This window comes from Streptomyces longispororuber (assembly GCF_024448165.1).
In the GTDB taxonomy this organism is placed as follows: Bacteria; Actinomycetota; Actinomycetes; order Streptomycetales; family Streptomycetaceae; genus Streptomyces; species Streptomyces longispororuber_A.
In genome coordinates this window covers 1-57,671 of sequence record NZ_JAMOLN010000005.1, presented here as the reverse complement: position 1 = coordinate 57,671, position 57,671 = coordinate 1, and the positions used below count along the sequence as shown (strand labels likewise).

The following is a 57,671-nucleotide window of genomic DNA, read 5'->3' as shown; positions in this document are numbered from 1 at the left end:
GGGAGATGGAGCGCGATCGACCCGTCGGTGTGCCCGGGCGCGCCGACCACGTGCGCGCCACCGCCGAGGTCGAGGACGTCGCCGTCCGTCAACTCCCGCACGGGCGAAGGGAATTCGGGATGCTCCGGGGTGGGCGGGAGCTGTGCGAGGGCCTGCGCGTGGATCGGGCGCTCCCAGTCCTCGAAGACCGGGCCGGGGCCCTGCTTCTCGCCCCGCACGAAAGGGGCGTCGAGCCGGTGTGCGTACACTTCGGCACCGCTCAGCCGCGCGAACTCCCCGGCGCCGCCCGCGTGGTCCTCGTGGAAGTGGGTCAGCACGATCCGCCGCACGTCCTGCGGGGCGTGCCCCCAGTCCCGTACGGCCTCCGCGATCGGCTGCCCCGCCCCGGGCGCGCCCGCGTCGATCAGGGTCAACTCGTCGCCGTCGCGCCACAGATAGGCCTGCCCCACCGGGAAGCGCAGCATCCGGAGGCGGGGTGTGACGTCGATGATGTCCGTGGGTGCGTAGGTCGTCATGCCCGCGACCGTACGAGGGTCGCGGGCATGACGTCGTACGTCTTGGCCCAGAGCAGATTCGCCCCGGACCGCGGTCAGTTGGCGGCCGCGTACTTCTGCAGGAACAGCGCCTCGGCGACCGAGAGGCGCTCCAGCTCCTCGGGCGAGACGCTCTCGTTCACCGCGTGGATCTGCGCCTCCGGCTCGCTCAGGCCGATGAGGAGGATCTCCGCGTCGGGGTAGAGCGACGCGAGCGTGTTGCACAGCGGGATCGAGCCGCCCTGGCCCGCGTACTGCATCTCCTGGCCGTCGTAGGCCTCCGCCATCGCGTCCGCCAGCGCGGCGTAGGCGGGGCTCGCGGTGTTCGCGCGGAACGGCTGGCCCTGGCCGACCTGCTCGACCTTGACGCGGGCGCCCCACGGCGTGTGCGCCTCGATGTGCGCCATGAGCAGCTTCGTGGCCTCGGCGGCATCCGTGCCCGGCGGCACCCGCAGGCTCACCAGGGCACGCGCCCCGGCCTGCACGGACGGCGTCGCGCCCACGACCGGCGGGCAGTCGATACCGAGCACGGTCACGGCGGGCCGCGCCCAGATGCGGTCGGCGACCGTGCCCGAGCCGATCAGGCCGACACCGTCGACGACCTTCGCGTCCTTGCGGAACGCCTCCTCGTCGTACTGCAGCCCGTCCCAGGACGCGGCGGAGTCGAGCCCGTCGACCGTCGTCGAACCGTCCTCGGCGCGCAGCGAGTCCAGGACGCGGACCAGGGCGGCCAGCGCGTCGGGGGCCGCCCCGCCGAACTGACCGGAGTGCAGATTGCCTTCCAGGGTGTCGATCTGGACCCGGACCAGCGTCATCCCGCGCAGCGTCGCGGTCGCCGTCGGCAGGCCCACGCGGAAGTTGCCCGCGTCGCCGATCACGATCGTGTCGGCCTTCAAAAGGTCGGGGTGCTGCTCCGCGTACCGCTCCAGGCCGCCGGTGCCCATCTCCTCCGACCCCTCGGCGATGACCTTCACGCCGACCGGCACACCGCCGTTCGCCTTCAGCGCGCGGATCGCCAGCAGGTGCAGCAGGACGCCGCCCTTGCAGTCGGCCGCGCCGCGCCCGTACCAGCGGCCGTCCTCGCGCTCCGTCAGCTCGAACGGGGGCGTCACCCACGCCTCCTCGTCCAGCGGCGGCTGCACGTCGTAGTGCGCGTACAGCAGCACCGTCGGCGCGCCGGCGGGACCGGGCAGGTAGCCGTACACGGACTGCGTGCCGTCCGGGGTGTCGAGCAGGGCGACGTCCTGGAAGCCCTCGGCGCGCAGCGCGTCGGCGACCCAGTTGGCGGCGCCCTCGCTCTCGCTCTTCGGGTACTGCTCGAAGTCCGCCACCGATGTGAAGGCCACCAGCTCGGCCAGCTCCGCCTTGGCGCGGGGCAGCAGGGAGGCGACGGTTCCGGCGATCGGATGCGGCGACATGGGCACGCTCCTCGTGGGTGCGACGTTGTGCAGGGTGTGCTGATGATCCTCCCACAGAGGGTCGCGGCACGGCCCGCCGTAGGATGCCTGGGAAAGGTGCGGCAGGCATCCTCCAAGAGCGCGATTCGGGAGCGGCAGACCATCGTGAGCAGCGAGAACTCGGCGGGCGGCAACGAAGTGAGCGACGAGCGGCCCGGCAGCGTGTGGGACGTCGTCGTGGTGGGCGCCGGTCCCGCCGGGGCGTCCGCGGCGTACGCGGCAGCCGTCGCCGGGCGTCGGGTGCTGCTCCTGGAGAAGGCGGAGTTGCCCCGGTACAAGACGTGCGGCGGCGGCATCATCGGCCCGTCCCGGGACGCGCTGCCGCCGGGCTTTGAGCTGCCGTTCAAGGACCGGATCAACGCGGTGACGTTCTCCCTGAACGGCAAGTACGCCAGGACCCGGCGCTCGCGCAGCATGCTCTTCGGGCTCATCAACCGGCCGGAGTTCGACGCGCAGCTCGTCGAGCACGCCCAGAAGGCGGGCGCCGAACTGCGCACCGGGGTCACGGTCTCGCGCGTCGAGCAGCACGGTTCCGCCGTCCCCGACCGGCGCACGGTCGCGGTGGTCCTGCAGGACGGCGAGACGATCCTGGCGCGGGCCGTGGTCGGCGCCGACGGCAGTGCCAGCCGGATAGGAGCGCACGTCGGGGTCAAGCTCGACCAGGTCGACCTGGGCCTGGAGGCGGAGATCCCGGTTCCGCAGACCGTCGCGGACGACTGGCGCGGCCGGGTCCTCATCGACTGGGGCCCCATCCCCGGCAGTTACGGCTGGGTCTTCCCGAAGGACGACACCCTGACGGTGGGCGTCATCTCGGCCCGGGGCGAAGGGGCCGCCACCAAGCGGTACTTGGAGGACTTCATCGGCCGGCTCGGGCTCGCCGGGTTCGAACCGTCGGTCTCGTCCGGACACCTGACGCGCTGCCGCGCCGACGACTCACCGCTCTCCCGCGGCCGCGTCCTGGTCTGCGGCGACGCGGCCGGTCTGCTGGAGCCGTGGACCCGGGAGGGCATCTCGTTCGCGCTGAGGTCCGGGCGGCTCGCGGGGGAGTGGGCGGTGCGCGTCGCCGAGTCGCACGACGCGGTGGACGCCCGCCGGCAGGCGCTGAACTACGCGTTCGCCATCAAGGCCGGGCTCGGCGTCGAGATGGCCGTCGGCAAGCGGATGCTGACCGTCTTCGAGCGCAAGCCGGGCCTGCTGCACACGGCGATCACCGGCTTCCGGCCCGCGTGGAACGCGTTCGCGAAGATCACCCGGGGTTCGTCGTCCCTCGGGGAGCTGGTGCGGACGCATCCGATGGCGGGGCGCGCGCTGTCGCGGTTCGACCGCCAGGGGGACGACGCCGTCAGCTCTTGAGCGTCACGCGGAAGACCGGGTGGTCGGGGGCGATGCGGCGCAGCTCCTCGTCGGAGGAGTCGGGGCCGACGCCGTTGAAGAACACGCCCACCTCGGCCTTCCAGCGCTTGAGGTAGGCGCGGAGCAGGGCCGGCTTGTCGTCGTCCTGGATCTCGGTGGCGGTGAACTCGTCGACGCGCTTGCCGAGGCGCAGTTCCCCGCCGCCCGCGGCCCGCATGTTGTGCGTCCACTGCACGTGCCCGCGGGGCGCGACGATGTACTGCTCCCCGGACACCGTGAGGAGATTGACCGGGGTGGTGCGCCAGGCGCCGCTCTTGCGGCCGCGGACGGCCAGCACCCGGGAGCCCCAGACGCTGAGGCCCCGGCGGGTCAGCCAGGCCACCGAACGGTTCAGCACGTTGACGGTGAACCAGCCGGGCTTCTGCACGTGCGGGGTCGACGCGGACATCGTGTCCTCCAGGAAATGGTGAGCAGTGCTCTCGCTTGAGAGCAGTCTGCACCCGATGGGTGATCCATAGCAAGAGCGCTGCTCTCTTTTTTGTTCGCCGCTCCTGAATGTGTGCACCGATCCTCTCTCGTGGGACACTGACCCGCATGAGTACGAGCCGCAGCACGCGACCCAGCGCCGTGCAAGGAGCCCGCGCCCGTGCGCGACAGGAGATCACCGTCGCCATCAAGGACGAGGCACGCAGACAGCTGGCCGACGACGGCGCGGCCAAGCTCTCGCTGCGCGCCGTCGCCCGCGAACTCGGCATGGTCTCCTCGGCCCTGTACCGCTATTTCCCCAGCCGCGACGACCTGCTGACCGCGCTCATCATCGACGCGTACGACTCGCTCGGCGAGGCCGCCGAGCGCGCGGACGCCGACCGGACCGCGACCGCCCCGCCGCCCTCACCCGTCGAGCGCTGGGTCACGGTGTGCGAGGCGGTCCGCGCATGGGCCCTGGCGCACCCCCACGAGTACGCCCTCATCTACGGCTCGCCGGTGCCCGGCTACACCGCGCCGACGACCACGGTCCCGGCCGCCGCCCGCGTCGGCCTGCTGCTCATCGGCATCGTCCGGGACGCGCACGGGACGCGCGGCCTCGCCCTGACGCCGCTGCCCGACGCGCTGCGCGCCGAGGCCGGACGGATCGCCGCCGACATCGCGTCCGATCTGCCGCTCGAGGTGGTGGCCGCGCTCGTCGCCGCGTGGGCCCAGCTGTTCGGACTCGTCGGCTTCGAGGTGTTCGGTCAGTTCAACCGGGTCGTCGAGGACCGGGCCGCCTTCTTCGCGTACGCCGCGACCGGACTCGCCCACACGGTCGGCCTGCTGCCGGCTCCTCCCGCGAAGTGACGCCCGGCCCCGAACCGGCGAACGACCGGCGCGGTCACGGGGCTAACCCCCGTACGGGACGCCGGGCACCGGGGCGTCCCGTACTCGCCCGTACTCCACGGGGAGTACGGGTGATCACCTCGCCCGGCTGACGCTCACGAGGGCCCGTGGCCCTTAGCGTGGCGGCATGGACGAGCAGCGAGTGCGGGGCGGCCCCCCATGGACGCGGCAGGGGCCGCCGTGGTGGAGCCAGGGGCCCGCGTGGTGGAACCGGGGCGGTGACAGCCGCTGGCCGTGGCGGTCGACGGTGCTGGTCACCGCGTTCGTGCTGCTCGGCTCGAACTTCGCCGCGCACGGTCAGGACGAACGCGCCGCCCTCGACGTCTTCGCCCGGCTGCTGCTGCTCGCCGGCGGCGCGCTGCTGCTCTGGCGCAAGCGGTACCCGGTGGCCGTCGCGTACGGGACGGCGCTGTGCGCGACGGTGTACCTGGGCGCCGGATACCCGTACGGGCCGGTGTTCATCACCGTGGCCCTGGGCTGCTTCGCGGCGATCCTCGCCGGCCGCCGGTGGGCCGCGTGGGGGGCCGTCGGGCTCTTCTGGGTCGGGCACGTCGTCATCTCGCACTGGCTCTACCGGTACCTGCCGCCGTCGGGCGACGGCCCGGCGGCCTGGGGACAGGAGGGGTTCGTCGCGGCGTGGGTGCTCGCCGTCGTCGCGATCGCCGAGCTGGCCCGGGTGCGGCGCGAGCAGTGGGAGCAGGCGCGCGCCGAGCGGGAGCGGGCCGCCAGGCGGCGGGCCGACGAGGAGCGGCTGCGCATCGCCAGGGAACTGCACGACGTGCTGGCGCACTCCATCTCCGTCATCAACGTGCAGGCGGGCGTCGGCCTCGCGCTGCTCGACTCCGACCCGGAGCAGGCGCGGACGGCACTGACCACGATCAAGGCCGCCAGCAAGGAGGCGCTGGGCGAGGTGCGGCAGGTGCTGGACACCCTGCGGGCGCCCGGGGACGCGCCGCGCGCCCCGGCGCCCGGTCTCGACCGGCTGCCGGAGCTCGTCGAGCAGGCGTCGGGGGCCGGCCTCACCGTCGACGTGACGACGGACGGGGAGCGGGTGGACCTGCCGCCGGGCGCCGACCTCGCCGCGTTCCGCATCGTGCAGGAGGCGCTCACGAACGTCGTACGGCACTCCGGGTCGCGCGCGGCGCGGGTCCTGCTGCGCTACGGGAAGGGCCTGCTGACCGTCACCGTGGACGACGACGGACCCGCGAGCCGGACCGAGGCAGGCGGCAGCGGCAACGGACTCGCGGGAATGCGGGAGCGCGCCGCCGCGCTCGGTGGCACGATCGAGGCGGGCCCGCGCCCCGACGGCGGCTTCCGGGTCGTCGCCGAACTGCCGCTCACCGCCCGGGCGGCAGCGCCCGCACCGTCTCCGGAGGACCCCCGTTGATCCGCGTACTGCTCGCCGACGACCAGTCGCTCGTCCGCGCCGGGTTCAAGGCGCTCCTCGACGCACAGTCCGACATCGAGGTCGTGGGCGAGGCCGCGGACGGCGAGGAGGCAGTGCGCCTGGTGCGCGAACTGCGGCCCGACGTCGTCCTGATGGACATCCGGATGCCGCTCCTGGACGGACTCGCGGCGACCCGCAGGATCGGCGAGGAGCCCGACCTGGCGGAGGTGAAGGTGGTCATGCTGACCACCTTCGAGCTCGACGAGTACGTCTTCGAGGCGATCCGCTCCGGTGCCTCGGGCTTCCTGGTCAAGGACACCGAGCCGGACGAACTGCTGCGCGCCGTCCGCGCGGTGGTGCACGGCGACGCGCTCCTCTCGCCGGGGGTGACCCGGCGCCTGATCGGGGAGTTCGCGGCGCGTTCCAAGGAGCCCGCGGCCGCCGCGTCGCTGTCCCGGCTGACCGAGCGGGAGCGCGAGGTGATGGCGCTCGTCGGCATCGGGCTGTCCAACGAGGAGATCGCCCGCCGCCTCGTCGTCAGCCCGCTCACCGCGAAGACCCACGTGAGCCGCACGATGGTGAAGCTGGGCGCCCGCGACCGGGCGCAACTGGTCGTCCTGGCCTACGAGTCGGGCCTGGTGCGGCCCGGCTGGCTCGGCTGAGCCGGCCCTAGTCGGACGACCCGCGCCGCCCGAACTGCCAGAGCACCTGTGCCGTCCGCGCGACGAACAGCACGGCCGCCGTGCTGCCCGCCGCCACGAGCAGCGCCCTGCTCGCCGTGTCCGACATCGTTCCGGCCAGTACCGGCAGGGCGATCAGTGCGAACGCGCCACCGGCGAGCAGCGTCGCGGTGAAGAGCGCGAAGCCGATCTCGACGGTCATCGCGTCCCGTTCGGCCTGTGTCCTGCGTGTCGGCGTCGTGGTCATGGCGGCCCCCGTGGCTGTCGTTCGGTCGTGCGGACGATTCTCGCAAACGCGGGCCCCGTGGGCGACGTGGTTCGACACGTCGTCCACGGGGCCCGTCCCCCGAACCGCGGTGCCGGATCAGTCCCGCACCGCGACCCGCTCCTCGTCGGCCTCCGTCTGCACCGACTTCACGACGACGATCGTGTCCTGGGTGCGGGGCGTGCGCAGACCGGTGAGGGTGATCAGCAGGCCCGCCAGGGCGACCGCCGTGACGACGACGAGCCCGGGCCGGAAGCTGTCAAGGACCGCCTGCGGCGAGGCGTCCGCCGGGGCGCCCGCGGTCACCACGGCCGTCACGACGGCGAGGAAGATGGCGCCGCCGACCTGCACGGACGTGTTGAGCAGGCCCGAGACCATGCCCTGCTCGTCGTCGTGCACGCCGTTCGTGGCCTGGATGTTGAGCGAGGGGAAGACCAGGGCGCAGGCCCCGCCGATGAGCAGCATCGTGGGCAGGATGACGGCCGCGTAGACCGGATCGAGGTTGATGCGGAGGAAGAGCGCGTAGCCGACGACCATCAGCGTGAAGCCGGCGGCGATCACCCGGGGCGTGCCGAAGCGGTCCACGATCGCGCCGACCTTCGTCGACGACAGCGCCACGAGCGCGCCCGCCGGAAGGAAGGCGAGCGCCATGCTCAGCGCCGACCAGCCGAGCAGCGACTGGAGGTAGAGCGTCGCCAGGAACTGGAAGCTGACGTACGAGCCGAAGAAGGTCATCGCGCCGAGCTGGGCGCGGATCTGGGACCCGGAGCGCAGGACGCCGAGCCGGATCAGCGGGCCGGGCGAGCGGCGCTCGATGCGGACGAAGACGACGAGCAGGACGGCGACGGCCAGGAAGGAGAGCAGGGTGCGGGCCGAGCCCCAGCCGGCCTCCGGTGCCTGGACCACGGTGAAGACGAGGAGCAGCATCGACAGGGTGCCGGTGACGGCGCCGGGGATGTCGTAGCCGCGGTGGTTCTCCTCCTTGGCGCTGTGCGGGATCAGCTTGAGGCCGAGCAGCAGTGCGATCACCGCGATGGGCGCGGGCAGCAGCATCGTCAGGCGCCAGCTCGCCTCCGTCAGCAGGCCGGAGAGGACGAGGCCCATGGAGAAGCCGGTGGCGGCGCAGGTGGTGTAGATGGACAGGGCGCGGTTGCGGACCGGGCCCTCGGCGAACGTGGTCGTGATGATGGACAGGCCCGCGGGCGCGGTGAACGCGGCGCTCAGCCCCTTGATGAAGCGGCTCGCGATGAGCAGCGGACCGGAGTCGACGAGCCCGCCGAGCAGCGAGGCGAGGGCGAAGACGCCGAGCGCGATGAGGAAGACGCGGCGCCGGCCGAGCAGGTCGGCCGCGCGGCCGCCGAGGAGCAGCAGCCCGCCGTAGCCGAGGATGTAGCCGCTGACGACCCATTGCAGGGTCGAGGTCGACAGGCCGAGTTCCGAGCCGATCGACGGCAGGGCGACGCCGACCATCGACACGTCGAGCGCGTCGAGGAACATCGCGGCGCAGAGCACGAGCAGGGTTCCCCACAGGCGGGGGGACCAGTGCTCGTGGTGCGGTGCGGACTGCTCCTGCGCGGACTGCTCCGGGGACGTCGGAGCGTTGGTGAGCGGAGAGGTCATGCGGAGCAGATTACATGCGTATGCATTGACTGCAAGTGCATTTAATTCCGATGCAACAAAGTCTGACTTTTCTGCTACGGTGCGGTCATGGCGGCAGGAAAAGCGGAGGCGAGGGTCGCGACCGGCCTCGTCGACCAGTGGCGGGACATCCTCTCGGTGCACGCGCGCACGATGTGCGAACTCGACCGTGCGTTGCACCGGCACGGCCTGGGCGCCAGCGACTTCGAGGTGCTCGACGTGCTCGCCGAGGGCACGGCGGAGGACGGCACGTCCGGGTTCCGGGTGCAGGAGATCGCCGGGCAGGTCCATCTCAGCCAGAGCGCCCTGTCCCGACTCATCGGCCGCCTGGAGAAGGACGGTCTCGTGGAGCGCGGGATGTGCAGCGAGGACCGGCGCGGGGTGCGGGTCTGCCTCACCCCGAAGGGCCGCGACCTGCACGCCGAGGTGCGGCCGGTGCAGCGGGCCGTCCTCAGCCGGATGCTGGAGAGCGACGGCTGAGCGCCTGCGAACAGGCTCTGACGGCCCGTACCCGGGTCAGATCCCCGACCGCTCCCGCCACAGGGCCGCGAGGGCGGCGTCACCGGTGACGTCCGGGAACGGCAGCCGGTTCCACAGCGCCAGGTAGAGGCGGGCGGCGGGCCCCGCCACCTCGCAGTCCGCCGGGGCCGAGACGCCCCGCTCGGCCGCGGGCGGTTCCCCGGTGATGCGCACGGTCCAGGTGACGTCCGCGTCCGTCGCCCTGACCCGCAGCACCCGCGGCACGTCCGACCGCACCTTGCTGCGCGACCGCGCGTGGAAACCCGTGAGCAGCTCGTCGATCCCGTCCACCCCGAACTCCGTGGTGATCGGGTCGGGCTCGTCCCGGGAGACCCGGGTCAGCGCCGACTGGGCGTCGACCCGGTGCACCGTCGTCTCGTGCGCCTGCCGCCGTGCCCAGAACGCGAGCGGCGAGGGGGCGGGCAGGAACGCCCAGCAGTCCACGTCGGGGCGTGCCCCGCGCAGCGTGTCGAGCAACTGTCCGTGGCCCTCCCGGAACCAGGCCAGCAGCTCGTCGCCGTCGAGATGGTCGGGGTTCTCCAGCGGCTGGCGGGACTTGTGCCCCTCCGCGATGTGCGAGGCGGCCCAGCGGTGCACAGCGCCCTGGTGGCGCACCAGGTCCCGGACCTGCCAGCCGGGGCAGGTCGACACCTTCGCGTCGACACCCGCCTCCTCGGCGGCTGCCGCCAGCAACCGGCCCTCGGTGTCCACGACTCGTACGTGTTCGGCTGTCTCCATGCCGCCGAGTCTGCCGGTTCGAGGGCGTTCGATGGCGGGGTTCGGTGATTCAGGTGGTGGCCGTGTGCCGGGTGGCGAAGGCGATCGTCGCCGCCACCGCGGCCAGCAGTGCCACGCTCGTCAGGGCCGTCGGCAGCGAGAACCAGTCCGCCATGAAACCGATCGCGGGCGGCCCCAGCAGCATGCCGCCGTAGCCGAGGGTGGAGGCCGCGGCCACGCCCGTGGGGCCCGCCAGCGCTCCGGCGCGCTCGACGGCGACCGGGAAGATGTTCGCCAGGCCGAGTCCGGTGATCGCGAAGCCGACGAGGGCGAGCCATGCCCACGGCGCGAGCGAGCCGAGCAGCATCCCGGCGGCGCCCGTCGCCCCGCCGAACACCAGCGTCCGGGTCCTGCCCAGCCGTTCGAGCAGCGCCGTACCGGACAGCCGGCCGATGGTCATGGCGAACGCGAAGCACGCGTAGCTGGCGGCGGCGACGCCAGGCCGGGCCCCCAGGTCCTGCTCCATGTGCAGCGCGCTCCAGTCGGCGAGGGCCCCTTCGCCGTACGCCGTGCACAGCGCGATGAGCCCGAAGACGAGGACGAGACCGCGGACGTTGCGGTCGAGCCCGCGCGGCTGCGGCGTCCGGATCTGCTCGGGCGGCCGGGGCGAGGGGTGCCGCACCAGCGACGGCCCGGCCGCAGCGGTGACGACGAGGCCGATCACCGTGAGGGCGAGCAGGTGCCGGGTGGGGGAGAGGTGTCCGGCGACCAGTCCGCCGAGACCCGAACCGATCATGCCGCCGAGGCTGAAGGCGGCGTGGAAGCTGGGCATCACCGGCCGGCGCAGCGCGGCGACCAGATCCACGGCCGCGCTGTTCATCGCCACGTTGATGCCGCCGTACGCCGCGCCGAACACCACCAGCACGAGGCCGAGCGCGAGCGGTGTGTGCGTCAGCGGCGGCAGCGCCACGGTCAGCGGGAGGAGCACGCCGCAGCCCACGGTCACCGCGTGACTGCCGAACCGCCGGCACAGCCGTCCCGTCAGCATCATCGTGACGACCGCGCCCGCCGAGACGCCGAGCAGAGCGAGGCCGAGCTCACTGGCCGAGGCCCCGGTCTGCTCCTTGATGGCGGGGATCCGCACCACCCACCCGGCGAAGACGAAGCCGTCGAGGGCGAAGAAGACGGTGAGGACGATGCGCAGTCGCGTCAGGGACGTGGGTCGCGGGCCGTCGGCGGTGACGGTGGCGAGTTTGTTTAGTAGCGGCACAAAGTCAGGTTAGGGGTGGACTCTCGCTCTCGACAAGGGGGGTCGCAGTGTGGCGCGGAGCACGGAAAGAGGGAGGTGGGGCGGCTGAGTGAGGGAGGGGCGGGTGCGGCGGGGCACGGAAAAGCGCGCGGTGCCCGTGCACCGCGCGCCTGCTTGTCTCCTGGCCGGTCCGGCCGGCCCGCCGGTCAGACGGCGACGACCTGGACCCCCGCGTCCTCGAACCGGCCGAGCACCGCCTTGTCGGCCGCCGTGTCCGTGACGAGGATGTCCAGCTGTGCGACGTCGCAGATCCGCGCGAACGCCCGGTGGCCCAGCTTGCTGGAGTCCGCCGCGACCACCACGCGCTCCGCCCGCTCGCACAGCAGCCGGTTGATCGCGGCCTCCGCCTCGTCGTGCGCGGAGGCGCCCTGCTCGACGTCGAGACCGACGACACCGAGCACGGCCGTGTCCAGGGTGATCTGGCCGAGCACGCCGTCCGCGAGCGGGCCGATCAACTCGTACGACTGGGGGCGGGCGACCCCGCCGGTCAGCACGATCTTGAACTGGGGCCGCACGGCCAGCTCGTTGGCGATGTTCAGGGCGTTCGTGACGATCGTCAGGGCCGGGGTGCCGGAGGAGAGGTCGGACCGGACGGCGAGCGCCCTGGCCACCTCGGTGGTCGTCGTGCCGCCGGTCAGGCCCACCGCCTCGCCGGGGGTGAGGAGTTCGGCGACGGCCTTGGCGATCCGCTGCTTCTCGGAGGCGTTCCGTGCGGTCTTGTAGCGCAGCGGGAGCTCGTAGCTGACCCCGTGCACCACGGCGCCGCCGCGGGTGCGCACCAGCATCTGCTGCTCGGCGAGCTGGTCGAAGTCGCGGCGGATCGTGGCCGCGGAGACGCCCAGTTCACCCGCCGCTTCCTCGACGTCGAGCCGGCCGCGCTCGACGAGCAGCTCCAGGAGGGACTTCCAGCGGGCGTCGCGGGACATCCGCGGCCTCCAATCGTCTACGGACCCGGTCTGAGGACCCGGTCGGACAGACCCTAGCCGCTGTGCGCAGGAATGCTTGATTGTGCGTGAAAGCTAGCTATATCTTGCAGTAACGAGCATCAGCTGGGATCAAGGGAGTGGGGCACGGCATGAGTCATGTCGAGAACGAGCTGAACAGCCAGCCGGAGTGCTGGACGCGGGCCGCGGGTCTCGCCGTGCAGCACAAGGCGGCGCTGCCGGCCGCGGGGGAGCGGGTCGCCATCGTCGGCTGCGGCACCTCGTGGTTCATGGCGCAGGCCGCGGCCGTGCTGCGCGAGCAGGCGGGGCAGGGCGAGACGGACGCGTTCGCCGCGTCGGAGTTCCCGGCGGGCCGGACGTACGACCGGGTGATCGCGCTGACCCGCTCGGGCACCACCACCGAGGTCCTCGACCTGCTGGCCGCCCTCAAGGGCACGGTCCGCACGACCGCGATCACCGGCGACCCGAACACGCCGATCAGGACCGCGGCCGACGACCTCGTCGTGCTCGAGTTCGCCGACGAGCAGTCCGTGGTGCAGACCCGCTTCGCCACCACCGCGCTGACCCTGCTCCGCGCCCACCTCGGACTGCACACCGAGCAGGCCGTCGCCGACGCGCGCACCGCGCTCGCCGAGCCGCTGCCCGAAGGGCTCGTGGAGTGCGGCCAGTTCACGTTCCTGGGCCGTGGCTGGACCGTCGGTCTCGCCAACGAGGCCGCGCTGAAGATGCGTGAGGCGTCGCTGTCCTGGACCGAGGCGTACCCGGCGATGGAGTACCGGCACGGACCGATCAGCGTCACCACCGCCGGCACCGCCACCTGGATGCTCGGCGAGGCGCCCGAAGGGCTCGCCGAGCAGGTCGCCGCGACCGGCGCCCTCTGGGTCGAGGGCCGCCTCGAGCCGCTGGCCGAGCTGGTCCGCGCCCAGCGCCTCGCCGTCGCCGTCGCCGCGCGCCGGGAGCTCGACCCCGACCAGCCGCGCCACCTCACCCGCTCGGTGATCCTGGCCGACAACTGACCGCAGCAGTCCGGCACTCACGAAGGGAGGGGCAGTGCCCCTCGCAGCAACAGGGACGCTGGTCGGCGCGGCCGCGGACCGGCGCGGCGCCGTCGCCGCGTTCAACGTCATCACGCTCGAACACGTCGAGGCCGTCGTCGCGGGCGCCGAGGCCGTCGGCGCCCCCGTCGTCCTGCAGATCAGCGAGAACGCCGTCCGCTACCGCTACGGCCGGCTCCTGCCGCTGGCCCGAGCCGCGGCCGCCGTCGCCGAGGGGGCCGGGGTCGACGTCGCCCTCCACCTCGACCACGTACAGAGCGACGACCTGCTGCGGCAGGCCGCCGACGCCGGGTTCAGCTCGGTGATGTACGACGCCGCGCGCCTGCCCTACGACGAGAACCTCGCGGCCACCCGCGCCGCCGCCGACTGGGGCCATGCCAACGGGCTGTGGGTGGAGGCCGAACTGGGCGAGGTCGGCGGCAAGGACGGGCGGGGGCCGCTCGACGCGCACGCGCCCGGCGCCCGTACCGATCCCGGGGAGGCCCGCGCCTACGTCTCGGACGCTGGGGTCGACGCGCTCGCCGTCGCCGTCGGGTCCTCGCACGCCATGACGACCCGGACCGCCGCCCTCGACCACGACCTGCTCAAGCGGCTCGCCGACGGCCTCGACGTGCCGCTCGTGCTGCACGGCTCCTCCGGCGTCCCGGACGCCGAACTGACCGCGGCCGTGCGCGGCGGCATCGCGAAGGTCAACGTCGGCACGGCGCTGAACATCGCGATGACCGCGGCCATCAGGGAGTTCCTCGCGGCGCACCCCGACGCCGTCGACTCCCGCAAGTACCTCACGGTCGGGCGCGAGGCCATGACCCGTACCGTGAGCGAACTGATCACGGTGCTACAGGGCTGACGCCCGGGCGCAGGCGGCACGCAGACCGGGCAGGTCGATGAACTCGGTGTGCGTGCCCGCCGCGCCGCACGCGAACGCCCCGGACACCGATCCGGCGAGGACGCACTCTTCCACGGACCCGCCCTGGGACAGCGCGTGCAGGAAGGCGGTCACGAACGCGTCCCCCGCGCCGTTCGTGTCGACGACGGGACGCTCGGGCCGCACGGCGGGGAAGTGCCGGGACTTCTCCTCGCCGCGCTCCAGGACGTGGCACCCGGCGGCTCCGTCGGTCGCGACGACCAGCCGGGCCCGTCCCTGCGCCAGGATCGAGCGCAGCACCTCGTCGAGCCGGTCGTGGATCGCGGCCGCGCTGAGGAACACGTAGTCGGAGGCGAGCGCGTAGGCGCGGTGGTGCGGGTTCGTCCCGTCCCAGTCGTGCAGATCCGTCGAGCTGGGGATGCCGAGCCGGTGGACGTCGGCGTACATGTCCTTCGTGACGCCCGTGATGGACAGGTGCACGTGCCGGGCCCGCTCCAGGTACGGCAGGTAGAAGTCGCGTGGCAGCCGCAGGTCGGCCGGGTGGCGGCCGTCGAAGAAGGAGAAGCGGCGACCCTGCGCGTCGACGAGATTGACGCCCCGGGGCGTGCCGTGCGGCGTCACCACATGGCTGAAGTCGAGGCCGGCGGCGGCGTACGCGGCCAGGATCTGCTCTCCCTGGACGTCGTCGCCGAGGAAGTCGACGAACTTGGTGGTCATGCCCAGCGCGTGGGCGCCGAGCGCGACGCCGTTGCCGGTGTGGCCGACGTAGTCGCGCACGGGCGGCACGAACACCGAGTCGCCGGCCGGGATGCGCAGCTCCGGCACGCGGACGATGGTGTCCACGCCGGTGCCGCCCGCCACGAGGATGTCGTACGAGGTCGCTGTCATGGGTGTGCGGCTCCTGAACTGGCAGGTGTGGACGGGGTGTTGAGGGCCTCGGAGGCCGAGTGAAACATCGCCGTCACACGGCTGGCAAGAGCTTGCAGAAACTTTCAAGGCCGCTTTGCAGTGCTGCGACGGGCTCCGCCGTCAGGCCTTGCGGGTCGCCGGTCCCGCCGCCGTCGAGCCGCGCACCACGAGCTCCGGCATGAACACGAACTCCGTGTGCGGGGCGGGCGTGCCGCCGATCTCCTCCAGGACCGCGCGGACCGCCGCCTGGCCCATGGCCTGCACCGGCTGCCTGATGGTGGTCAGCGGCGGGTCGGTGAAGGCGATCAGTGGGGAGTCGTCGAAGCCGACGACCGAGACGTCCTGCGGGACCCGGTGGCCGGCCTGGCGGGCGGCGCGGATCGCGCCGAGCGCCATCATGTCGCTGGCGCAGACGATCGCCGTGCAGCCTTGCGCAAGGAGTGTCGTCGCCGCGGCCTGGCCGCCCTCCATCGTGTAGAGGGAGTGCTGGACCAGCGCCTCGCTCTGCTCGTCGGTGAGGCCGAACCGCTCGGCCATCCCCGCCTGGAAGCCCTCGATCTTGCGCTGCACCGGCACGAACCGACGCGGGCCGACCGCGAGCCCGATCCGGGTGTGGCCGAGCGAGGCGAGGTGCGCCACCGCGAGGCGCGTCGCGGCCCGGTCGTCGGTCGACACGAACGGCGCCTTGATCTGCGGCGAGAATCCGTTGACCAGTACGAACGGGATGCCCTGGCCGCGCAGTTGGTCGTAGCGCTGGGTGTCGGCGGTGGTGTCCGCGTGCAGCCCGGAGACGTAGATGATGCCGGAGACGCTGCGGTCCACGAGCATCTCGGTCAGCTCGTCCTCCGTGGACCCGCCGGGGGTCTGGGTGGCGAGCACCGGCGTGTACCCCTGACGCGTCAGCGCCTGGCCGATGACCTGCGCGAGGGCCGGGAAGATCGGGTTGTCGAGCTCCGGGGTGATCAGGCCGACGAGGCCCGCGCTGCGGGTACGCAAGCGCGGCGGCCGCTCGTAGCCGAGCACGTCGAGTGCGGCCAGTACGGATTCGCGGGTGCCGGTGGCCACGCCGGGCTTGCCGTTGAGCACGCGGCTGACTGTGGCTTCACTGACCCCCGCCTGGGCTGCGATGTCGGCGAGCCGCGCGGTCATGGAAGTGGACTGTACCGGTTACCTGCGGGAATGCCCACCAGTGAGGAGAAACCGCCCGCAGCGGCCCCGCTGGAAGCCGTTGCAGGAATCCGCGCGGCCGGGAATCGCCCCTCCGGCGCGACCAACTCACCCTCTTGCGACGAGAGTTGCGGACCTTTGATGGGCATTTGTCCCGCTCCGGGGAGGGGTGTCAAGCGATTCTTCGGCAACCTTCAGGACACGGCGATGTAACGATGACGAGCTCTTGCAGAAATTTCGCGCAAGCTCTTTCCGTCGGGCTTTCCGCGCTGTTACGTTCACGTCGCCCGGCGGCCGCAACGGTGCAGTCGGCGAGTCGGTCAGGGGAGCGGACGGGACCGTTCTCCGCCCACAGACGGGCTTTTACCCCTAGGAGATCTCATGCGGCGTGGCATAGCGGCCACTGCGGTGGTGGCGTCCCTCGCTCTCGCGGCGACGGCTTGCGGCGGAAGCGACGACGACGGCGGCAAGGCTTCCGGCCCGGTCACCATCACGTGGTGGGACACGTCGAACGCGACCAACGAGTCGCCCACGTACAAGGCCCTCGTGAAGGACTTCGAGAAGGCCAACCCGGACATCACGGTCAAGTACGTCAACGTGCCCTTCGACCAGGCGCAGAACAAGTTCGACACGGCGGCCGGCGCCAGCGGCGCCCCGGACGTGCTGCGCGCCGAGGTCGGCTGGACGCCCGCGTTCGCGAAGAAGAGCTACCTGCTGCCGCTCGACGGCACCGAGGCGCTCGCCGAGAAGGACAAGTTCCAGCCCAACCTGGTCAAGCAGGCCGAGTACGACGGCAAGACCTACGGCGTCCCGCTGGTCACCGACACCCTCGGGCTCGTCTACAACAAGGCCCTCTTCGAGAAGGCCGGCATCACCGAGGCGCCGAAGACCTGGGACGAGCTGAAGAAGGCCGCCGCCACCATCAAGGCGAAGACCGGCGTCGACGGCTACTGGGGCTCCGAGAAGGGCTACTACTTCCAGCCGTTCCTGCTCGGCGAGGGCACCGACACGATCGACGCCGCCGGCAAGAAGATCACCGTGAACTCGGCCGAGGGACAGAAGGCCGGCAAGACCTGGCTGAGCACCTTCAACGGCAAGGGCCTGCACAAGGCGGACGTCACCGCCGACTCCTACGCCCACCGCCAGGACGCCTTCGTCAACGGCAAGGTCGCCATGACGATCGAGGGCCCCTGGGAGGTCACGAACTTCTACAAGGGGTCGGCCTTCAAGGACAAGAACAACCTCGGTGTCGCCACCGTCCCGGCCGGCTCCACCGGCAAGGCGGGCGCCCCGACCGGCGGCCACAACCTCTCGGTGTACGCGGGCTCGGACAAGGCGCACCAGGACGCGTCGCTGAAGTTCGTCAAGTGGATGACCTCCGCGAAGACGCAGACCGCGATCGCGCTGAAGAACGCCACGCTGCCCACCCGTGACGACGCCTACACCGCCGACGTCACCAAGGACCCGGGCCTGGCCGGCTACCAGAAGGTGCTCGCCGCGGCGAGCCCGCGCCAGGAGCTGCCCGAGTACAGCTCGCTGTGGGGCCCGCTCGACACCGAGCTGCCCAAGGCCGCCAGCGGCAAGGAGGGCGTCGGCAAGGCCCTCTCCGACGTGGTGACCCAGTACGGCAAGCTCCTGCCGGACGGCTTCACGAAGTAGTCCCCCGATCAGGTGCCGCGGTCCCGCCCAGCAGCCCGCCCCGCGCGTGGGACCGCGGCACCCGCCGTACGGCTCCGTCGCCGTACGGCCCTGTGCACATTCCTGAAGCCGCAGACCAGAAGGTGTTCCCCCATGACTGTCGCCGTCGAGAGCCCGGCCGCCCCCAGCGGTGGTGACCGCGGCCGGCGCCCGGGCCTCATAGCCCGCGTCAAGAACGGATACCAGAAGCACTGGTACGCGTACGCGATGATCGCCCCGGTCGTCGTCGTGCTCGCCGTGATCGTGCTGTATCCCTTGGCGCGCGGCTTCTACCTGACGCTCACCGACGCCGACAGCCTCAACTCGGCCCGCACCATCGGCGTCAACCACATCGACGCCACCTACCAGTTCGTCGGCCTCGACAACTACGCCGACATCCTGTGGGGACCGACCGCCTACGACCGGTTCTGGTCGCACTTCATCTGGACGATCGTGTGGACGGCCTCCTGTGTCGTCCTGCACTACGTCATCGGCCTCGGCCTCGCGCTGCTGCTCAACCAGAAGAACCTGCGCGGCCGCACCGCCTACCGCATGATGCTGATCCTGCCGTGGGCCGTGCCGACGTTCGTCACCGTCTTCGCCTGGCGGTTCATGCTCGCCGACGCCGGTGTCATCAACACCACCCTGGACGCGCTCGGGATGCCCAGCCCGTCCTGGCTGGAGGACCCCTTCTTCCAGAAGCTCGCCGCGATCCTCGTCAACACGTGGTGCGGCGTGCCGTTCATGATGGTCTCGCTCCTCGGCGGCCTGCAGTCCATCGACGCCTCCCTGTACGAGGCGTCCGAGATGGACGGCGCGAACGCCTGGCAGCGCTTCCGCCACGTGACCCTGCCGGGCCTCAGGTCGGTCAGCTCCACGGTCGTGCTGCTCGGCATCATCTGGACGTTCAACCAGTTCGCGATCATCTTCCTGCTGTTCGGGAACACCGCGCCCGACGCGCAGATCCTCGTCACCTGGGCCTACCGGCTCGGCTTCGGCCAACAGCCGCGCGACTACGCCCAGTCCGCCGCGTACGGCGTGCTGCTGCTGTCGATCCTCATCGTGTTCACCTCCGTCTACCGCCGCTGGCTGAACCGCAATGACGTATCAGCCACCATCTGACGCCGCAGGAGGAGACACCGCCATGAGCACCCAGACCCTCACCAAGACCTCCGTCCCGGAGCCGCCGGCCGCGGCCGTCCCGCGGGTGAACGCGCCCCGCCGGGGCCGCCGCAGCCGCAGGGCGTCGATGCTGACCCACGCCGTGCTGATCGTGTCGAGCTTCGTCGCGCTCTTCCCGATCGGCTGGCTGATCTTCCTCTCGCTCGGCCCGGGCAAGGACGACTACCTCCACCCGTCGCGGATCCTCGACACGGCGACGCTCGGCAACTACTCGTACGTGCTGCAGCACACCAACTTCCTGAAGTGGCTGGGCAACACGCTCGTCGTGTCCCTCGGCACCACCGTGATCGGTGTGCTCGTCGCCGCGACCAGCGGCTACGCGGTCTCGCGCATGCGCTTCCCCGGCTACAAGAAGTTCATGTGGATCCTGCTGGTCACGCAGATGTTCCCGGTCGCGGTCCTCATGGTCCCGATGTACGTGATCCTGTCGGACCTCGGCCTCATCGACACCTACGCCGGCCTGATCGTCGTCTACCTGACGACGGCCGTGCCGTACTGCGCCTGGCTGATGAAGGGCTACTTCGACACGATCCCGCTGGAGATCGACGAGGCCGGCCGCGTCGACGGGCTCTCCCCGTTCGGCACGTTCTTCCGGCTCATCCTGCCGCTGGCCCGGCCGGGCCTGGCCGTCGCCGCCTTCTACACCATGATCACGGCGTGGAGCGAGGTCGCCTTCGCCAACACGTTCATGCTCGACGACCGCAAGTACACGCTCGCCGTCGGCCTGCAGACCTTCATCAGTGAGCACGACGCACAGAGCCAGTACATGGCCGCCACGGCCGTACTGATCGCCATCCCGATCTCCGCCGTCTTCTACCTCGTCCAGAAGAACCTGGTGACCGGCCTGACGGCGGGTGGCACCAAGGGCTGAACCACCCCGCACCATCGACCAGTTGTCCGGCCCCTCACGTTTCAAGGACGCCATGAGCCAGCAGCACTCCACGGACGTCTCCGCGACGCCCACCACGACCCGCGAGTCCACCGACTGGTGGCGGGACGCGGTCATCTACCAGGTCTACCCGCGCAGCTTCGCCGACAGCGACGGCGACGGGACGGGCGACCTGGAAGGCATTCGCCGTCGGCTGCCGTACCTGCGGGAGCTGGGCGTGGACGCGGTGTGGCTGTCCCCCTTCTACGCGTCGCCGCAGGCGGACGGCGGCTACGACGTCGCCGACTACCGGGCCGTCGACCCGATGTACGGCACGCTCCTGGACGCCGACGCGGTGATCAGGGACGCGCACGCGCTCGACCTGCGGATCATCGTCGACCTGGTCCCCAACCACTCCTCGGACCAGCACGAGTGGTTCAAGCGGGCCGTCGCCGACGGCCCCGGCTCCGCGCTGCGGGACCGCTACCACTTCCGCCCCGGCAAGGGCACGGACGGCGAACTGCCGCCCAACGACTGGGAGTCCATCTTCGGCGGCCCGGCCTGGACCCGCCTGCCGGACGGCGAGTGGTACCTCCACCTGTTCGCCCCCGAGCAGCCCGACCTGAACTGGGAACACCCCGCCGTCGCCGACGAGTTCCGCTCGATCCTGCGGTTCTGGCTCGACATGGGCGTCGACGGCTTCCGGATCGACGTCGCCCACGGCCTGGTGAAGGCCGAGGGCCTGCCCGACCTGGGCGGCCACGACCAGCTCAAGCTGCTGGGCAACGATGTCATGCCATTCTTCGACCAGGACGGCGTGCACCAGATCTACCGGACCTGGCGCCGGATCCTCGACGAGTACGACGGCGAGCGGATCTTCGTCGCCGAGGCGTGGACCCCGACCGTCGAGCGGACCGCGAACTACGTCCGACCCGACGAACTGCACCAGGCCTTCAACTTCCAGTACCTGGGCGCCCCGTGGGACGCGGCCGAACTGCGCAAGATCATCGACACGTCCCTCGACGCGATGCGGCCCGTGCACGCCCCGGCCACCTGGGTCCTCTCGAACCACGACGTGACCCGGCACGCCACCCGGTACGCGAACCCGCCCGGCGGCACCCAGATCCGCACCGCCGGCGACCGCGAGCTCGGCCTGCGCCGCGCCCGCGCGGCGACCCTGCTGATGCTGGCCCTGCCCGGCTCCGCGTACGTCTACCAGGGCGAGGAGCTCGGCCTGCCCGACGTCACCGACCTGCCGGACGAGGTCCGCCAGGACCCGTCCTTCTTCCGTGCCCAGGGCCAGGACGGGTTCCGCGACGGCTGCCGCGTGCCGATCCCGTGGACCCGCACGGGCTCCTCGTACGGCTTCGGCGACGGCGGCAGCTGGCTGCCCCAGCCCGACACCTGGGGCGAGCTCAGTGTCGAGGCGCAGACCGGGGTCTCCGGCTCGACCCTCGAGCTGTACCGCTCCGCGCTCGCCCTGCGACGGGAGACCGCGGGCCTCGGTGCGGGCGAGAGCGTCACCTGGCACGACGGCGCGCCCGCGGGGCTGCTGCACTTCGAGCGGCCCGGCTTCGCCTGCACCGTCAACACCACCGGCGCCCCGGTGCGCATCCCCGCGCCCGGCACGGCCCTGCTCGCCAGCTCGCCGGTCGAGGTGACCGACGGCGAGATCGAGCTGCCCGCGGACTGCACGGTCTGGTGGGCCGCGTGACGATCTCTGTGCCGCGGGGTGCCGAGAACGGCACCCTGCGGCTCCAGGACATCGCCACGCAGGCCCAGGTCAGCGAGGCCACCGTCAGCCGGGTGCTGAATGGCAAACCCGGCGTCGCCGCCGCGACCCGGCAGCGGGTGCTCGCCGCCCTGGACGTCCTCGGGTACGAGCGTCCGGTGCGGCTGCGGCAGCGCAGCGCGGGGCTGATCGGGCTGGTCATCCCCGAGTTGACCAACCCCATCTTCCCCGCGTTCGCGCAGGTCATCGAGCAGGTCCTGGCCGGCTACGGATACACGCCCGTGCTCTGCACCCAGATGCCGGGCGGCTCCACCGAGGACGAGCTCGTCGAGCAGCTGGAGGAGCGCGGGGTCAACGGCATCGTGTTCCTGTCCGGGCTGCACGCCGACACGACGGCGGACCCGGCGCGCTACGCGCGCCTCGCCGAGCGCAAGGTGCCGTTCGTCCTCATCAACGGCTTCAACGAGCACGTCAACGCGCCCTTCGTGTCGCCCGACGACCGGTCGGCGGCGCGGATGGCCGTCCGGCACCTCATCGACCTGGGGCACGAACGCATCGGCCTGGCCATCGGCCCGACCCGGTTCGTGCCCTCGCGGCGCAAGGCGGAGGGTTTCGTCGCCGCGCTGCACGCCTTCCTCGGCCTGCCCCACGACGAGGCGGAGGGGCTGATCCAGCGCACCCTGTTCACCGTGGAGGGCGGCCACGCGGCCGGCGGCGCGCTCCTCGACCAGGGCTGCACCGGCATCGTCTGCGGCAGTGACCCCATGGCGCTCGGCGTCATCCGGGCCGTCCGGGAGCGCGGTCTCGACGTGCCGCGGGACGTCTCGGTGATCGGCTTCGACGATTCGCCGCTCATCCCGTTCACCGACCCGCCGCTGACCACGGTGCGCCAGCCGGTGCAGGCGATGGCGACGGCGGCGGTCGGGGCGCTCCTGGAGGAGATCGGCGGAACGCCCGTGCAGCGCACGGAGTTCGTGTTCCAGCCCGAGCTGGTCGTCCGGGGATCCACCGCGGCGGCTCGCTGAACGTCTGGCGCTCCGGTCCGGACGCCGGGCGCGTGGAACCCGGCGTGACCGGGTCCTCGGCGCCGGACCGGAAGCGTGGTTGAACGTAACACCGATGCAACGCTTGCGTAAGACCTTGCAAGCGAAGTTCCCCAATTTCCCGGGCCTGTTGAGAAGGGTGTGCCGGGAGGGTTGACCAGCACGCCGGGGCCTCGTACGGTCACGACCGCAATCACTTGCAGCAAGAAGATGTAAGACGATCGGTCGTGATCGTTACCCCCCAACGGCCTTACGGGCATGGCGCGTTGCCCCTTCGCATCAGGAGGAACCATGGCCAGAAAGTCCGTGGCCGCAGCACTCGCCGTCCTCGCGGGAGCCGCCGCGGCCGTCACGATCCCGGCCCCGGCCCAGGCGGCGCCGCCCGGTGAGAAGGACGTCACCGCGGTGCTCTTCGAGTGGAACTTCGCCTCGGTCGCCAAGGAGTGCACCACCACCCTCGGCCCGGCCGGATACGGCTACGTCCAGGTCTCCCCGCCGCAGGAGCACATCCAGGGCTCCCAGTGGTGGACCTCGTACCAGCCCGTCAGCTACAAGATCGCCGGCCGGCTCGGCGACCGCGCCGCCTTCAAGAGCATGGTCGACACCTGCCACGCGGCGGGCGTGAAGGTCGTCGCCGACAGCGTCATCAACCACATGTCCGCCGGATCCGGCACCGGCACCGGCGGCTCCTCGTACACCAAGTACGACTACCCGGGCGTCTACTCCGCCGCCGACATGGACAACTGCACGGCGACGATCAGCAACTACCAGGACCGCACCAACGTCCAGGAGTGCGAACTCGTCGGCCTCGCGGACCTCGACACCGGCGAGGACTACGTGCGCGGCAAGATCGCCGGCTATCTGAACGACCTGCTCTCCCTCGGCGTCGACGGGTTCCGGATCGACGCCGCCAAGCACATGGCGGCGGCCGACCTCGCGAACATCAAGTCCCGGCTCACCAAGCCGGACGCGTACTGGAAGCAGGAGGCCATCTACGGCGCCGGGGAGGCGGTCTCGCCCAGCGAGTACCTCGGCAACGGCGACGTCCAGGAGTTCCGCTACGCCCGCGACCTCAAGCGCGTCTTCACCAGCGAGAACCTCGCCTACCTGAAGAACTTCGGCGAGTCCTGGGGCTACATGTCCTCGGGCAAGTCGGCCGTGTTCGTCGACAACCACGACACCGAGCGCGGCGGCGACACCCTCAACTACAAGGACGGCGCCAACTACACCCTGGCGAACGTCTTCATGCTGGCCTGGCCCTACGGCTCGCCCGATGTGCACTCCGGCTACGAGTGGACCGACAAGGACGCGGGCCCGCCCAACTCCGGTGCGGTCAGCGCCTGTTACACCGACGGCTGGAAGTGCCAGCACGCCTGGCGGGAGATCTCCTCCATGGTGGGCTTCCGCAACGCCGCGCGCGGCGAGGCCGTCACCGACTGGTGGGACAACGGCGGCGACCAGATCGCCTTCGGACGCGGCGCCAAGGCCTACGTCGCCCTCAACCACGAGAGCGCGTCGCTGACCCGCACCTTCCAGACGTCGCTGCCCGCCGGTGACTACTGCGACGTGCAGAGCGGCAAGGGCGTCACCGTGAACGCGTCGGGCCAGTTCACCGCCACCCTCGCGGCGAACACCGCGCTCGCCCTGCACGTCGGCGCGAAGACCTGCGGCAGCGGCTCCACCACCGACCCCGAACCGGCCGCCGGCGCCTCCTTCAGCGTCAACGCCACCACCTCCTGGGGCGAGAACATCTACGTCACCGGGAACAAGACCCAGCTGGGCGACTGGAACACCGGCAACGCCCTCAAGCTGGACCCGGCCGCGTACCCCGTCTGGAAGCTCGACGTCGGCCTGCCCGCCGGGACGTCCTTCGAGTACAAGTACCTGCGCAAGGACGCGAACGGCACCGTGACGTGGGAGAGCGGCGCGAACCGCACCGCCACCGTCTCCTCCTCCGGCACCGTCGCCCTGTCCGACACCTGGCGCAGCTGACCACCTCCACCTCTGCTCGGCCGACCGTCCGGCGCCCCGCCTCCCCGCAGGCGCCGGGCGGTCGGCCGTGCCCGGCACGACCCAGCACAGTCCAGAGAGGCCCCTCAAGGTGAACCGAAGAAGAGGCGCGCTCGGCGCGTCACGGAAGGCGGCGGCCGCGGCGGCCGTCACGGCGCTGCTCGCCACCGCGCTGCACACGGCCACATCGGCGTCCGCGGCGCCCGCCCCGCCGAAACCCCCGTCCGACGCGAAGCTGGCCGCCGAACCGGCCCGCCACGACGCGACCGACGAGCAGTTCTACTTCGTCCTGCCCGACCGGTTCGCCAACGGTGACACCGGCAACGACAAGGGCGGACTCACCGGCAGCCGCACCGCCACCGGGTACGACCCCACCGACAAGGGCTTCTACCAGGGCGGCGACCTCAAGGGCCTGACCAAGCGGCTCGACTACATCAAGGACCTCGGCACCACCTCCATCTGGATGGCGCCGATCTTCAAGAACAAGCCCGTCCAGGGCGAGGGCAAGGACGCGTCGGCCGGCTACCACGGCTACTGGATCACCGACTTCACCCAGGTCGACCCGCACTTCGGTACCAACAAGGACCTGGAGACCCTCATCGCCAAGGCGCACGCCAAGGGCATGAAGGTCTTCTTCGACGTCATCACGAACCACACCGCCGACACCGTCGACTACGCGGAGAAGAAGTACGGCTACCGCCCCAAGGGCGCCTTCCCGTACCTCGACAGCGCGGGCCGGCCCTTCGACGACAGCCGGGGCATGGCGAAGGTCGACGCCGACGCGTTCCCGTACACACCCAAGAACACGGGCGAGATGGTGCCGTCCTGGCTCAACGACCCGACGATGTACCACAACCGCGGCGACTCCACCTGGGAGGGCGAGTCCGCCACGTACGGCGACTTCAACGGCCTGGACGACCTGTGGACCGAGCGGCCCGAGGTCGTCAAGGGAATGCGGGACATCTACCAGAAGTGGGTCCACGACTTCGACATCGACGGGTTCCGCATCGACACCGTCAAACACGTCGACCTGGACTTCTGGACCCAGTGGGCGACGGCCCTCGACACGTACGCCGCGAAGCAGGGGCGTGACGACTTCTTCATGTTCGGCGAGGTCTACTCCGCCGACACCGACGTCACCTCGCCCTACGTGACGCGCGGCCGCCTCGACGCCACCCTCGACTTCCCGTTCCAGGACGCGGCCCGCGCCTACGCCTCGCAGGGCGCGAGCGCCGACCGGCTCGCCAAGGTCTTCGCCGACGACTACAAGTACGCGTCCGACAAGGCCAACGCCTACGAGCAGGTCACCTTCCTCGGCAACCACGACATGGGTCGCATCGGCACCTTCCTGAAGGCCGACAACCCCAAGGCGTCGGACGCCGAACTGCTGAAGCGCGACAAGCTCGCCAACGAGGTGATGTTCCTGTCGCGCGGCAACCCCGTCGTCTACTACGGCGACGAACAGGGCTTCACGGGCGCGGGCGGCGACAAGGACGCCCGCCAGACGATGTTCGGCTCGAAGGTCGACGACTACCTCGACGACGACGAGATCGGCACCGACCGCACCCACGCCGACGACGCGTACGACACCACGCACCCGCTGTACCAGTCGATCGCCGCGCTGGCGAAACTGCGCAAGGCGAACCCAGGACTGACCGACGGGGCCCAGCAGGAGCTCTACGCCAAGGACTCCGTGTACGCCTTCTCCCGGACGGGCGAGGACGACCGCGAGTACGTCGTCGCGGTCAACAACGCCACCGAGGCGAAGACCGTCACCCTTCCCGTCGAGTCCGCGACGTTCCTTGCCCTGTACGGGGGTTCGGGCAAGGAGACGGCCACCGGCGGCACCGTCACGGTGACCGTACCCGCCCTGTCGTCCCTGGTGCTGCGCGCCGAGGGCCGGCTGCCCGCGCCGACGGCGAAGCCCACGCTGTCGCTGAAGGCCCCGGCCGCCGGCGCCACCGGCACCGTCACGCTCAGCGCCGACCCGGGGGACACCGCATCGGCCCGCGTCGTCTTCGCCGCACAGGTCGGCAACGGCGCGTGGCGCACCCTCGGCTCCGTCGACCACGCCCCGTACAAGATCACGCAGTACCTGCCCGAGACGGTGTCCGCCGGAACGGCGCTGCGGTACAAGGCAGTTGTGGTGGACCGCGCCGGACGGACCGCGAGCGCCCTCGCCGACACGACGGCGGGGCAGGCGCCCGCGGCCGAGAAGCCGAGCGCCGTCGACCGGGACTACGCGATCGTCCACTACAAGCGCACGGACGGCGACTACACCGGCTGGACCCTCACGTCCGGTGACGGCACGGGGGAGTTCAGCGGCCGCGACGCGTACGGTGCCTTCGCCTGGGTGAAGGTTCCCGACGGCGCGTCCTCCCTGACGTACTCGGTCGAGAAGTCCGGCACCGCCGACGGCGGCGAGCGGACCGTCGACCTGGCGAAGACCGGTGAGGTCTGGGTCGAGCAGGGCAAGGACGGCCAGGCGACCACGAAGCCGGACGGCGTGTACCCGGCCCCCGACAAGACCAAGGCGATCATCCACGTCCACCGGGCCGACGGTGACTACGACGGCTGGGGCCTGCACGCCTGGACGGGTGCCGCGAACCCCACCGACTGGTCGAAGCCGCTCCAGCCCACCGGCAAGGACGCCTACGGCGTCACCTTCGAGGTGCCGCTGGCGGACGGCGCCACCTCGCTCAACTACATCGTCCACAAGGGCGACGAGAAGGACATCCCCACCGACCGCTCGCTCGACCTGACGACGTACGGGCACGAGGTGTGGCTGAACTCCGGCGACACCACCTACCTGCTCCCGTCGGTCGGTTCGGCCCCCGAACTCGACCTCACCAAGGCGCAGGCGCAGTGGATCGACGCGGACACCGTCGTCCTGCCGAAGGAGAAGGCGAGCGGTTCCGCGCTCTCCACGCAGCTGGTGTACGCCCGCGACGGCGGCATCACCGTGAAGGACGGCGCGCTCAGCAGCGAGGGACGGTGGCTGCGCCTCCAGGCGTCGTCGCTCAGTGACGCGCAGAAGGCGAAGTTCCCGCACCTGAAGGACTACGCCGCGTTCACCGTGGACGCCCGCGACCGTGACCGGATCCGCGAGGCGCTGGCCGGCCAGACCGTCCTCACCCAGCGCATCGGCAACGGCGCCCTGGTCACCGGGACGGGCGTGCAGACGCAGGGCGTCCTCGACGACCTGTACGGCGCGAAGGCCGCGAAGGCATCCCTGGGGCCGGTGTTCAAGGACGGCAGGGTCACCCTGTCCGTGTGGGCGCCGACCGCGCACGACGTGCAGCTGGAACTCGGCGGCAAGAACGTGGCGATGCGCCGCGACGACGCGAGCGGTGTATGGTCCGTGACCGGCTCCGCGAAGGCCTGGAGCGGCGAGAAGTACCGGTACGCGGTGACGGTGTGGGCGCCGAGCGTCCAGAAGCTCGTCACCAACGAGGTCACCGACCCGTACTCGGTGGCCCTGACCACCGACTCCGAGCGCAGCCTCGTCGTCGACCTCGACGACAAGTCCCTCGCACCCAAGGGCTGGACGGGCCTGAAGAAGCCCGCCGCCGTCCCGATGAAGGACGCGCAGATCCAGGAACTGCACATCCGCGACTTCTCCGCCGAGGACAGCACCAGCAAGCACCCCGGCACGTACCTCGCCTTCACCGACAAGGACAGCGACGGCTCCAAGCACCTGCGCGAGCTCGCGAAGTCCGGCACGTCGTACGTGCACCTGCTGCCCGCCTTCGACATCGCCACGATCCCCGAGAAGAAGTCCGAGCAGACCACCCCCGACTGCGACCTGGCCTCCTACGCCGCCGACAGCGACAAGCAGCAGGAGTGCGTGGCCAAGTCCGCCGCCAAGGACGCCTACAACTGGGGCTACGACCCGTACCACTACACGGTCCCCGAGGGCTCGTACGCCAGTGACCCGGACGGCACCGCCCGCACCGTCGAGTTCCGCGACATGGTCAAGTCACTGAACGAGGACGGGCTCCGCGTCGTCATGGACGTGGTCTACAACCACACCACCAGCAGCGGCCAGGCCGACACGTCCGTGCTCGACAAGATCGTGCCGGGCTACTACCAGCGGCTCCTGGCCGACGGCTCCGTCGCCAACTCGACGTGCTGCGCCAACACCGCGCCCGAGAACACGATGATGGGCAAGCTCGTCGTCGACTCGATCGTCACCTGGGCCAAGGAGTACAAGGTCGACGGCTTCCGCTTCGACCTGATGGGCCACCACCCCAAGGCCAACATCCTCGCCGTCCGCAAGGCGCTCGATGCCCTGACCGTCGCGAAGGACGGCGTCGACGGCAAGAAGATCATCCTCTACGGAGAGGGCTGGAACTTCGGCGAGATCGCCGACGACGCGCGCTTCGTGCAGGCCACGCAGAAGAACATGGCGGGCACCGGCATCGCCACGTTCTCCGACCGGTCCCGTGACGCGGTGCGCGGAGGCGGCCCCTTCGACGAGGACCCGGGCGTGCAGGGCTTCGCGAGCGGCCTCTACACCGACCCGAACTCCTCGACGGCGAACGGCACGTCGGCCGAGCAGAAGGCGCGCCTGCTGCACTACCAGGACCTCATCAAGGTCGGCCTGTCCGGAAACCTCGCTGCCTACGAGTTCACCGACACCGACGGCAAGAAGGTCAAGGGTTCCGGCGTCGACTACAACGGAGCGCCCGCCGGCTACGCGGACGCCCCCGGCGACGCCCTCGCCTACGCGGACGCCCACGACAACGAGTCGCTGTACGACGCGCTGACGTACAAGCTGCCCGCCACGACGAGCGCGGCCGACCGCGCCCGCATGCAGGTTCTCGCCATGGCCACCGCCTCCCTGTCGCAGGGCCCGGCCCTGTCCCAGGCGGGCAGCGACCTGCTCCGCTCCAAGTCGCTCGACCGGAACTCGTTCGACAGCGGCGACTGGTTCAACGCGATCCACTGGGACTGCCGCGCGGGCAACGGCTTCGGCCGCGGCCTGCCCCCGGCCGCCGACAACAAGGACAAGTGGCCCTACGCCAAACCCCTGTTGACGTCGGTACAGGCACCGGGCTGCCCGGAGATCACCGGGGCGTCCGCCGCGTACCAGGAGCTCCTGAAGATCCGCACGGACGAGTCCGCCTTCCACTTGTCCACGGCCGGGCAGGTCCAGAAGGAGCTGTCCTTCCCGCTCTCCGGCAAGGACGAGACGCCGGGCGTCATCACGATGCGCCTCGGCGACCTGGTGGTCGTCTTCAACGCGACCCCGAAGAGTCAGGAGCAGACGGTCGCCGGCCTCGCCGGTGACGCCTACCGCCTGCACCCGGTCCAGGCCGGAGGCGCCGACAAGGTCGTCAAGTCGGCGTCGTACAGCAAGAGTTCGGGGACCTTCACGGTCCCCGCACGCACCGTCGCGGTCTTCACCCGCTGATACCCCGCCGGTCGTCCCCCTCGAGGCGCGCGAGGGGGACGACCGCCGTCAGGCCGCACTGCCGCGGCCCCGACCGAGGAGTTCACGTGAACCTCTCCGCACGACCACGTACGCGCCGTCACAGACTTCGCCCCCTGGGCCTCGTGCTCGCGGTGATCGCCGCCCTCCTGGTGACGCTCCTGCCGGGCACCCCGTTCGGCGGCGTCCCCGCGAGTGCCGCCGACACGAACACGGCCACCGTCTACTACTCCACGACCAGCACCAACTGGGCCGCCTACAAGCTGCATTGGGCGCCGACCGGCGGAACCTGGACGACCGTGCCGGGCGTCGCCATGGAGGCCGCCTGCACCGGCTGGGTGAAGAAGACCGTCGACCTCGGTACCGCCACCACGTGGCAGGCGACCTTCAACAACGGCAACGGCACCTGGGACAACAACGGCGGCAACAACTACCAGTTGGGCACCGGGCTGATCACCGTCAAGGACGGTGTCGTCGCCCACAGCGACCCGTGCGCCGGCACCGAGCCCGCCGAGGGCAACGCCGCCACGGTCTACTACGAGACCACGACCATCAACTGGGCCGCCTACAACCTCCATTGGGCGCCGACCGGCGGCACCTGGACGACCGTCCCCGGTGTCGGCATGGAGGCCGCCTGCACCGGCTGGGTGAAGAAGACCGTCGACCTGGGGGCCGCCACCACGTGGCAGGCGACCTTCAACAACGGCAACGGCACCTGGGACAACAACAACGGCGGCAACTACCAGCTCGGCAAGGGCATCAACACCGTCAGGGCAGGCACCGCCACCAAGGACGCGAAGGACCCGTGCGCGGCCGCCGAACCCGACACCACCGCGCCCTCCGCACCCGGCAACGTCAAGGCGGCGGCCACCGGCACCGCCATCGTCCTGACCTGGGACGCGGCCACCGACGACACGGGCGTCACCGGCTACCAGATCACCCGCACCGGCGGCTCCAAGGGCACCTCCGTCATCGCCGCCACCTCCACCGTGTACTCCGACACGGGACTCGAGGCGAAGACCGCGTACACGTACACGGTCAAGGCGCTGGACGCCGCCGGGAACGCCTCGGCGGCGAGCGCGGAGGCGAAGGCCACCACCGGCGAGCAGCCCGCACGGACCACGGGCACCCCGCTCGGCGGCGACCCCCGCAAGGACCCCATCTACTTCGTGCTCACCGCCCGCTTCTACGACGGGGACAGCTCCAACAACCGGGGTGGCAGCCAGCACAAGAAGACCGGCAACGAGGCCAACAACGACCCCATGTTCCGCGGCGACTTCAAGGGCCTGGTCGAGAAGCTCGACTACATCAAGGGCCTCGGCATGTCCGCCGTCTGGATCACCCCGGTCGTCCTCAACCGCTCCGACTACGACTACCACGGGTACCACGGGTACGACTTCTACAAGGTCGACCCGCGCCTCGAATCCGCCGGTGCCTCCTACCAGGACCTGATCGACGCCGCCCACGCCAAGGGCATGAAGATCTACCAGGACGTCGTCTACAACCACTCCTCGCGCTGGGGCGCCAAGGGCCTGTACACGCCGACCGTGTACGGCGTCCGTGACGACCAGTGGAGCTGGTACTACGACCAGAAGCAGGACGGCTTCGAGTACGACGGCCTGACGGTCGAGCCGGTCTCCGGCAAGTCGTACTACAACGGCGACATGTGGTCGACGGCCGAGCCGAGCGGCAACACCTGCCTCAACTGGGGCAAGCCCACCGGCGCCAAGAGTCCCGAGGGCTACACCATCTACAACTGCCAGTGGCCCAGCCCGACATCGGGCATGTTCCCCAAGTCCCTCTACCACCAGTGCTGGATCGGCAACTGGGAGGGCGAGGACTCCCGTTCGTGCTGGCTGCACGAGGACCTCGCCGACTTCGACACGGAGAACGCGCAGGTGCAGAACTACCTGATCGGCGCCTACGACAAGTACATCGACATGGGCGTCGACGGCTTCCGCGTCGACACGGCCGTGCACATCCCGCGCGTCACCTGGAACCGCCGCTTCCTGCCCGCGATCCAGGAACGCGTCACGCAGCGCTTCGGGGCCGAGAAGGCCAAGGACTTCTTCGTCTTCGGCGAGGTCGCCGCCTTCGTCAACGACAAGTGGAACCGCGGCTCGGTCAACCACTCCGCGCAGTTCTACACCTGGAAGGAACGCAAGGAGTACGCCGCCGACGACGAGAAGGCGGCCCTGGAACAGTACGACTACGAGGAACAGCTGGGCACCGGCAGCCAGCCGACGTCCACCAACGCCTTCCTCGACGGGAACAGCTACCACACGCCCGATCACAGCAAGTTCTCCGGCATGAACATCATCGACATGCGCATGCACATGAACTTCGGCGACGCCTCCAACGCCTACAACAACGGCAAGGACTCGGACGACTCGACCAACGACGCCACCTACAACGTCGTCTACGTCGACAGCCACGACTACGGGCCGAACAAGAGCAGCGAACGCTACGCGGGCGGCACCGACGCCTGGGCCGAGAACATGGCGCTGATGTGGACGTTCCGCGGCATCCCGACGCTGTACTACGGCTCGGAGACCGAGTTCCAGAAGGGCCAGAAGATCGACTGCGGCACCACGTGCCCGCTGGCGACGACCGGCCGCGCCTACTACGGCGACAAACTGGAGGGCAGCGTCACCGCCTCCGGCTTCGGCACGGTCTCCAGCGCGTCCGGCGCCGTCGCCACCACCCTCGACGCGCCGCTGGTCAAGCACGTCCAGCGGCTCAACCAGATCCGCCGGGCCGTGCCCGCCCTCCAGACGGGCCAGTACTCGACGGCCGACATCAGCGGGAACATGGCGTTCAAGCGGCGCTACACCGACACCGCGACCGGCGTCGACAGCTTCGCGCTGGTGGCCGTCACCGACGGCGCCACGTACAGGAACATCCCGAACGGGACCTACAAGGACGCCGTCACCGGCGACGTGCGGACCGTCACCGACGGCACCCTCACCGTGGCCGCACCCGGCAAGGGCAATCTGCGGGTGTACGTCCTGGACCTGGGCGGCAAGAACGCGGCGCCGGGCAAGGTCGGCACCGCGGGCCCGTACCTGAAGTAGCGCGGACGGACCCATCGGCCCGGGCACGGGCCGGTGGGTCCGCCGTTCCCCGCCCTGCGCCCCGGTACGGGGTCTGGGCACGGCCTCGCCCCCGTTCACCGGCTACCATTCCAGACCGTGATCAGGGCGAGGAGTTGCTGATGGGCGGCAGGGCGGCCTCCGGGAACGGGAGCCATACGGCGGGCGAAGGTGCCACGCGGCCACCGCGGCTTGAACGGGGCCGCAGCGCCCTCGGCCCCGCGCTCGAACTCGTCCACACCGGACGCGCCCCGACCCGCGCCGTCCTCACCGCCGAACTCGGCGTGACCCGCGCCACCGCGGGCGCCGTCGCCGCGGAACTCGAAGCGCTCGGCCTCATCAGGATCGACGCCAGGCCTAGCGCCGCCGCCGGCTCCCAGGGGCGCCCCTCGCACCGCCTCTCTGTGGCCGAGGACGGGCCTGTCGCCCTCGCCGCCCAGGTCCACTCCGACGGCTACCGCGCGGCCCTCGTCGGCCTCGGCGGGCAGATCGTCGCCACCACCCCCGGCTGCGAGATCATCGACCCCGACCCGGCGGACGTGCTGCGCTCCGTGGTGGAGGCGGGCGTCAGGCTCCTGGAGAGCAGCGGCCGGCGCTGCGTCGGCGCGGGCCTCGCCGTGCCGTCCGCCGTCGCCGAACCCGATGGCACCGCCCTCAACCCGCTGCACCTGGCCTGGCCCGCGGGAGCCCCGGTCCGGCAGATCTTCGCCGACTGCGTCCGCGAGGCGGACCTCGGCATCCCGGCGTTCGCCGCGAACGACGTCAACCTGGGCGCGCTCGCCGAGCACCGGCACGGCGCCGGACGCGGCGCCCGCGACCTGCTGTGTGTCGCCACCGGACACCGTGGGGTCGGCGGCGCGCTCGTCCTGGACGGCCATCTGCACACCGGCAGTTCGGGCCTCGCCCTGGAGGTCGGGCACCTCACCGTCAACCCCGAGGGCCGCCCCTGCCACTGCGGCAGCCGCGGCTGCCTGGACGTGGAGGCCGATCCGCTGGCCTTCCTCATCGCGGCGGGCCGCACCCCCGACCCCGGCGGGTCGCTCCTGGAGCAGGCCCGCGGCCTGCTGCGCGACGCCCCGGGCGACGGCGCGGTGCGCGCGGCCACCGAGACTCTCATCGACCGCCTCGGACTCGGCCTGGCCGGCCTGGTCAACATCCTCAACCCGGACCGGATCATCCTGGGCGGCCTGCACCGCACCCTGCTCGATGTCGACCCGGAGCGGCTGCGGGCCGTCGTGGCCGACCGCAGTCTGTGGGGACGCAGCGGCGGGGTGCCCATCCTGGCGTGCACGCTCGACCACAACAGCCTGGTCGGCGCCGCCGAGCTGGCCTGGCAGCCGGTGCTCGACGACCCGATCGCGGCGCTCACCGCGCCGAGCTGAGCGGCAGGGCCCGTCACTCGCCCCAGTCGAGCTGCTCCTCCGGCACGCCCACGGACCGGCCGTGCGCGCGTGCCGCCTCGCGGCCCGCCGCGTCACCGCGCCGGTACCGGCACACGTGCCCGGCGAACACCACGTACACCTCGGTGGCGCCGTGGAAGTCCGCGTACCAGCCGCCCTCGGGGGACAGGCAGTCCGCCAACGCGTCGGCGAGCGCGGGGGCGTCGCGGTCCGCGGCCTCGAAGTGCAGCAGCGTCCAGTCGGCCGGCTGGCCGTCCCCGACGCCCGCCGCACGCACCCGGCGCACCCGGGTGAGGGACAGCGGTACTCCGCTCAACTCGCCGTCCGCGCGCAGGCTTTCGGCGACCAGTACTCCAGAGACCACGTCCGCACCCCTCATCGCCACTCGACCGAGAACGCCTGTGCCGGATTGTCCACGAGGATCCGCTCCACCGCCTCCTTGCCCAGCTCGGCCTCCAGCCGGGGCCGCACCCGCCGCAGCAGGTACGGCATCCCGGGCCCACCGCTCACCGACCGCGCGCCGGCGGTCGTGGTGTCGCCGCCCAGCAGCAGCCGGTCCGCGTACCCGGCACCGGCGAGCGCCGCCATCACGTCGGGCATCCGCCAGTCCGTGGCGTGGTTGCCCCGCGACGGCCCGTCGAGCGCCACGTACGCACCTGAGCGGGCGGCCTCGCGCTGCGTCACGACGTCGGGGCAGCGATTGAGGTGCCCGAGGATCACCCGGTGCGCGGGCACCGCCAACTCGTCGCACAGCAGGTCGAGCACGTCCAGGGCGCCCGTGCCCAGCTCGTGGTGGACGGCGATCGGCGCCCCCGTCGCGTGATGCGCCTCCGCGGCGGCCCGCATCGTCCACCGGGCGTGCGCGTCGAGTGCGTGGAACCCGCCCGCGACCTTGATCAGACCGGCCCGAACGCCACTGTCCCCGATGCCCTCGGTGAGCTCGCGCACGAAGACCTCGGCCAGGTCCGTCCGGCGCGCGTCCAGCAACTCGCCCGGATAGTGGGCCGCTTGGTGCAGACCGGTCGCGGCGACGACGCGCACCCCGGTCGCCTCCGCGAGCGCGGGCAGCTCGGCGGCCCGGCGCCCCAGCCCGTACGGGGTCCACTGCACGACGGTGCCGCCGCCCACCGCCGCGTACGCCGCCAGCTCCTGCCGTGCGAGTCCGGTGTCGGCCAGCTCCTGCCCGGGCAGCAGCGGGCTGCGGAAGAAGAGGTGGTCATGGGCGTCGACCACGCCCAACGTCCGTGGATCCAGGTCTCCTTGAACGCTGCGTACGGTGCCGCTCACCACTGCCTCCCACGGTGCAGAAGATGCCGCTCGGGCTGCGACAGGTGCAGCACCTGGTAGACGTCGCCGGACGCCTTCGGGGCGTCGTGCGCCCAGACCGAGAAGGTCACCAGCTCCCAGGTGCGCGGATCCACCCCGGCCGCGGTGTACAACACGCCGTCCTGGGCGGCCAGTTGCCCGGTCGCGGCCACCGCGTCCGCCGTCACCGCGGGCAGATCGGCACCCGCCTCGACGGGCGTCCGCGACCGCACCGCGCTGCGCGCCGGCTCCGCGCTCGCGGGCCCCTCCTCGTACGCGATCCCGGTCCAGTGCCGCACGACCGGACGCCCGAAGTCGTTCACCACGCCCTGAAAACCCGGGCCCCAGAGGAAGGAGTTCATGCCCTGCGCGGTGTTCCACAGGTAGAAGGAGCCGTACAGGTTCACCGGAGAGTCCTGCTCGCCGCGCACCCGCATCAGGTACGCCTTGGCGCCGAGGCCCGGGTAGTCGTCCAGCAGATGGCCCTTGGCCGCCACCCGCGCGCGGATGACGTCCATGTCGTAGTCGGCGGGCAGCGTCATCTCGTAGTTCATCGCATGCACGGTCGGTCTCCTCGTCAGTGCGCCGGGTGCGGGTCGTCGGCCGTGACGTGCGCGCCCCAGCAGGCCGTGGTGCCGTCCTCGGCCGCCTCGACGGCAGCGAGGTGCGTCATGAACGTGCGCGGCCCCGCCCCGTGCCAGTGCCACTCGTCGGGCTCGATCCAGACGGTGTCGCCCGCCCGGATCATCTCGACCTCACCACCCCTGCGCTGCACCCGGCCCTCGCCCGCGAGGACGTGCAGTACCTGGCCGTGCGGGTGGGTGTGCCAGGCGGTGTGCGCGCCCGGAGCGAAGTGGACGTTGAACATCCGCAACCGGGACGGGAGGTGAGGGCCGGCGATCTCCTCCAGCCAGACCGTCCCGGTGAAGTTCTCCGCCGGACCCTGCAGCGAGTCGGGGCGATGGCGCGTGATCTGCACGAAGGTGTCCTCAGTCCGTGGTGGTGGCGGGGGAGCGGAGCAGGGAGAGCAGGCCGCGGACGCCCGCGTCGAACGCGTCGGTGGACCCGGAGGCGCGCGCCAGGACGTAACCGCCCTGCACGGTCGCGACGACGGCGGCGGCGATGTCGGCCGGCACCAGGTGGGGAGCGAACTCGCCGTCCGTCACGCCCTCCTGGACGACGTCGGCGATCCGGCTCTTCACATACGCGATCGTCTCGTCGACCGGCGCGCGCAGCTCGTCGCTGGCGATCACGTCCGGGTCCATGGTCAGCCGCCCGACCGGGCAGCCGCGCAGCACGTCGCGCTCGCGCAGCAGATACGCCTCGACCCGCTCGTACGCCGAACCGTCCGCGCCGAGCAGCCGGTCGATCGTGGCCCGCATCTCCTCGCCGGTGCGCCGGATCGCGGCGAGCGCGAGATCGCCCTTGCCGGTGAAGTGGTGGTACATGCTGCCCTGACCGACGCCCGCCTGCTGCAGGATCGCCTTCGGGCTGGTGCCGACGTACCCGCGCTCCCACAGGAGCTCGCGGGTCGTCTCGATCAGTCGCTCCTGAGTGTTCATGACCTCACCGTACATACTAGTAGTTACAGAAGGCAAGGGCAGAGGGGTGGGAGCAGCCGGAAGGCGCCGTCGTACTCCCGCGGTGGTACGCGATGTGCCGCTGGCCGTACGACGACCTGGCCCCCCTCGCGGAGCGACGCTCGAGTCATCAATCACCGACGTCCTTCGGGAGATGAGTCAGATGCAGACCCTCGCGCACTTCGGCGGCGGCCCCGGACCGTGGATCCTTCTCTTCCCGCTGATCTGGGCGGCCGTCGTGGTCGGCGGCATCACCCTGCTGCGCCGCACCGTGTGGCGCGGGCGGCGCGGCCCCTGGCGGCCGGGACCGGCCCGCGTCGACCAGAACTCGCCGATCGCCGTCCTCGGCCGGCGGTTCGCCTCCGGTGAGATCGACGAGGACGAGTACTGGCGCCGGCTGACCGTCCTGAACGAGGAGTTCGGACGCTACGGCAGCCAGACCAAGGACGGTGCGGCATGACCACCGCGACGCTCACCGACACCGCAGCGCGCGTCGAGAACGCCGTCAAGGTGTACGGCTCCGGCGACACCGCCGTCCGTGCCCTCGACGGCGTGAGCGTCGACTTCCGCGCCGGACGGTTCACCGCGATCATGGGGCCCTCGGGTTCCGGCAAGTCGACTCTCATGCACTGCGCGGCAGGGCTCGACACCCTCACCGGCGGCGCCGCGTACCTCGGCGACACCGAACTGAGCGCCCTCGACGACAAGCGGCTGACCCTGCTGCGGCGGGACCGGATCGGGTTCGTCTTCCAGGCGTTCAACCTGGTGCCGACCCTGACCGTCGCCGAGAACATCACCCTGCCGATCGACCTGGCCGGCGCCCGGGCCGACACCGAGTGGCTCGACGCGCTCGTCGACGTCGTCGGACTGCGCGACCGGCTGCACCACCGGCCCGCCGAACTCTCCGGCGGACAGCAGCAACGCGTCGCCGTGGCGCGGGCGTTCGCGGGCCGGCCCGACGTCGTCTTCGCCGACGAGCCCACCGGCAACCTCGACTCCCGCTCGGGCGCCGAGGTCCTCGGCCTGCTCGGCGACGCCGTGCGCCGCACCGCCCGCACCGTCGTCATGGTCACCCACGACCCGGTCGCCGCCGCCCACGCCGACGAGGTCGTCTTCCTCGCCGACGGCCGCCTCGTCGACCGCATGGCACACCCCACCGCCGAGAAGGTCCTCGACCGGATGAAGGCCTTCGACGGCACCCGAGGGGACGGATCGTCATGAACGCCTCCGCACGCCTCAGCCTCAGGTCCCTGCGCGCGCACAAGCGACGCTTCGCGGGCACGTTCACCGCCGTCGTGCTCGGCGTCGCGTTCCTCGCGGGCACCCTCGTCATGGGCGACACGCTCCGCGCGAGCTTCGACTCGATGTTCGCCGGAGCCAGCAGCGGCACGGACGCCGTCGTCCGCAGCACCAACGTCATCACCACGCCCGGCGAGAGCCAGGGCACCCGGCAGCCCGTCCGCGCCTCGCTCGCCGACGACCTCGCAGGGCAGCCGGGCGTCGCCGCGGCCACGCCGAACATCCAGGGCGCGGGCCAGCTCATCGGCGCGAACGGCAAGCCCATCGGCGGCCAGGGCCCGCCCACCCTCGCCGGCAACTGGATCGACGACCCCGAACTCAACGCGTACCAGCTCGCCGAGGGCCGCGCCCCGCGCAAGGCGGGCGAAGTCGTCGTCAACCGCGGCGCCGCGAAGACCGGCGACCTGGAGATCGGCGACACGACGACGCTGCGCACGCCCGACCCCGTGCAGGTCACCGTCGTCGGCCTGGCCACCTCCGGCGGCGAGGACGGCATGGCCCAGGTGACCTTCACCGGAATGACCCGCGCGGACGCCGAGAAGTACCTCACGCCGAAGCCGGGGGAGGCGTCGACCATCCAGGTGCGGGCCGGACCGGGCGTCAGCCAGCAGGAGCTCGTCGACACGCTGAAGGACCGCCTTCCCCGGGGCGTCGAGGCCATCACCGGCACGGAGGCGGCCCAGGAGAACACCGACATGATCTCCGGCCAGTTCCTGAACCTCTTCACCACGTTCCTGCTCGTCTTCTCCGGCATCGCGCTGCTCGTCGCGACCTTCTCCATCCACAACACGTTCGCGATCGTCGTGGCCCAGCGCACCCGGGAGAACGCCCTGTTGAGGGCGCTCGGCGCATCCCGCAGGCAGGTCACCGCGGCGACCCTCGCCGAGGCCGGCTGCGTGGCCGTCCTCGCCTCGGCCGCCGGACTCGCGGGCGGCATCGGCATCGCCGCCGGTCTGCAGGCGCTCTTCCCCGCCATCGGATTCCCCTTCCCCGACGGCGAGTTGGTGATCAGCGCCCTGTCCATGCTGCTGCCGCTCGCCGTCGGCGTCGTGGTCTGCCTCGGCTCCGCCCTGCTGCCCGCCCTGCGCGCCGGACGCACCGCGCCCCTCGCCGCGCTGCGCGAGACCGCCGTCGACGACTCCGGCGCCTCGCGCCGCCGCGCCGTCGTCGGCACGGTCCTCGGCGCCGCCGCGCTCGCCGCCACCCTGGCCGGCGTCCTGGTGTCCCCCTCGCTCACCCTGGCCGGGGTCGGCGCCGTCCTGGTGCTCGCCTCGTTCGTGGTGCTCGGGCCGGTCGCCTCGACCTCAACGGTCCGCGTCCTCGGCAGCCCGCTCGACCGGCTCCGTGGCGTCACCGGCTCACTCGCCCGGCGCAACGCCCTGCGCAGCCCGAAGCGCACCGCCGCCACGGCCGGCGCGCTGATGATCGGCGTCGCCGTGGTCTCCCTGTTCACCGTCTTCGGCGCCTCGCTCAAGGCCACCATGGACCAGACCGTCAGCCGCTCCTTCGCCGGTGACGTCGCCGTCTCCACCCCGTCGTTCGGCGCGGGCGGCAGCGGGCTGAGCCCCAAGCTGGCCCCGGCCCTCGCGCGCCGGCCCGAGGTGGCCACCGCCGTCGGACTCGGCAAGGGCGTCGCGGCCGTCGACGGCAAGGGCCGCGCCCTGACCGTCACCGACCCGGCCGCCCTCGCCCGGGCCTTCGACCTCGGCACGGTCCGCGGCTCGCTCGACGACCTGGGCACGCACGGCATCGCCCTCACCGAGAACGAGGCCGACGCCCTGCACCTGAAGGTCGGCGACACCACCCGGCTCGCCTTCACCGACGGCACCCGCGAACCGTTCACCGTCCGCGCCGTCTACGACCGGTCCGAACTCGCCGGCGACTATGTCATCACCCGGGAGGCCTGGGCCCCGCACCGCGCCCAGGACTCCGACACCCTCGTCTCCGTGACGTTCAAGGACGGCGTGAGCGCGGCCGACGGCAAGGCGGCGGTCGAGAAGGTCGCGGCCGCGTACGGCGATCCCGAGGTGCAGACCCGCGACGCGTACGCGCAGTCGGCGGCGGGCGGCATCGACATGATGCTCACCCTCGTCTACGCGCTGCTCGCCCTCGCCGTCCTGATCGCCCTGCTCGGCATCGCCAACACGCTCACCCTCGCCGTGCACGAACGCACCCGCGAGCTGGGCCTGCTGCGGGCCGTCGGGCAGACCCGGGCACAGCTGCGGGCCATGGTCCGCTGGGAGTCCGTGCTGGTCGCCGCGTTCGGCACGGCCGGCGGACTGGTCCTCGGCGGATTCCTCGGCTGGGTCCTGGTCAGGGCGTCCGACGGCGCGAGCGACAGCGACTTCGCGTTCGCGCTGCCGCCGCTGCAACTGGTCGTCGTGGCCCTCGTCGGCCTCGCCGCCGGCGCCCTCGCGGGACTGCGCCCGGCCCGCAGGGCGGCCCGCCTCGACGTGCTGCGCGCCATCGCCACCGAGTGACGCGGATCCGTCCTGACGGTGTGATCACCGCCCGGTCAGCCTGCGACGGCCGACCGGGCGGGAGCATGCGTGGGCGCGTCGGCGTGGACTGCGGCCGTGGAGCCGTACACCGGATACGGGGGCAGGGCCACCGCGGGCGACGGGGCGGGCAGCGAGAACCAGACGACCTTGCCGCCGTCGCCGTGCGGCCGCACCCCCCAGTCGTCGCTCACCGAGGCGACCATCGCGAGACCGCGTCCGCAGGTCGCCAGCGGATCGGCGTCGCGGACCTCGGGGAACCGCGGATCGTGGTCGTACACGGAGACCGTCAGCCGGTCCCTGCGCAGTTCGATCTCCACGGTGCACATCTTGTCCGGCTCGGCATGCCGGTGGACGTTGGTCAGCAGCTCGGTGACACCGAGCGCCGCCAGGTCGATCAGTGGATCGAGATGCCAGTAGCGCAACTGCGCCGATACGATTCTGCGGACCTGACCGATCCGCGACGGCAGGGCTTGGAGCTCCACCGTGCAATGCCTGCTCGGCTGGCTGATCACGGCTGCGACTCCCCGAAAGAGGTCCGGAAGACGAGATCGGATCGAGCGGAAGGACCACGCTGTGAACAGGACCGCCCGCTGCTTGTGTCCGGCGGGCTGGTTCGCAGCGTCATCGCCGGTAAACCCTGAGTAGTGATGTGTGACCAGAGTGACCCAGGGGATGCGGGCGTGCAACTTCGACGGCTGCCCCTCCGGAGCGCGTGGAACTAGGACGTGCGGGTCGTGGCCCTGCGCACGGCCTCGATGAACCGGCGTGCCGTCGGCGGTCCGGCATCGCCACCCTGACCGCCGAGCCGCAGCAGGTACCGCCTGCCGTCGACCTCGGCCGTCGCGCGGTCGTCGGCGCCGAACCAGGGCTTGCCCGCACGGACTTCGTCGAGGGGGGCGCTGTCGATCTCACTGCCGTAACTCGTGAGCAACTCCAGCCTGCCGCCCTTGATCCGGACCTGGCCGGCCCGGGTCAGAGAGCGCAACCGCCGCCCGATCCGCACGCCCGTCGCCGTGAACTCCGGCTCCGCCATGCCGCTTCGCCCCCTCAGTGCGTTCGTGCGGTGCAGTCTGCACGCACCTGGCCAGGAGCACCAGTGTGCATGTGGACGTGGAGTGAAGCAGTGGGTGCAAACGGAATGCGCGCCCCCCTCGCACGTCCGTTCCCGCCCGGTCGCCAGGCCGTCCTTTGAGGCGCTCAAAGGTGTGTTTATGCAGGTGAGAAGCGTGCGGAAGGTGTCTATGATCGAGGCGTCCGGGTCGCTCCGACCGGGGCCGCACCGGTCCGCTGGGCATCCCCTGCCGATCCATTGTCGGGGGCCTGCCCGGGCCGACGCTCGGAACGACGCGAAGGAGCCGTGCGGTGAGCACGATTCAGCAAGGCCGTCCCCTGGGCGACGGCGCGGCCGGTGAACCGATGCCGACGCTCGACGTCGACCACACGGATCCCGACTACCGAACCTGGCTCAAAGAAGCCGTCCGCAAGGTGCAGGCCGACAGCAACCGCTCGGCCGACACCCACCTGCTGCGCTTCCCGCTGCCGGAGCACTGGGGCATCGACCTCTACCTCAAGGACGAGTCGACCCACCCCACGGGAAGTCTCAAGCACCGCCTGGCACGCTCGCTGTTCCTCTACGGCCTGTGCAACGGCTGGATCCGTCCGGGCCGCCCCGTCATCGAGGCGTCGAGCGGCTCGACGGCGGTCTCGGAGGCCTACTTCGCGAAGCTGATCGGCGTCCCCTTCATCGCGGTGATGCCCCGTACGACCAGCGCCGAGAAGTGCCGACTCATCGAATTCCACGGCGCCCGGTGCCACTTCGTCGACGACCCCATGACGGTGTACGCGGAGGCCGCCGACCTGGCCGCCCGCACCGGCGGTCACTACATGGACCAGTTCACCTACGCGGAGCGGGCCACGGACTGGCGCGGCAACAACAACATCGCCGAGTCGATCTATCGACAGATGGAGCTGGAGCGCTACCCGCACCCGGCGTGGATCGTCGCGACGGCCGGCACCGGCGGCACCTCGGCGACCCTCGCCCGCTACGTCCACTACATGCAGCACGACACCCGCATCTGTGTCGCCGACCCCGAGAACTCCTGCTTCTTCGAAGGCTGGACGACGGACAACGCCGACGCGACGAGCGACTGCGGCTCCCGCATCGAGGGCATCGGCCGCCCTCGCATGGAGCCCAGCTTCGTGCCCGGCGCCATCGACCGCATGATGAAGGTCCCCGACGCGGCGAGCGTGGCGGCCGTCCGCGCCCTGGAGCAGGCCATCGGCCGCAAGGCGGGCGGCTCGACGGGCACCGGCCTGTGGAGCGCCCTGAAGATCGTCGCCGAGATGGTGGCGCAGGGCCGCACCGGCAGCGTCGTGACCCTGCTGTGCGACCCCGGCGACCGCTACCTGGACAAGTACTACTCGGACGACTGGCTGGCGCGGCAGGGCCTGGACATCGCCCCGTACGCCGAGGCCATCACGCAGCTGCTCGAGACGGGACAGTGGCCCGAGTGACCGGCTCCGCCTAGGCGTTCGCCGACGACAGGCGCCGGTCCAGGGCTCCGACCGCGTCCCGGAAGGCCCGCCCGAGACCGGCCCGGCCCACCTTCAGACCCACCCGGAACGGGGCGGCGCCGTCCGCCGCGAACGTCCACTGCACGCGGGAGCCGCCGGGCACGGCGACGACCCGCCACTCCTCCAACAGGGCCCGCACACCCGGTGCGTTGGTCTCGTCCACCCGGTACGCGTACAGCCCGTCGGGCTCGGCGGCCACGATGGTCTCCACGAACCGGGTCCCGCCCTTGAGCCGGACCTCGCGCCGCGGGCCGTCGGCCCCGTCGTCGAGGGGTCTGGCCAGGGTCACCGCCGAGAACCACTGGGGCCACCCGGCGACGTCCTCCGCGAGCGCCCGGTACACGGCGTCCGGCGATGCGGACACCTCACGGGCGAACACGAGCCGCAGCGGCGCCGTCTCGACGAAATCGAGACCGACGGGGAGAAGTCGACGTGCCATGAACGTTCAGCCCCCAAACAGGAAGACGCCACCAACGGACGGGCAGAACAGAGCGGTTGACCGGGTACGGTCACCATAGCTGTCGGCCCGTCAGATGTCTGTACCGGTCTCGGGCTCACCGGCGACGACCAGCCGCACGTGCTCGGAGACCTCCGCGCGGGCGTCGACGGGCAGCCCCGCGTCCGTCACCAGGGTGTCCACCTGGTCGAGCGAGGCGAACGAACTCAGGCCCACCGTCCCCCACTTGGTGTGGTCGGCGACGACGACCACCCGCCGCGCGGACTGCACCAGCCGCCGGTTCGTCTCGGCCTCCGCCAGGTTCGGCGTGGACAGGCCCGCCTCCGGGCTTATCCCGTGCACGCCGAGGAACAGCACGTCGAAGTGGAGCGCCGCGATGGCCTGGTCGGCGACGGGCCCCACCAGCGAGTCGGACGGCGTGCGCACACCACCGGTCAGCACCACGGTGGCCGCGCCCTGCCGGGTCCCCGCACTGCGCTGCGCGGCGTGGAACACGTCCGCCACCCGCACCGAGTTCGTCACCACCGTCAGGTCCGGCACGTCGAGCAGCTGCTGGGCCAGCGCGTACGTCGTCGTCCCGCCGGAGAGGGCGATCGCGGTGCCCGGCGCGGCCAGCGTGGCGGCGGTCCGCGCGATGTCCTCCTTGGCGGTCAGCTCCAAGCCCGACTTGGCCTCGAACCCGGGCTCGTGCGTGCTCGCCTCGACGACCGGCACGGCCCCGCCGTGCACCTTCTCCAGCACGCCCTGCCGGGCCAGTGCGTCCAGATCGCGGCGGACCGTCATGTCCGACACGCCGAGCTTCCTGGTGAGTTCATTGACCCGGACGCCGCCGCGGCGACGCACCTCGTCGAGGATCAGGGCGCGGCGCTGCTCCGCGAGGAGGTTCTGGTTCTCGCTCACGTCCCGTCGGGTCCCTTCGCCTCGTCACACCAGCCACGTTCAGGTCTTCGGCGTCATCCTCGCACGCGGCACCGACACCCGTACCACCACCCGCGCGCCCGACCAGCGCGGCGGCACCCCGCGGTGGCGAAATCCGCACGACGGGTCGGGGAGATTCCGTGACGAGGGGTGCGCACGGGAGCACTGAGCCGGGATCCTGGTAACGCTCAGGAACGGGGGACACATGAATACGGCGCGCGAGAACCACGAGAAGGTGCACGAGAAAGTGCACGAGAAGGCGGCGGTGGCGGACGAGACCGCCCTGGAGCTGCTGGTCCACGGGGTCGGCGGCACCACACCTCAGGAGATGCTCGACGACCCGCAGACGGTACGGGTGTCGGGTGACGAGACGGCGGCCGTCTTCCGCCGCGGCGAGGACGTCGACGCGGAGGCACGGCCGGAGGACTACCGGGGCAAGCCGGTCCCCGAGGCGTACGTGTGGTGCAACCTCACCTCGGGCAACGGCTCCCGGGCACTGTGGCTGCTGCTGCTCCCCTTCATGGTCGTCAACCTCGCCCACTGGATGCGGCCCAACGCCCGCAGGAAATCCCGGAACGTCCGGCTCTACGGCCTGCTGGTCCGCCTCACCGGACTCACGCTCACCGTGCTCCTGGTGGCCGCGGTCTGCGAGGTCGCGCTCGACCTGACGGCCTGGCAGTGCGCGGGCACCGCCGCGTGCGCGGACCAGCGGGCCTGGCTGGGCTTCCTCGCGGTCGACGCGCACGGCGCGGGCGGCTGGTGGAGCCAGCCCGGCCGACGGCTCGCCCTCGCCTCGCTCGTGCCCACCGCCCTGACGGCACTCCTGTGGTACCTCTCGCACCGCACCTGGAGCGCCTACGAGTCGCAGCGCCCGCTGCCGCACCAGCCCGACGCCGACGACGGCGAGACGAGCGGCGCGCTCGGCAGGCCCGGGTTCTGGTACGGGCGGCGCCTCGTCGCCCGGCTGCGCGCCGCGCACACCGCGGCGGGCCTGCTCACCGTGGCGGCGGCCGTCGGCACCTCGGCCGCCCGGCACGACCGCGCTCCCGGCGGACCGGTCGTCCTCGACGTCCTCGGGTGGGCCCTCGTCGGCTCGCTGGCCGTGGGCACACTCCTGGTCGTCGGCGTCGTCGCGCGCCGGGGCCGCAGCGAGAACAAGCTCGACATCAGCCTGGACAAGACCCTGGTGCGCGCCCTGCCGTACGGCGCGCTCGGCCTGCTCGTCCTCAGCATGCTGTACGCGGGCTGGTCGCGCCCCGACTGGCGGTCGGCGGGCCGGCTGCCGGGCGACACGACGTTCGGCGGCATCGCACTCGTGCAGGGCGCCCTGGTGATCGCCCTCGCCGTGGTCGCCACGGCGATCTACCGCACGGCGCCCGACCACCGCACCGCGCTGCGCGGCCTCGGCGGACCCGCCACCGCGATGCTCGCCTGCGCCCTGGGCGGCGTGATGACCGGCGGCATCGCGCAGCGCGTCGCGGACTGGCTCGACGGCACCAGCGGCCTGATCAAGGGCCCGCCGGTGCTGCTGTCCTGGCAGGCCGCCGTCATCCCGCCCCTCCTGGTGATCGTCGCCGTCCTGTGCGCCGCCCTCGCCGTACGCACCGCACGCGTCAAGAAGCGCGAGAAGACCCAGGTCGGCCTGGACTACGCCCTGGACGAGCGCTCCGCCGAACCCGGCGAGCGCCCCGACCCGACGCGCACCGCACGGATCGCCGGCACCCGCGCACGGGCCGCCCTCACCGACCGGGCACCCCTGATGATCGGCGTCGTCTCGTCCGTGACCCTGCTGCTCGGCGCCCTCGCCGTGGCCGGTGCCTGGGCCACCGGAAAGGTGCCGGGAACCGCCGCCGAGGGCACCTTCTCCGTCGTCGAGGGAGCCGCGGACACCGCGCAGGCACTCGGCTCCTGGCTGATCGGCTTCGGCTTCATACTGTTCGTCACCTGGGGCCGCCGCGCCTACAAGGACGCGTCCGCACGCCGCACCATCGGCATCCTCTGGGACGTGGGCACCTTCTGGCCGCGAGCCGCGCACCCCTTCGCGCCCCCCTGCTACGCCGAGCGCGCCGTCCCCGACCTCACCTGGCGCATGGCCACCTGGACCCGCGCCACCGGCGGCCGGCTCGTGCTGTCCGGGCACTCACAGGGCAGCGTGCTGGCGGCCGCGGCGGCCTGGCAACTGCACCCCTCCGTGCGCAAGCGCGTCGGACTGCTCACCTACGGGTCGCCGCTGGAGCGGCTGTACGGACGCTGGTTCCCCGTGCACTTCGGACCCGCGGCCCTCACGTCGCTGCACCGGCAGGTCGACTGCTGGCGCAATCTGCACCGCAGGACGGACCCGATCGGCGGCCCGATCGACCTGCCCGGCGAATGCGGCCCCCAGGTCGACCACCCGGCCCTCCTGGACCCGCTCGCCTACGGCCGCACCGAGCAACACCCGCTGCCCGCACCGATCCTGGGTCACGGCGACTACCAGGCCGACCCGGTCTTCGCCGAGGAACGCACCCGCCTCCTGGCCCGCCTCAAGCCCGGCGTCCCGCAGCCGCGCCCCGAGGGCGAGCCTCAGGGCAGCTCCGGCAGGTCCTCCGGGTAGAGGAGCGTCAGGTCGTCGGTGTCCGGCTCGTCGACCTGGGCGACCCGGCCCGCGTGCCGCTCCACCATCGACTCGAACGTCTGCCGCGCGGTGCGGCCGTTGCCGAACGCCGGACCCTTCGGGATCGCCGTGAAGTACTTCAGAAGGGCTTCCGGCGTCCCGGAGGCGAGCCGGTACTCGTGCTCGTCCGCCTGCTGCTCCACGATCCGCAGCAGCTCCTCGGGGAGGTAGTCGGAGAACGTGATGGTCCGTGAGAACCGGGACGCCACACCGGGGTTGACCGAGAGGAAGCGCTCCATCTCCGCCGTGTAGCCCGCGACGATGACGACGACCGAGTCCCGCTGGTCCTCCATCAGCTTCACGAGCGTGTCGATCGCCTCACGGCCGAAGTCCCGCCCCGAGTCCTCGGGGGACAGGGCGTACGCCTCGTCGATGAACAGCACGCCGCCCTGGGCCCGTTGGAAGGCCTCCTGGGTACGGATCGCGGTCGATCCGATGTGCTCGCCGACCAGATCGACCCGGGACACCTCCACCAGGTGCCCCGTCCCCAGGACGCCGAGCGAGGCGAGGATCTCGCCGTAGAGCCGCGCCACCGTCGTCTTGCCCGTGCCGGGGGAGCCGGTGAACACCAAGTGCCGTCGCACGGACGCGGCCTTGAGACCGGCCTCCTGGCGCCTGCGCCCCACCTCGATCATGTCGGTGAGCGCCCGCACCTCGCGCTTGACGCTCTCCAGGCCCACCAGCGCGTCGAGTTCACCGAGTACCGCCTTCGACGTGCGCGAAGGCTGCGCCTCCTCCTGGGGCGGCGCGGCGGGCCGCTGGTCGGGCACCGCGCTGAGCAGCCCCACGGACTGCGTCGCGGTCTGCACGACCGGCTCCGGAGCGGCCGTCGCCCCCGGACGCATCCCGCCGCTCTCGTCGCTGGTGCACTCCTCGACCAGCGGGCCGTCCTCGGCGAACTCGTAGCCACCGCGCGAGCACCGCTCCGTACGGCACTTCTTGAGCGTGGTACGGCAGCCGTCGATCACGTGGAAGCCGTAGCCGCCGCTGCCCGACACGCGGCAGCCGTGGAAGCTGCCCCGGCCGCCCGCCGACACGTAGAAGCCGGCCTCCGCGGGGGAGGTGACCGAGCAGCGCTCGATGGTCGGGTCGGCGCCCTTGGTGACGATCACGCCCGTCTGGGTCGCGTCCACCGTGCAGTTGGACAACGTGCCGCCGCTGCCGTGGTCACGGAACCAGGCGCCCGTCGCGGCCTCCCGGATGCGGCAGTCGTCGAGCTGCGCGGTCGCGCCGTCGCTCACCGACACCGCCGTGTTGCGCACCTGCGAGAGGTCGGTGTCGACGACGTCCACGCGCGAACCGCGGTCGAGCACGAACAGTGCGTCCGGCACGTCGTGCACCCGGCACGCGTCCAGCACCGCGGTCGCCCCGTCGCTCACCCACACCGCCGGATAGTCCCCCGTGCTGTCGTGGATCTCGCACTGGTTGGCGTCCACCCGCGTGCCCGGGTCCCACACCGAAAGACCGTTGCGCCCGAACTGCCGCACGGTGGAACGGGTCAGGGTGAGCACGGACCGGGAGCGCAGGTCCACCGCGTTCTCCGGGACGTCGTGGATGCGGCAGTCCGCGAGGGTCAGCACCGCGTCCGTGTCGAGCGTGACCCCGTCGGCCGTCGTGCGGTGCACGTCGCAGTCCGTCAGGTGCGCGGTGGCCCGCCCGGTGATCTGCACGCCCGAGCCCTTGACCTCGTACACCTCGCAGCCGACGGCCTCCAGACCGGTGTGCTCGCCGGTCGCGGAGAGGCCCGATCCCGACGTGTGGTGCACCCGGCAGCGCTCCAGGCGGGGGTGCGCGCCACCGCGCACGGCGACGCCGGCCTGACCGGCGGCGACCACCTCGCACTCCTCGAACACACCGCCCCCGCCGTCCAGTACGGCGATGCCGATGCCGCCCGGATTGTCGACGGTGCAGCGCCGCACGGTGGGCCGCGCCCCGCCGCGCACCTCGATCCCGGCCGCCGACCGGGTCACCACCCGCACGTCGGTGATCTCCGGCGCGCCCTCCTCGACGAGCAGCGCGGGAGCCGCCGCGTCCTGGCCCTCCACGTGCAGGTCCTGCACGGTGGCGGAGGCCCGCACGGTCAGCGGCACCCCGTCGGCGGGCGCGATGCGCACCGAGCCGGGGGAGCCCTCGGGGCCGCGCAGCGTCACCGCGCGCTGGACGACGAGGTTCTCTCTGTACGTGCCGGGGGCGACGGTCAGCACGTCTCCGTCGCCGGCCGCCTCCAGAGCGGCGGCCAGCGACGCGTACTCGCCCGTGCGGCGCCGCCACCTCGATGTGCCGGTGTGCGTCACCTGGACCGTGCCCTGTGCCATGGCGCTGCTCTGCCCCCACCTCGTCGTACGCGGGTCGTCTTCGCGCCCTGACGGACGTCTCCCTGCGAAAGGTGGGTCCACCGTAGCGTGCGCGGGGCACGGCAGTTGACCGGAGCCGGGACCCCGTCAGCGGCCGCTAGCTGCCGGTGCCGGTCCTGCCCCAGTCCGGGCCCGCGATGTCCCAGGCCTGGTCCCACCGTGCGTACCGGCGCCTGACCATGCGCCACACGACCAGGCGGCGGGTGCCTTCGACGAGGCCGGTGACGGCGACCGCCGCCCCGAATCCGGCGAGCACCGCGTGCGTCGTGGCGGTCGCCCGGTCCAGCGGGCGGCCGGTGACGCGGCCCTTGTCGTCGGTCCACAGCGGGAACGTGTCACCCGTGTGCGGTGTCTTGAGCGCCGCTATCACCCTGCCCCGGTGCGCCGAGCCGTCCGGCGCCGTCCAGTGGGCGACGACCCGGCTGTGCGCGTCACGCGCGGTCGACGTCTCCGGGTCCGGGTCGAGCGGCGGCTGGGACACCTTCTTCTCCACCGTCGCCGTGACCTCGTGGCGCTTGCTGTGCTGTTCCTGAACCGAGCGGTACAGCGCGTCACGGGAGAGGGATCCCGCGACGATCCCGAGGACCGGCCCGGCCACGACGATGAGGATCAGCGCGACCAGCGCCACCCATGCCTCGGCCAGGTCCGTCCCACGGCGCAGTGGATTGTGGCGCCAGCGCCAGAGCCCCCTGATCGCTCGCACGGCTGCACCCCCTTCCGCGTCCGTCATAACCCCGAACGGCAGCGTCCACGCGTGGGCGGCGGGAAGAGAGAGCGACATCACCCGCTCGACCCTCGTGCCGATGGTTCCGACTCTGCCATTGTCCCTCAACGAGCATGCCGGGCCGCCGGGTTCCCCCACCGGGTGACGGTTATTCGAGAACGGTGACCGGATCTCCCAGCCGGACCGTGCCGGTCGACTCCGGCACCAGGTTCGTCCCGAAGCACAGCTGGTCACCGAAGCGGCGGTGTCGTGCGAGGGTGCGCAGCGGCTCCTTGCCACGCTCCGCGGTCGTCTGGTCCGTCGTCGTCACGACGCAGCGGCCGCTCTTCTTGGTGATGCGGAAGGAGACCTCGCCGATCGCGATGCGTGACCAGTCGTCCTCGGCCCAGGGCGCGGTGCCGGAGACCACCACATTCGGCCGAAAACGGTTCATGGGGAGCGGGCCCTCGTCCGCGTGGTCACCCTGCGCGATGAGCGAGTTGAGCGCGTCGAGCGACGAGAGCGCGGTCAGCAGCAGCGGATAGCCGTCGGCGAAGCTCACCGTCTCGCCGGGCTTCCCGTAGGCGGGGTCGACGGGGCGTCTGGTCGCCGGGTCGTCCAGGTGCATCAGCCGTATGTCGGTGTCCAGGTACGCGCTCCACCACGCGTGCGCGGCGTCGGCGGCGGGGACGGCCTCGACCTTGTCCCGCCACACCTCGATCGTGGTCGTCGTGACCGGCTCGGGCACCTCGATCGGCAGCGGCTTTTTGCCGGGCGCGGACACCCGGACGCCGCCGCCGGGCAGCAGCTCGGCGGCGGCCAACGCCAGGCGCGGATGCGGGCGTTGAGTGACGATCTTGTCCGTGGAGTCGACCAGTACCCAGCGCCGGTCCCCCGCGAGCCCCCACGGTTCCACGACCGCCTCGCGCGGTGCGTGCCCCCGAACCGCCTTCAGCGGGTGGACATGGATCGAACTGAGCACAGGATGCGACATGGGGCCATCCTGCCAGCCTGCGCCGACAGCCCCCGCGCCGGTGCCGAGTCCGGTCGTCCCTCAGTAACCGCGGTACTGCTGGCGGTTGTACGGATCCTCGTACGGTGCCGGGGCGGGCGCCGGACGGGGCGCCGCCGGGCGCATCGCCTCGTACCCGGTGGCCTGCCGCTGCGGCTGGGCCTGCGGGCCCGGGTAGCCGCGGGGCGCGCTCTGCTGCTGCGGGATGTACGCCGTCGGCGCCGGCTGCATCGGGGCCGCCTGCATCGGAGCCTGCTGGGGTGCGGCGTAGCCGTACTGCGGTGCGGCCGCGGAGGGGCCGGAGGGGAGTGCGGGCAGTGCTGCCGGAAGGGCGGGCAGATGGCTGCCGGTGTCGTACGCGGAGGGAACCCGGATCGGGGCGATCTGGGGCGTGCCCCGCTCTGCGACGAGGGAGTCGTAGATCGGAGTGTCCGGGAAGGACGGCGCGGAGTAGTAACCGCCGCCATAGGTGGAGCGGGGGGAGGTCATGACACATAAGTTAAGCCCACGATGTGGTCGTTGGGGTAGCCCGATAAGAGGGTTCTTTTGCGTGTCGGCAGTGACTTCGCTTCCCCAATGCGAGCGAACTTGGGAAAAACGGTCGTCAGGCCGCGTTGAAATCGTGTAAAGGCCGAGCTCCCGGCGGGTTACCGGCGGTTGGCCAGTGATCTTCGCGCCCCGCCTCTGGGGTCCTTCGGGGAACGGGGAATAGGTTGACGGCGAAGCCGGAGACGACGTTGGGGGCAGACATGACAATGGCCAAGGGATCGAATGTCGCGGTGCCGGCTTCGGCGGTGCGGGTCGAATTGGGGTGGCGTTCCGGGCCCGGGGTGCCCGACGCCGACGCGTCGGCGCTCCTCCTCGTCTCCGGAAAGGTCCGCTCCGACGCGGACTTCGTGTTCTACAACCAGCCCGCGCACGCCTCCGGAGCCGTGCGCCACGACGGCAAGGCCACCACGGACGGTGCCGTCACGGACACGCTCTTCGTCGACCTCGCGCGCGTGGAGCCGGTCATCGAGACCGTGGTCCTCGCGGCGTCGGCGGACGGCGGCGCGTTCGGCCAGGTGCCGGGCCTGTACATCCGGGTCGTGGACGCGGCCACCGGTACCGAACTCGCCCGCTACGACAGCACGGACGCGACCGTGGAGACGGCCTACGTCCTCGGCGAGCTGTACCGGCGGCAGGGCGCCTGGAAGTTCCGCGCGGTCGGCCAGGGCTACAGCAGCGGACTCGAAGGCCTCGCCACGGACTACGGGATCACGGTCGACGAACCCCAGCACGCGGCACCGGCCGCCACGCCGCAGCCCGTGACGCCGCCCCCACCGCCCGCGGCGCCGCCCACGGTTCCGGCCGCGGCGCCGGTGCAGCTGACCAAGGTCACGCTCACCAAGTCCGCCCCCACCGTCTCGCTGACCAAGCAGGGCGGCACGTCGGGCGCGATGCGGGTCAACCTCAACTGGGAGGTGCGCAAGCAGTTCAGCGGCTGGGGGAGCAAGCGGGGCCGGGCCACCGCCATGCACCGCGACCTCGATCTCGACCTGTGCGCGCTCTACGAACTGGCCGACGGACGCAAGGGGGTCGTGCAGGCCCTCGGGAACGCCTTCGGGGCGCTGCACCAGCCCCCGTACATCCACCTGGACGGCGACGACCGCAGCGGCAGCCTCGCCGCCGGTGAGAACCTGACGATCAATCTCGACCACAAGGACGCCCTGCGCCGGGTCCTCATCTTCGTGACGATCTACGAAGGCGCCCGCAGCTTCGCCGACCTGCACGCGACGGTCACCCTGACACCGCTGAACGGCGCACCGATCGACTTCTCCCTGGACGAGTGCACCGTGCCGTCCACGGTGTGCGCGCTCGCCCTCATCACCCACACCGGCGGCGATCTGACCGTGCAGCGCGAAGCCCGCTATCTGGTGCCCGAGCGGGGCGTCAGCCCGCAGCGGACCGTGGATTACGCCTACGGGTGGGGCATGAACTGGACGCCCGGCCGCAAGTAGCGCACGCGAGGGGCGAGTTCACCGCTGCTCGGGCGCGGCGTCGGGACGGGCGTACGTACGCCCCTTCCAGGCCGCGCCCCGCCCCCTGTAGTGCTGCACCGCGGAATCCACCGTCATCAGGAGGTAGAGGAACGCGGTGAACGGGAGCAGGGGAGCCAGCCACAGCGTCTGCCGGTAGTACCGCAGCATGGGGACGTACGTCGCCGTCATCACGGCCCAGGCGGCCGCGCCCAGCAGCGCGGTCGGCGTGCTGCCCGTGACGAGACCGGCGCACAGCGCGAGCGGCGGCACCAGATAGACCAGGGCGAGCCCGAGCACCGTGCCGAGCAGCACCAGCGGGTTGTGCCGCAACTGCGCGTACGCGCTGCGCGACACCATGCGCCACAGGTCCGCGAGGCGCGGATAGGGCCGCACGCTGTCCACGTGCTCCGCGAGGCCCAGCCAGACGTGCCCGCCCGAGCCCTTCACCGCCCGCGCCAGCGACACGTCGTCGATGACCGCCTGCCGGATGGCGTCCGGGATCCGGGCCCGCTCGGCCGCCGCCGTCCGCAGCAGGACGCAGCCGCCCGCCGCCGCGGCCGTGCGCGAGCCCTTCTTCGCGATCCGCCGGAACGGATAGAGCTGCGCGAAGAAGTACACGAACGCCGGCACGACGAGCCGCTCCCACACGCTCGCCACCCGCAGCCGGGCCATCTGCGACACCAGGTCGAAGCCGCCCGTGCGGGCCGCCGCCACCAACTCCCGCAGACTGTCCGGCTCATGGGCGATGTCCGCGTCGGTGAGCAGCAGGAACTCCGGGCCACGCGCGCGTGCCAGCGCGATGCCGTGCCGCACCGCCCACAGCTTCCCCGTCCAGCCCGCGGGCGGCTCACCCGGTGAGCCGACCGTCAGCGGCAGCCCGCCGAGCCGCTCGGACAGGGCGCGCGCCACCTCACCCGTACCGTCCGAACTGCCGTCGTCCACCAGGAAGATCTCGGCCCGCCCCGGATAGTCCTGCGCGAGCAGCGAGGGCAGGCTGTCCGGCAGCACGGCCGCCTCGTCGCGGGCGGGCACCACCACGCACACGTCGGGCCAGACGTCGGGCTCCGCGCGCGGCGGCAGCCGCAGGTCCGTGCGCCAGAAGAACCCCTGGCAGAGCAGCAGCCACAGCCAAGCGGCGAGCGAGGCCGCGGTGATCCACGCAACGACGTCCATCCGCCGCAGTCTGCCCCACCGACGCCGTCCTGTCGGACCCATCGTCTATGGTTTCCGGGTGAAGATCGCGCTGATGGACTCGGGAATCGGACTGCTCGCGGCCGCCGCCGCGGTACGGACCCTGCGGCCCGACGCCGACCTCGTGCTCTCCTCCGACCCCGACGGCATGCCCTGGGGTCCGCGCACCCCCGAGGACGTCGCGCAGCGCGCACTGGCCGTCTGCGAGGCCGCCGCCGCGCACGGCCCCGACGCCCTGATCATCGCGTGCAACACGGCGTCCGTGCACGCCCTGCCCGCGGTGCGGGCCCGGCTGGAGCCGGCCGTTCCCGTCATCGGCACCGTCCCCGCGATCAAGCCCGCCGCGTCGGGCGGCGGCCCCATCGCGATCTGGGCCACGCCCGCCACCACCGGCAGCCCGTACCAGCGGACGCTGATCCGTGACTTCGCGGACGGCGTCGAGGTCACGGAGGTGCCCTGCCCCGGCCTCGCCGACGCGGTGCAGTGGGCCGACGAGGAGGGCATCGACCGGGCCATCGCCGCCGCGGCCGCCCTCACCCCGCGTGACGTGCGGGCCGTCGTGCTGGGTTGCACCCATTACGAGCTGGTCGCGGAGCGTATCCGCGCCGCGGTGCAGCAGCCGGGCAGCGCGCCCCTCGTGCTGCACGGCAGCGCGGGCGCCGTCGCCGCGCAGGCGCTGCGCCGGATCGGGGCGCGCCCCGGGGCGGAAGCGGCCGGGCGCGGCAGCCTGACCGTGATCCTCAGCGGCCGGGAGGAATCGCTTCCGCAGGCCGCCCTCACGTACGCCGAGGGCCGTGGGCTGGGAGCCGTCAGTCACGCCAGGTGATCGCCGGCACCGTCCGGAGCAGTCACGCTCCGCAAGCCGGTGCCTTCGCCCCGGAACCTGAGTACGCTCGTGTGCATGAGGGAACACGCCGCCGACGAGCACCCCGGGCGACGCACTTCCGCCCACGGGACCGACATCTGGACCGGCCGCGCACACAATCGTGTGCAGTGGCTCCTCGCCCTGGGCGGCTTCGCCTGCCTCGCCCTCGGCATCGAGCTGGCCGTGGACAATTCGTGGGCCACGGGCATCGCGGCCCTGGCCATGTCAGTGGTCGGGCTCATCGCCGTCGGCCTGCTGGTCCTCTTCGGCACCCTCGCGTTCCTGCACGTCGCCGTGAAGGTCGACAAGGACCACCTCGAGGTGCGCTGCGGCCACGTCGGACTGCCGCGCCGCCGCATCCCGCTGTCCCATGTGGTCGACGCCGACTTCGCGCCGCGGGTCACGCCCCGGCAGTGGGGCGGCTGGGGCTACCGGTGGCGCCCGGAGATCGGCACGGCCGTCGTCGTGCGGCGCGGTGAGGGCGTGGTGCTCAGTCTCGGGGACGGCCGCAAGTTCACGGTGACCGTCGACGACGCGGAGAGCGCGGTGCGGCACATCCGCGACCGCCTCAAGCCGACCGCCCCGGGACCGGTCGTCTGACGACGGTTCCGATCTCGGCCATCAGTCGCGGCCGCCCCTGAGCACGGGGGCGGCCGCTTCGTCGTGCGGCGGGTCCTCGGCGAACGGCTCGGCGGTCGCGATGCCCGCGAGCAGGCCCACGCCCGCGGTCACCGTGGTGAAGCTGAGCGCGTTGCCGACCGTCGCCATCGCCGCCACCACCGTCAGGGCCGCCCCGGCGGCGAGGACCACCTGCGTCGAGCGGGCCGAGCGCCACAGCACGTACAGCAGCCAGCAGTACGCGGCCGTCAGCAGCAGCACCCCGATGACGCCCTGCTCGGCGGCCACCTGGAAGACGGCGGAGTGCGGCTTGCCGTCGGGGGGTTGTGGCTGGCCGAGGGCGAGGGCACGCTCCTCGAACCGTCCGGGACCCGTGCCGAGCCCGGGATGGCTCTCGGCCAGGTGCAGGGCGTCGCGCCACAGCAGGATCCGGTGCTGGGAGAGCCGGCCCTCCAGGGTCGCTGCGAGCCCGGCCGGCAGGGCGTCCTTGGCGAGGGCGACGCCGAGCCCGGCCACCAGCGCAGTGGCGCAGCCGAGCGCGGCGAGGCCGATCGCCCTGCGGCGCAGCCGGGCCACGCCGAGCGAGCACAGCACGACGCCCGCGCACGCCGCGACCCCGGCCATCGAGTCGAGCACGGCGGCGACGGCCACCGTCGCGACCGCGGGCAGGTGCAGGGCGATCCGCAGGGTCCGCTCCCGGGCCGACCAGGCGGCGCAGCACAGGGCGCCCGTGGACAGGGCGAGCAGCGCGGCCGTCGCACCGGCCCGGCCGATCGGGGCCACGGTGTCCGGGGCGGGGACGGCCTGGGGCACGGCGATCGCGAGGCACAGACCGCCCAGTCCGGCGGCGAAGGACGCGGCGACGGGCACCAGCGCGCCGCCGATCCGGCCGCACGCGTAGCCCGCGGCGACGGCGAGCACGGCGAGGAGCATGCCCTCGGGGCGGCCGGCCCGTGCGGTCGCGGTGATCAGGGCCCAGGCCGCGCAGCCGCCCAGCACGGCGATGCCGA

Annotated in this window: 49 protein-coding genes (1 of these 49 running past the window's edge); 24 read left to right on the top strand and 25 right to left on the bottom strand. The window is 71.9% G+C overall.

The features are described 5' to 3' along the window. Both M4J07_RS02620 and M4J07_RS02615 read right to left on the bottom strand, forming a co-directional pair. Nucleotides 1-515, bottom strand: the 5' portion of a protein-coding gene (locus M4J07_RS02620; protein ID WP_255966670.1) for an MBL fold metallo-hydrolase. 208 nt of this gene lie to the left of the window's left edge; the window shows 515 of its 723 coding nt (coding positions 1-515); it begins with the start codon at nt 513-515; its stop codon lies beyond the left edge, outside the window. 74 nt (nt 516-589) lie between these two features. Further along, nucleotides 590-1,951 (bottom strand): dipeptidase, encoded by a 1,362-nt coding sequence (locus tag M4J07_RS02615; protein ID WP_255966668.1) that lies wholly within the window; start codon nt 1,949-1,951, stop codon nt 590-592. 144 nt (nt 1,952-2,095) lie between these two features. Between M4J07_RS02615 and M4J07_RS02610 the strand changes: the two genes are divergently transcribed. Beyond that, the gene (locus tag M4J07_RS02610; protein WP_255966667.1) at nt 2,096-3,343 is read left to right on the top strand and encodes a geranylgeranyl reductase family protein; all 1,248 of its coding nucleotides are present in this window, start codon (nt 2,096-2,098) and stop codon (nt 3,341-3,343) included. Here M4J07_RS02610 and M4J07_RS02605 read toward each other — a convergent pair. Continuing rightward, nucleotides 3,333-3,791: a nitroreductase family deazaflavin-dependent oxidoreductase gene (locus M4J07_RS02605; protein WP_255966665.1), complete on the bottom strand. Its 459-nt coding sequence runs from the start codon at nt 3,789-3,791 to the stop codon at nt 3,333-3,335. The two genes, M4J07_RS02610 and M4J07_RS02605, sit on opposite strands and share 11 nt — an antisense overlap. A 146-nt stretch (nt 3,792-3,937) precedes the next feature. On the opposite strand from M4J07_RS02605, the gene M4J07_RS02600 reads away from it, so the two are divergent. The 3 genes from M4J07_RS02600 (at nt 3,938) to M4J07_RS02590 (ending at nt 6,766) form a co-directional block, all read left to right on the top strand. Next, entirely contained in the window at nt 3,938-4,678 is a 741-nt protein-coding gene (locus tag M4J07_RS02600; protein WP_255966662.1) for a TetR/AcrR family transcriptional regulator, read from the top strand. 166 nt (nt 4,679-4,844) lie between these two features. Next, nucleotides 4,845-6,104: a sensor histidine kinase gene (locus M4J07_RS02595; protein WP_255966660.1), complete on the top strand. Its 1,260-nt coding sequence runs from the start codon at nt 4,845-4,847 to the stop codon at nt 6,102-6,104. Then, the gene (locus M4J07_RS02590) at nt 6,101-6,766 is read left to right on the top strand and encodes a response regulator transcription factor (protein ID WP_255966659.1); all 666 of its coding nucleotides are present in this window, start codon (nt 6,101-6,103) and stop codon (nt 6,764-6,766) included. The genes M4J07_RS02595 and M4J07_RS02590 overlap by 4 nt, the downstream gene beginning before the upstream one ends. A gap of 7 nt (nt 6,767-6,773) precedes the next feature. Here M4J07_RS02590 and M4J07_RS02585 read toward each other — a convergent pair whose 3' ends face one another. After that, nucleotides 6,774-7,031 (bottom strand): DUF6332 family protein, encoded by a 258-nt coding sequence (locus tag M4J07_RS02585; protein ID WP_255966657.1) that lies wholly within the window; start codon nt 7,029-7,031, stop codon nt 6,774-6,776. Between the two features lie 117 nt (nt 7,032-7,148). Further along, the gene (locus tag M4J07_RS02580) at nt 7,149-8,669 is read right to left on the bottom strand and encodes an MFS transporter (protein WP_255966656.1); all 1,521 of its coding nucleotides are present in this window, start codon (nt 8,667-8,669) and stop codon (nt 7,149-7,151) included. A gap of 87 nt (nt 8,670-8,756) precedes the next feature. Between M4J07_RS02580 and M4J07_RS02575 the strand changes: the two genes are divergently transcribed. Then, nucleotides 8,757-9,167, top strand: a complete 411-nt coding sequence (locus M4J07_RS02575; RefSeq protein WP_255966655.1) for a MarR family winged helix-turn-helix transcriptional regulator — start codon at nt 8,757-8,759, stop codon at nt 9,165-9,167. A 36-nt stretch (nt 9,168-9,203) separates the two neighbouring features. On the opposite strand, the gene M4J07_RS02570 is transcribed toward M4J07_RS02575, so the two are convergent. The 3 genes from M4J07_RS02570 to M4J07_RS02560 form a co-directional block, all read right to left on the bottom strand. Further along, the gene (locus M4J07_RS02570; protein WP_255966653.1) at nt 9,204-9,944 is read right to left on the bottom strand and encodes a maleylpyruvate isomerase family mycothiol-dependent enzyme; all 741 of its coding nucleotides are present in this window, start codon (nt 9,942-9,944) and stop codon (nt 9,204-9,206) included. 49 nt (nt 9,945-9,993) lie between these two features. Next, nucleotides 9,994-11,193 (bottom strand): MFS transporter, encoded by a 1,200-nt coding sequence (locus M4J07_RS02565; protein ID WP_255966651.1) that lies wholly within the window; start codon nt 11,191-11,193, stop codon nt 9,994-9,996. Nucleotides 11,194-11,378: 185 nt separating this feature from the next. Beyond that, a complete protein-coding gene (locus tag M4J07_RS02560) occupies nt 11,379-12,158 on the bottom strand; it encodes a DeoR/GlpR family DNA-binding transcription regulator (RefSeq protein ID WP_255966649.1) in 780 nt (259 codons plus the stop codon). Nucleotides 12,159-12,307: 149 nt separating this feature from the next. On the opposite strand from M4J07_RS02560, the gene M4J07_RS02555 reads away from it, so the two are divergent. Next, nucleotides 12,308-13,192: an SIS domain-containing protein gene (locus M4J07_RS02555; protein WP_255966648.1), complete on the top strand. Its 885-nt coding sequence runs from the start codon at nt 12,308-12,310 to the stop codon at nt 13,190-13,192. A 34-nt stretch (nt 13,193-13,226) separates the two neighbouring features. Further along, the gene (locus M4J07_RS02550; RefSeq protein WP_255966647.1) at nt 13,227-14,078 is read left to right on the top strand and encodes a class II fructose-bisphosphate aldolase; all 852 of its coding nucleotides are present in this window, start codon (nt 13,227-13,229) and stop codon (nt 14,076-14,078) included. Here the strand turns inward: M4J07_RS02550 and M4J07_RS02545 are convergent. Next, entirely contained in the window at nt 14,067-14,984 is a 918-nt protein-coding gene (locus M4J07_RS02545; RefSeq protein ID WP_255966646.1) for a carbohydrate kinase family protein, read from the bottom strand. The genes M4J07_RS02550 and M4J07_RS02545 overlap by 12 nt on opposite strands. Before the next feature lie 141 nt (nt 14,985-15,125). After that, the gene (locus tag M4J07_RS02540) at nt 15,126-16,154 is read right to left on the bottom strand and encodes a LacI family DNA-binding transcriptional regulator (protein WP_255966645.1); all 1,029 of its coding nucleotides are present in this window, start codon (nt 16,152-16,154) and stop codon (nt 15,126-15,128) included. A 399-nt stretch (nt 16,155-16,553) separates the two neighbouring features. Here M4J07_RS02540 and M4J07_RS02535 point away from each other — a divergent pair, with 399 nt between their 5' ends. The 9 genes from M4J07_RS02535 (at nt 16,554) to M4J07_RS02495 (ending at nt 34,592) form a co-directional block, all read left to right on the top strand. Further along, nucleotides 16,554-17,831 carry an extracellular solute-binding protein gene (locus M4J07_RS02535; protein ID WP_255966643.1) on the top strand — a complete coding sequence of 426 codons (1,278 nt, stop codon included), beginning with the start codon at nt 16,554-16,556 and terminating at the stop codon, nt 17,829-17,831. 132 nt (nt 17,832-17,963) lie between these two features. Further along, entirely contained in the window at nt 17,964-18,971 is a 1,008-nt protein-coding gene (locus M4J07_RS02530) for a carbohydrate ABC transporter permease (protein ID WP_255966642.1), read from the top strand. A 22-nt stretch (nt 18,972-18,993) separates the two neighbouring features. Beyond that, complete coding sequence (locus M4J07_RS02525; protein WP_255966637.1) at nt 18,994-19,902, top strand: sugar ABC transporter permease; 909 nt, start codon at nt 18,994-18,996, stop codon at nt 19,900-19,902. A gap of 52 nt (nt 19,903-19,954) precedes the next feature. Further along, the gene (locus M4J07_RS02520) at nt 19,955-21,613 is read left to right on the top strand and encodes a glycoside hydrolase family 13 protein (RefSeq protein ID WP_255966635.1); all 1,659 of its coding nucleotides are present in this window, start codon (nt 19,955-19,957) and stop codon (nt 21,611-21,613) included. Further along, on the top strand, nt 21,601-22,656 hold the full coding sequence (locus tag M4J07_RS02515) for a LacI family DNA-binding transcriptional regulator (RefSeq protein WP_255966632.1): 1,056 nt from the start codon (nt 21,601-21,603) through the stop codon (nt 22,654-22,656). Before M4J07_RS02520 ends, M4J07_RS02515 begins: the two co-directional genes overlap by 13 nt. 309 nt (nt 22,657-22,965) lie before the next feature. After that, nucleotides 22,966-24,666, top strand: coding sequence for a carbohydrate-binding module family 20 domain-containing protein (locus M4J07_RS02510; RefSeq protein ID WP_255966629.1), 1,701 nt, complete (start codon nt 22,966-22,968; stop codon nt 24,664-24,666). Between the two features lie 109 nt (nt 24,667-24,775). Continuing rightward, nucleotides 24,776-30,100, top strand: a complete 5,325-nt coding sequence (gene pulA / locus M4J07_RS02505; protein WP_374214984.1) for a pullulanase-type alpha-1,6-glucosidase — start codon at nt 24,776-24,778, stop codon at nt 30,098-30,100. A gap of 86 nt (nt 30,101-30,186) precedes the next feature. Further along, complete coding sequence (locus M4J07_RS02500) at nt 30,187-33,192, top strand: carbohydrate binding domain-containing protein (protein WP_374214983.1); 3,006 nt, start codon at nt 30,187-30,189, stop codon at nt 33,190-33,192. 140 nt (nt 33,193-33,332) lie between these two features. Next, nucleotides 33,333-34,592, top strand: a complete 1,260-nt coding sequence (locus M4J07_RS02495; RefSeq protein ID WP_255966627.1) for an ROK family protein — start codon at nt 33,333-33,335, stop codon at nt 34,590-34,592. 13 nt (nt 34,593-34,605) lie between these two features. On the opposite strand, the gene M4J07_RS02490 is transcribed toward M4J07_RS02495, so the two are convergent. From M4J07_RS02490 to M4J07_RS02470, 5 genes are read right to left on the bottom strand one after another with little or no spacing between them, the layout of a single operon-like run. Beyond that, nucleotides 34,606-34,974, bottom strand: a complete 369-nt coding sequence (locus tag M4J07_RS02490; protein ID WP_255966626.1) for a hypothetical protein — start codon at nt 34,972-34,974, stop codon at nt 34,606-34,608. Nucleotides 34,975-34,985: 11 nt separating this feature from the next. Next, entirely contained in the window at nt 34,986-35,900 is a 915-nt protein-coding gene (locus M4J07_RS02485) for a phosphotriesterase family protein (protein ID WP_372350631.1), read from the bottom strand. Continuing rightward, on the bottom strand, nt 35,894-36,478 hold the full coding sequence (locus tag M4J07_RS02480) for a DUF4865 family protein (protein WP_255966624.1): 585 nt from the start codon (nt 36,476-36,478) through the stop codon (nt 35,894-35,896). The genes M4J07_RS02485 and M4J07_RS02480 overlap by 7 nt, the downstream gene beginning before the upstream one ends. A gap of 14 nt (nt 36,479-36,492) precedes the next feature. Next, nucleotides 36,493-36,894, bottom strand: a complete 402-nt coding sequence (locus M4J07_RS02475) for a (R)-mandelonitrile lyase (protein ID WP_255966623.1) — start codon at nt 36,892-36,894, stop codon at nt 36,493-36,495. Nucleotides 36,895-36,904: 10 nt separating this feature from the next. Beyond that, nucleotides 36,905-37,492 (bottom strand): TetR/AcrR family transcriptional regulator, encoded by a 588-nt coding sequence (locus tag M4J07_RS02470; RefSeq protein WP_255966622.1) that lies wholly within the window; start codon nt 37,490-37,492, stop codon nt 36,905-36,907. 166 nt (nt 37,493-37,658) lie between these two features. On the opposite strand from M4J07_RS02470, the gene M4J07_RS02465 reads away from it, so the two are divergent. From M4J07_RS02465 to M4J07_RS02455, 3 genes are read left to right on the top strand one after another with little or no spacing between them, the layout of a single operon-like run. Beyond that, entirely contained in the window at nt 37,659-37,955 is a 297-nt protein-coding gene (locus M4J07_RS02465; RefSeq protein ID WP_255966746.1) for an SHOCT domain-containing protein, read from the top strand. Beyond that, complete coding sequence (locus M4J07_RS02460) at nt 37,952-38,716, top strand: ABC transporter ATP-binding protein (protein WP_255966621.1); 765 nt, start codon at nt 37,952-37,954, stop codon at nt 38,714-38,716. The genes M4J07_RS02465 and M4J07_RS02460 overlap by 4 nt, the downstream gene beginning before the upstream one ends. After that, nucleotides 38,713-41,274, top strand: a complete 2,562-nt coding sequence (locus tag M4J07_RS02455; protein WP_255966620.1) for an ABC transporter permease — start codon at nt 38,713-38,715, stop codon at nt 41,272-41,274. The genes M4J07_RS02460 and M4J07_RS02455 overlap by 4 nt, the downstream gene beginning before the upstream one ends. A 35-nt stretch (nt 41,275-41,309) precedes the next feature. On the opposite strand, the gene M4J07_RS02450 is transcribed toward M4J07_RS02455, so the two are convergent. Both M4J07_RS02450 and M4J07_RS02445 read right to left on the bottom strand, forming a co-directional pair. Next, on the bottom strand, nt 41,310-41,807 hold the full coding sequence (locus tag M4J07_RS02450; RefSeq protein WP_255966619.1) for an ATP-binding protein: 498 nt from the start codon (nt 41,805-41,807) through the stop codon (nt 41,310-41,312). A 206-nt stretch (nt 41,808-42,013) separates the two neighbouring features. Then, nucleotides 42,014-42,328, bottom strand: coding sequence for a hypothetical protein (locus tag M4J07_RS02445; protein WP_255966618.1), 315 nt, complete (start codon nt 42,326-42,328; stop codon nt 42,014-42,016). Between the two features lie 383 nt (nt 42,329-42,711). On the opposite strand from M4J07_RS02445, the gene M4J07_RS02440 reads away from it, so the two are divergent. Further along, entirely contained in the window at nt 42,712-43,809 is a 1,098-nt protein-coding gene (locus tag M4J07_RS02440; protein WP_255966743.1) for a PLP-dependent cysteine synthase family protein, read from the top strand. 10 nt (nt 43,810-43,819) lie between these two features. On the opposite strand, the gene M4J07_RS02435 is transcribed toward M4J07_RS02440, so the two are convergent. After that, nucleotides 43,820-44,308, bottom strand: coding sequence for an SRPBCC family protein (locus M4J07_RS02435; protein ID WP_255966616.1), 489 nt, complete (start codon nt 44,306-44,308; stop codon nt 43,820-43,822). A 90-nt stretch (nt 44,309-44,398) separates the two neighbouring features. After that, on the bottom strand, nt 44,399-45,226 hold the full coding sequence (locus M4J07_RS02430; RefSeq protein ID WP_255966615.1) for a DeoR/GlpR family DNA-binding transcription regulator: 828 nt from the start codon (nt 45,224-45,226) through the stop codon (nt 44,399-44,401). 223 nt (nt 45,227-45,449) lie between these two features. Here M4J07_RS02430 and M4J07_RS02425 point away from each other — a divergent pair, with 223 nt between their 5' ends. Next, entirely contained in the window at nt 45,450-47,837 is a 2,388-nt protein-coding gene (locus M4J07_RS02425; RefSeq protein WP_374214982.1) for a hypothetical protein, read from the top strand. Here the strand turns inward: M4J07_RS02425 and M4J07_RS02420 are convergent. The 4 genes from M4J07_RS02420 to M4J07_RS02405 form a co-directional block, all read right to left on the bottom strand. Further along, nucleotides 47,807-50,212 (bottom strand): right-handed parallel beta-helix repeat-containing protein, encoded by a 2,406-nt coding sequence (locus tag M4J07_RS02420; protein WP_255966614.1) that lies wholly within the window; start codon nt 50,210-50,212, stop codon nt 47,807-47,809. The genes M4J07_RS02425 and M4J07_RS02420 overlap by 31 nt on opposite strands. Nucleotides 50,213-50,348: 136 nt before the next feature. After that, nucleotides 50,349-50,954 (bottom strand): Rv1733c family protein, encoded by a 606-nt coding sequence (locus M4J07_RS02415; RefSeq protein ID WP_255966613.1) that lies wholly within the window; start codon nt 50,952-50,954, stop codon nt 50,349-50,351. Nucleotides 50,955-51,123: 169 nt separating this feature from the next. Further along, complete coding sequence (locus tag M4J07_RS02410) at nt 51,124-51,948, bottom strand: MOSC domain-containing protein (RefSeq protein WP_255966612.1); 825 nt, start codon at nt 51,946-51,948, stop codon at nt 51,124-51,126. Between the two features lie 60 nt (nt 51,949-52,008). Next, on the bottom strand, nt 52,009-52,455 hold the full coding sequence (locus tag M4J07_RS02405; RefSeq protein WP_255966611.1) for a DUF6643 family protein: 447 nt from the start codon (nt 52,453-52,455) through the stop codon (nt 52,009-52,011). A 266-nt stretch (nt 52,456-52,721) separates the two neighbouring features. Between M4J07_RS02405 and M4J07_RS02400 the strand changes: the two genes are divergently transcribed. Further along, complete coding sequence (locus M4J07_RS02400) at nt 52,722-53,966, top strand: TerD family protein (RefSeq protein WP_255966740.1); 1,245 nt, start codon at nt 52,722-52,724, stop codon at nt 53,964-53,966. A gap of 18 nt (nt 53,967-53,984) precedes the next feature. On the opposite strand, the gene M4J07_RS02395 is transcribed toward M4J07_RS02400, so the two are convergent. Beyond that, entirely contained in the window at nt 53,985-55,160 is a 1,176-nt protein-coding gene (locus M4J07_RS02395; RefSeq protein WP_255966610.1) for a glycosyltransferase, read from the bottom strand. A 58-nt stretch (nt 55,161-55,218) separates the two neighbouring features. Here M4J07_RS02395 and M4J07_RS02390 point away from each other — a divergent pair, with 58 nt between their 5' ends. Together M4J07_RS02390 and M4J07_RS02385 are read left to right on the top strand one after the other, a co-directional pair. Next, nucleotides 55,219-56,004: a glutamate racemase gene (locus M4J07_RS02390; protein WP_255966596.1), complete on the top strand. Its 786-nt coding sequence runs from the start codon at nt 55,219-55,221 to the stop codon at nt 56,002-56,004. Nucleotides 56,005-56,079: 75 nt separating this feature from the next. Continuing rightward, nucleotides 56,080-56,643 (top strand): hypothetical protein, encoded by a 564-nt coding sequence (locus tag M4J07_RS02385; RefSeq protein WP_255966594.1) that lies wholly within the window; start codon nt 56,080-56,082, stop codon nt 56,641-56,643. A gap of 21 nt (nt 56,644-56,664) precedes the next feature. Here the strand turns inward: M4J07_RS02385 and M4J07_RS02380 are convergent. Next, nucleotides 56,665-57,671: O-antigen ligase family protein (locus tag M4J07_RS02380; RefSeq protein WP_308284723.1), on the bottom strand; the 1,007-nt coding region annotated here is incomplete at its 5' end.

What these genes read in the sequence shown, in the direction of transcription:
- M4J07_RS02495 (WP_255966627.1), top strand. Translation starts at nt 33,333, where the DNA reads ATGGGCGGCAGGGCGGCCTCCGGGAACGGGAGCCATACGGCGGGCGAA.
- M4J07_RS02425 (WP_374214982.1), top strand. Translation starts at nt 45,450, where the DNA reads ATGAATACGGCGCGCGAGAACCACGAGAAGGTGCACGAGAAAGTGCAC.
- M4J07_RS02525 (WP_255966637.1), top strand. Translation starts at nt 18,994, where the DNA reads ATGAGCACCCAGACCCTCACCAAGACCTCCGTCCCGGAGCCGCCGGCC.
- M4J07_RS02440 (WP_255966743.1), top strand. Translation starts at nt 42,712, where the DNA reads ATGCCGACGCTCGACGTCGACCACACGGATCCCGACTACCGAACCTGG.
- M4J07_RS02465 (WP_255966746.1), top strand. Translation starts at nt 37,659, where the DNA reads ATGCAGACCCTCGCGCACTTCGGCGGCGGCCCCGGACCGTGGATCCTT.
- M4J07_RS02510 (WP_255966629.1), top strand. Translation starts at nt 22,966, where the DNA reads ATGGCCAGAAAGTCCGTGGCCGCAGCACTCGCCGTCCTCGCGGGAGCC.
- M4J07_RS02520 (WP_255966635.1), top strand. Translation starts at nt 19,955, where the DNA reads ATGAGCCAGCAGCACTCCACGGACGTCTCCGCGACGCCCACCACGACC.
- M4J07_RS02410 (WP_255966612.1), bottom strand. Translation starts at nt 51,948, where the DNA reads ATGTCGCATCCTGTGCTCAGTTCGATCCATGTCCACCCGCTGAAGGCG.
- M4J07_RS02405 (WP_255966611.1), bottom strand. Translation starts at nt 52,455, where the DNA reads ATGACCTCCCCCCGCTCCACCTATGGCGGCGGTTACTACTCCGCGCCG.
- M4J07_RS02605 (WP_255966665.1), bottom strand. Translation starts at nt 3,791, where the DNA reads ATGTCCGCGTCGACCCCGCACGTGCAGAAGCCCGGCTGGTTCACCGTC.
- M4J07_RS02600 (WP_255966662.1), top strand. Translation starts at nt 3,938, where the DNA reads ATGAGTACGAGCCGCAGCACGCGACCCAGCGCCGTGCAAGGAGCCCGC.
- M4J07_RS02395 (WP_255966610.1), bottom strand. Translation starts at nt 55,160, where the DNA reads ATGGACGTCGTTGCGTGGATCACCGCGGCCTCGCTCGCCGCTTGGCTG.
- M4J07_RS02560 (WP_255966649.1), bottom strand. Translation starts at nt 12,158, where the DNA reads ATGTCCCGCGACGCCCGCTGGAAGTCCCTCCTGGAGCTGCTCGTCGAG.
- M4J07_RS02580 (WP_255966656.1), bottom strand. Translation starts at nt 8,669, where the DNA reads ATGACCTCTCCGCTCACCAACGCTCCGACGTCCCCGGAGCAGTCCGCG.
- M4J07_RS02615 (WP_255966668.1), bottom strand. Translation starts at nt 1,951, where the DNA reads ATGTCGCCGCATCCGATCGCCGGAACCGTCGCCTCCCTGCTGCCCCGC.
- M4J07_RS02570 (WP_255966653.1), bottom strand. Translation starts at nt 9,944, where the DNA reads ATGGAGACAGCCGAACACGTACGAGTCGTGGACACCGAGGGCCGGTTG.
- M4J07_RS02445 (WP_255966618.1), bottom strand. Translation starts at nt 42,328, where the DNA reads ATGGCGGAGCCGGAGTTCACGGCGACGGGCGTGCGGATCGGGCGGCGG.
- M4J07_RS02545 (WP_255966646.1), bottom strand. Translation starts at nt 14,984, where the DNA reads ATGACAGCGACCTCGTACGACATCCTCGTGGCGGGCGGCACCGGCGTG.
- M4J07_RS02385 (WP_255966594.1), top strand. Translation starts at nt 56,080, where the DNA reads ATGAGGGAACACGCCGCCGACGAGCACCCCGGGCGACGCACTTCCGCC.
- M4J07_RS02595 (WP_255966660.1), top strand. Translation starts at nt 4,845, where the DNA reads ATGGACGAGCAGCGAGTGCGGGGCGGCCCCCCATGGACGCGGCAGGGG.
- M4J07_RS02575 (WP_255966655.1), top strand. Translation starts at nt 8,757, where the DNA reads ATGGCGGCAGGAAAAGCGGAGGCGAGGGTCGCGACCGGCCTCGTCGAC.
- M4J07_RS02540 (WP_255966645.1), bottom strand. Translation starts at nt 16,154, where the DNA reads ATGACCGCGCGGCTCGCCGACATCGCAGCCCAGGCGGGGGTCAGTGAA.
- M4J07_RS02530 (WP_255966642.1), top strand. Translation starts at nt 17,964, where the DNA reads ATGACTGTCGCCGTCGAGAGCCCGGCCGCCCCCAGCGGTGGTGACCGC.
- M4J07_RS02420 (WP_255966614.1), bottom strand. Translation starts at nt 50,212, where the DNA reads ATGGCACAGGGCACGGTCCAGGTGACGCACACCGGCACATCGAGGTGG.
- M4J07_RS02400 (WP_255966740.1), top strand. Translation starts at nt 52,722, where the DNA reads ATGGCCAAGGGATCGAATGTCGCGGTGCCGGCTTCGGCGGTGCGGGTC.
- M4J07_RS02470 (WP_255966622.1), bottom strand. Translation starts at nt 37,492, where the DNA reads ATGTACGGTGAGGTCATGAACACTCAGGAGCGACTGATCGAGACGACC.
- M4J07_RS02535 (WP_255966643.1), top strand. Translation starts at nt 16,554, where the DNA reads ATGCGGCGTGGCATAGCGGCCACTGCGGTGGTGGCGTCCCTCGCTCTC.
- M4J07_RS02455 (WP_255966620.1), top strand. Translation starts at nt 38,713, where the DNA reads ATGAACGCCTCCGCACGCCTCAGCCTCAGGTCCCTGCGCGCGCACAAG.
- M4J07_RS02460 (WP_255966621.1), top strand. Translation starts at nt 37,952, where the DNA reads ATGACCACCGCGACGCTCACCGACACCGCAGCGCGCGTCGAGAACGCC.
- M4J07_RS02435 (WP_255966616.1), bottom strand. Translation starts at nt 44,308, where the DNA reads ATGGCACGTCGACTTCTCCCCGTCGGTCTCGATTTCGTCGAGACGGCG.
- M4J07_RS02555 (WP_255966648.1), top strand. Translation starts at nt 12,308, where the DNA reads ATGAGTCATGTCGAGAACGAGCTGAACAGCCAGCCGGAGTGCTGGACG.
- M4J07_RS02585 (WP_255966657.1), bottom strand. Translation starts at nt 7,031, where the DNA reads ATGACCACGACGCCGACACGCAGGACACAGGCCGAACGGGACGCGATG.